Annotated in this window: 42 protein-coding genes; 20 read left to right on the top strand and 22 right to left on the bottom strand. The window is 63.8% G+C overall.

The window, feature by feature from the left end:
• Positions 1 to 159: 159 nt before the first annotated feature.
• The 8 genes from G365_RS0118005 (at position 160) to G365_RS0117970 (ending at position 8,067) form a co-directional block, all read left to right on the top strand.
• Positions 160 to 522, top strand: a complete 363-nt coding sequence (locus G365_RS0118005; protein WP_019646936.1) for a YigZ family protein — start codon at positions 160 to 162, stop codon at positions 520 to 522.
• Between the two features lie 205 nt (positions 523 to 727).
• A complete protein-coding gene (locus tag G365_RS0118000) occupies positions 728 to 1,069 on the top strand; it encodes a hypothetical protein (protein WP_019646935.1) in 342 nt (113 codons plus the stop codon).
• A gap of 47 nt (positions 1,070 to 1,116) precedes the next feature.
• Positions 1,117 to 1,413: a hypothetical protein gene (locus tag G365_RS0117995; RefSeq protein ID WP_155976361.1), complete on the top strand. Its 297-nt coding sequence runs from the start codon at positions 1,117 to 1,119 to the stop codon at positions 1,411 to 1,413.
• Positions 1,414 to 1,495: 82 nt separating this feature from the next.
• A complete protein-coding gene (locus tag G365_RS22275; RefSeq protein WP_019646933.1) occupies positions 1,496 to 3,661 on the top strand; it encodes a peptidase domain-containing ABC transporter in 2,166 nt (721 codons plus the stop codon).
• Positions 3,658 to 5,478 carry an HlyD family type I secretion periplasmic adaptor subunit gene (locus tag G365_RS0117985; RefSeq protein ID WP_081628616.1) on the top strand — a complete coding sequence of 607 codons (1,821 nt, stop codon included), beginning with the start codon at positions 3,658 to 3,660 and terminating at the stop codon, positions 5,476 to 5,478. Before G365_RS22275 ends, G365_RS0117985 begins: the two co-directional genes overlap by 4 nt.
• A 23-nt stretch (positions 5,479 to 5,501) precedes the next feature.
• Positions 5,502 to 5,801 (top strand): antibiotic biosynthesis monooxygenase family protein, encoded by a 300-nt coding sequence (locus G365_RS0117980; protein WP_019646931.1) that lies wholly within the window; start codon positions 5,502 to 5,504, stop codon positions 5,799 to 5,801.
• Positions 5,798 to 7,330 carry a TolC family protein gene (locus G365_RS0117975; protein WP_019646930.1) on the top strand — a complete coding sequence of 511 codons (1,533 nt, stop codon included), beginning with the start codon at positions 5,798 to 5,800 and terminating at the stop codon, positions 7,328 to 7,330. Before G365_RS0117980 ends, G365_RS0117975 begins: the two co-directional genes overlap by 4 nt.
• Entirely contained in the window at positions 7,327 to 8,067 is a 741-nt protein-coding gene (locus G365_RS0117970) for a LuxR C-terminal-related transcriptional regulator (protein ID WP_019646929.1), read from the top strand. Before G365_RS0117975 ends, G365_RS0117970 begins: the two co-directional genes overlap by 4 nt.
• An 83-nt stretch (positions 8,068 to 8,150) precedes the next feature.
• Here the strand turns inward: G365_RS0117970 and G365_RS0117965 are convergent, their stop codons facing one another.
• The 13 genes from G365_RS0117965 to G365_RS0117905 form a co-directional block, all read right to left on the bottom strand.
• Positions 8,151 to 12,914, bottom strand: a complete 4,764-nt coding sequence (locus tag G365_RS0117965; RefSeq protein WP_019646928.1) for a calcium-binding protein — start codon at positions 12,912 to 12,914, stop codon at positions 8,151 to 8,153.
• A gap of 117 nt (positions 12,915 to 13,031) precedes the next feature.
• A complete protein-coding gene (locus G365_RS23250) occupies positions 13,032 to 13,670 on the bottom strand; it encodes a 4'-phosphopantetheinyl transferase family protein (RefSeq protein WP_019646927.1) in 639 nt (212 codons plus the stop codon).
• Positions 13,667 to 13,918 carry an acyl carrier protein gene (locus G365_RS0117955; RefSeq protein ID WP_019646926.1) on the bottom strand — a complete coding sequence of 84 codons (252 nt, stop codon included), beginning with the start codon at positions 13,916 to 13,918 and terminating at the stop codon, positions 13,667 to 13,669. Before G365_RS0117955 ends, G365_RS23250 begins: the two co-directional genes overlap by 4 nt.
• A 46-nt stretch (positions 13,919 to 13,964) precedes the next feature.
• Positions 13,965 to 14,747 carry an SDR family NAD(P)-dependent oxidoreductase gene (locus tag G365_RS0117950; RefSeq protein ID WP_081628618.1) on the bottom strand — a complete coding sequence of 261 codons (783 nt, stop codon included), beginning with the start codon at positions 14,745 to 14,747 and terminating at the stop codon, positions 13,965 to 13,967.
• Positions 14,713 to 16,005 (bottom strand): beta-ketoacyl-[acyl-carrier-protein] synthase family protein, encoded by a 1,293-nt coding sequence (locus G365_RS0117945; RefSeq protein WP_019646924.1) that lies wholly within the window; start codon positions 16,003 to 16,005, stop codon positions 14,713 to 14,715. The genes G365_RS0117950 and G365_RS0117945 overlap by 35 nt, the downstream gene beginning before the upstream one ends.
• Positions 15,998 to 16,489, bottom strand: coding sequence for a 3-hydroxyacyl-ACP dehydratase FabZ family protein (locus G365_RS0117940; protein ID WP_019646923.1), 492 nt, complete (start codon positions 16,487 to 16,489; stop codon positions 15,998 to 16,000). Before G365_RS0117940 ends, G365_RS0117945 begins: the two co-directional genes overlap by 8 nt.
• A 2-nt stretch (positions 16,490 to 16,491) precedes the next feature.
• On the bottom strand, positions 16,492 to 16,932 hold the full coding sequence (locus G365_RS0117935) for a toxin-activating lysine-acyltransferase (RefSeq protein ID WP_019646922.1): 441 nt from the start codon (positions 16,930 to 16,932) through the stop codon (positions 16,492 to 16,494).
• 41 nt (positions 16,933 to 16,973) lie between these two features.
• The gene (locus G365_RS0117930) at positions 16,974 to 18,773 is read right to left on the bottom strand and encodes an ABC transporter ATP-binding protein (protein ID WP_019646921.1); all 1,800 of its coding nucleotides are present in this window, start codon (positions 18,771 to 18,773) and stop codon (positions 16,974 to 16,976) included.
• Positions 18,774 to 18,847: 74 nt separating this feature from the next.
• A complete protein-coding gene (locus G365_RS0117925) occupies positions 18,848 to 20,425 on the bottom strand; it encodes an aldehyde dehydrogenase (NADP(+)) (protein ID WP_019646920.1) in 1,578 nt (525 codons plus the stop codon).
• Positions 20,426 to 20,439: 14 nt separating this feature from the next.
• A complete protein-coding gene (locus tag G365_RS0117920) occupies positions 20,440 to 21,240 on the bottom strand; it encodes an NAD-dependent epimerase/dehydratase family protein (RefSeq protein ID WP_019646919.1) in 801 nt (266 codons plus the stop codon).
• A 45-nt stretch (positions 21,241 to 21,285) separates the two neighbouring features.
• On the bottom strand, positions 21,286 to 22,569 hold the full coding sequence (locus G365_RS0117915) for a TRAP transporter large permease (protein WP_019646918.1): 1,284 nt from the start codon (positions 22,567 to 22,569) through the stop codon (positions 21,286 to 21,288).
• Positions 22,570 to 22,601: 32 nt separating this feature from the next.
• Entirely contained in the window at positions 22,602 to 23,216 is a 615-nt protein-coding gene (locus G365_RS23245; RefSeq protein ID WP_019646917.1) for a TRAP transporter small permease, read from the bottom strand.
• A gap of 73 nt (positions 23,217 to 23,289) precedes the next feature.
• The gene (locus G365_RS0117905; RefSeq protein ID WP_019646916.1) at positions 23,290 to 24,282 is read right to left on the bottom strand and encodes a TRAP transporter substrate-binding protein; all 993 of its coding nucleotides are present in this window, start codon (positions 24,280 to 24,282) and stop codon (positions 23,290 to 23,292) included.
• A gap of 350 nt (positions 24,283 to 24,632) precedes the next feature.
• On the opposite strand from G365_RS0117905, the gene G365_RS0117900 reads away from it, so the two are divergent.
• From G365_RS0117900 to G365_RS0117880, 5 genes are all read left to right on the top strand, one after another.
• Positions 24,633 to 25,403, top strand: a complete 771-nt coding sequence (locus G365_RS0117900; RefSeq protein ID WP_019646915.1) for a FadR/GntR family transcriptional regulator — start codon at positions 24,633 to 24,635, stop codon at positions 25,401 to 25,403.
• A 249-nt stretch (positions 25,404 to 25,652) separates the two neighbouring features.
• Entirely contained in the window at positions 25,653 to 26,573 is a 921-nt protein-coding gene (gene kdgD, locus G365_RS0117895) for a 5-dehydro-4-deoxyglucarate dehydratase (RefSeq protein WP_019646914.1), read from the top strand.
• 82 nt (positions 26,574 to 26,655) lie between these two features.
• A complete protein-coding gene (locus tag G365_RS0117890) occupies positions 26,656 to 27,786 on the top strand; it encodes a mandelate racemase/muconate lactonizing enzyme family protein (protein WP_026345482.1) in 1,131 nt (376 codons plus the stop codon).
• A 46-nt stretch (positions 27,787 to 27,832) separates the two neighbouring features.
• Positions 27,833 to 28,663 (top strand): amidohydrolase family protein, encoded by an 831-nt coding sequence (locus G365_RS0117885; protein ID WP_019646912.1) that lies wholly within the window; start codon positions 27,833 to 27,835, stop codon positions 28,661 to 28,663.
• 16 nt (positions 28,664 to 28,679) lie between these two features.
• Positions 28,680 to 29,015 carry an NIPSNAP family protein gene (locus G365_RS0117880; protein ID WP_019646911.1) on the top strand — a complete coding sequence of 112 codons (336 nt, stop codon included), beginning with the start codon at positions 28,680 to 28,682 and terminating at the stop codon, positions 29,013 to 29,015.
• On the opposite strand, the gene G365_RS0117875 is transcribed toward G365_RS0117880, so the two are convergent.
• The 5 genes from G365_RS0117875 to G365_RS0117855 form a co-directional block, all read right to left on the bottom strand.
• The gene (locus tag G365_RS0117875) at positions 29,012 to 29,821 is read right to left on the bottom strand and encodes an oxepin-CoA hydrolase, alternative type (RefSeq protein ID WP_019646910.1); all 810 of its coding nucleotides are present in this window, start codon (positions 29,819 to 29,821) and stop codon (positions 29,012 to 29,014) included. The two genes, G365_RS0117880 and G365_RS0117875, sit on opposite strands and share 4 nt — an antisense overlap.
• Positions 29,822 to 29,936: 115 nt before the next feature.
• Complete coding sequence (locus tag G365_RS23240) at positions 29,937 to 30,401, bottom strand: YbaY family lipoprotein (protein WP_019646909.1); 465 nt, start codon at positions 30,399 to 30,401, stop codon at positions 29,937 to 29,939.
• 145 nt (positions 30,402 to 30,546) lie between these two features.
• A complete protein-coding gene (locus G365_RS0117865) occupies positions 30,547 to 32,217 on the bottom strand; it encodes a thiamine pyrophosphate-binding protein (protein ID WP_019646908.1) in 1,671 nt (556 codons plus the stop codon).
• Between the two features lie 160 nt (positions 32,218 to 32,377).
• On the bottom strand, positions 32,378 to 33,880 hold the full coding sequence (amaB, locus tag G365_RS0117860; protein ID WP_019646907.1) for an L-piperidine-6-carboxylate dehydrogenase: 1,503 nt from the start codon (positions 33,878 to 33,880) through the stop codon (positions 32,378 to 32,380).
• Positions 33,881 to 33,930: 50 nt separating this feature from the next.
• Entirely contained in the window at positions 33,931 to 35,103 is a 1,173-nt protein-coding gene (locus G365_RS0117855; protein WP_019646906.1) for an NAD(P)/FAD-dependent oxidoreductase, read from the bottom strand.
• Between the two features lie 128 nt (positions 35,104 to 35,231).
• Here G365_RS0117855 and gcvA point away from each other — a divergent pair, with 128 nt between their 5' ends.
• Together gcvA and G365_RS0117845 are read left to right on the top strand one after the other, a co-directional pair.
• Positions 35,232 to 36,137 (top strand): transcriptional regulator GcvA, encoded by a 906-nt coding sequence (gene gcvA / locus G365_RS0117850; protein WP_019646905.1) that lies wholly within the window; start codon positions 35,232 to 35,234, stop codon positions 36,135 to 36,137.
• An 83-nt stretch (positions 36,138 to 36,220) separates the two neighbouring features.
• Entirely contained in the window at positions 36,221 to 36,997 is a 777-nt protein-coding gene (locus tag G365_RS0117845) for an SDR family NAD(P)-dependent oxidoreductase (protein WP_019646904.1), read from the top strand.
• Between the two features lie 15 nt (positions 36,998 to 37,012).
• Here G365_RS0117845 and G365_RS22255 read toward each other — a convergent pair whose 3' ends face one another.
• The 4 genes from G365_RS22255 to G365_RS0117825 all read right to left on the bottom strand — a co-directional run bounded on the left by G365_RS22255 (position 37,013) and on the right by G365_RS0117825 (position 41,001).
• Positions 37,013 to 38,050: a M48 family metallopeptidase gene (locus tag G365_RS22255; RefSeq protein WP_019646903.1), complete on the bottom strand. Its 1,038-nt coding sequence runs from the start codon at positions 38,048 to 38,050 to the stop codon at positions 37,013 to 37,015.
• Positions 38,040 to 39,128: a YjgN family protein gene (locus G365_RS22250; RefSeq protein ID WP_019646902.1), complete on the bottom strand. Its 1,089-nt coding sequence runs from the start codon at positions 39,126 to 39,128 to the stop codon at positions 38,040 to 38,042. Before G365_RS22250 ends, G365_RS22255 begins: the two co-directional genes overlap by 11 nt.
• An 81-nt stretch (positions 39,129 to 39,209) precedes the next feature.
• Positions 39,210 to 40,253: a D-cysteine desulfhydrase family protein gene (locus G365_RS0117830; RefSeq protein WP_019646901.1), complete on the bottom strand. Its 1,044-nt coding sequence runs from the start codon at positions 40,251 to 40,253 to the stop codon at positions 39,210 to 39,212.
• A gap of 25 nt (positions 40,254 to 40,278) precedes the next feature.
• The gene (locus G365_RS0117825; RefSeq protein ID WP_019646900.1) at positions 40,279 to 41,001 is read right to left on the bottom strand and encodes a TetR family transcriptional regulator C-terminal domain-containing protein; all 723 of its coding nucleotides are present in this window, start codon (positions 40,999 to 41,001) and stop codon (positions 40,279 to 40,281) included.
• Between the two features lie 542 nt (positions 41,002 to 41,543).
• Here G365_RS0117825 and G365_RS0117820 point away from each other — a divergent pair.
• The 5 genes from G365_RS0117820 to hydA all read left to right on the top strand — a co-directional run bounded on the left by G365_RS0117820 (position 41,544) and on the right by hydA (position 48,960).
• Entirely contained in the window at positions 41,544 to 42,905 is a 1,362-nt protein-coding gene (locus G365_RS0117820) for an NAD(P)-dependent oxidoreductase (protein ID WP_019646899.1), read from the top strand.
• Positions 42,906 to 42,917: 12 nt separating this feature from the next.
• Complete coding sequence (gene preA, locus G365_RS0117815; protein ID WP_019646898.1) at positions 42,918 to 44,198, top strand: NAD-dependent dihydropyrimidine dehydrogenase subunit PreA; 1,281 nt, start codon at positions 42,918 to 42,920, stop codon at positions 44,196 to 44,198.
• A gap of 15 nt (positions 44,199 to 44,213) precedes the next feature.
• On the top strand, positions 44,214 to 45,497 hold the full coding sequence (locus tag G365_RS0117810) for a Zn-dependent hydrolase (RefSeq protein WP_019646897.1): 1,284 nt from the start codon (positions 44,214 to 44,216) through the stop codon (positions 45,495 to 45,497).
• 340 nt (positions 45,498 to 45,837) lie between these two features.
• Positions 45,838 to 47,361 (top strand): NCS1 family nucleobase:cation symporter-1, encoded by a 1,524-nt coding sequence (locus tag G365_RS0117805; RefSeq protein ID WP_019646896.1) that lies wholly within the window; start codon positions 45,838 to 45,840, stop codon positions 47,359 to 47,361.
• A gap of 159 nt (positions 47,362 to 47,520) precedes the next feature.
• Entirely contained in the window at positions 47,521 to 48,960 is a 1,440-nt protein-coding gene (gene hydA / locus G365_RS0117800) for a dihydropyrimidinase (protein ID WP_019646895.1), read from the top strand.
• Positions 48,961 to 49,388: the final 428 nt, after the last annotated feature.

The raw sequence follows: 49,388 nt of genomic DNA, 5'->3' as shown, positions 1-49,388 counted from the left end.
ACGTTCCAGCAGGAACACAAAACCACCCAGACAAAAGCTGGGTGGTTTTTTCGTGCGTCCCGGAAAGAACGGGAAAGGTGGCCCGGCAGAAGAGGGGGAAATGCTCTGCTTCCCGGCCTCTCTCTTGATGCTCAACAATGAGACCGCTATTCTGTTGAAATGAACATCATCGATCATGTCCTGACTGACCGTGGCTCAAAGTATGCGGTCTCTGGCGGTCCTGCCACCACAGCAGAAGAAGCGCGCCTCTTCCTTAAAGAGTTGAAGAGAAAAAAGAAGTTTGCCAAAGCGACTCATAATTCATGGGCTCTGCTCTGTGAGGAGGGCTCCCTGAAGAATGATGACGGGGAAAGCGGTGCGGGGATGATCATCCTGCGTATGCTGGAAAGCGCTGAGATCAGAAATCACATCGTGGTTGTAACCCGCTGGTATGGCGGAACCCATCTTGGTGGTGATCGGTTTCGGCATGTCAAAGAATCAGCTCAGGCTTATATTACCGCTCTGACTGAAAATTCGCCCTGATATTGAGAGTGATACATTCGGGGTATCGTGTTTTTCCCCGATTGAGTGCTCCCTTTGTCCCTTAACTGAATGTGTCTGAAGTGTATCGGCTCTTCAGAACTGGTTTGCGATTCATTCTGATATGTATACAGTCTTTGCCACTGCTCTCTCGAGATTGCAGAAACGCATTGCTGATACGATCAGAAGATCGGAAGCGGGGGGTAATATGAGTGGACGTAAAATCTACGAAGTCGATGGCGACGGCATGAAAATTGAGCTCTGGGGTGCGCAGGAAGGCGACCCGGAGTTTTATGTCGACGGTATCCATGGGATTCAGCAGACCGAGATTGCCGTTAAGGTTAATTTCTACTCTCTGGCAATTGACAGCACAGACACCCTCCAGCGCCGGGAAACCGTGTGTCGGCTGGTGATGTCCAAGCCGCAGTTCCTGCAGATGTCGAAATTCCTGTACGAATACGGCGGAAAAATTGTGGCGGACCTGCAGCGTCAGGCGGCAGCCAGCCCGCTTCCACCCGCAGCGCCGGAGTCTGAAACCCCGGCGGGGTGATCAGGCTGATTCTGTCTCTCGTTTTTTGCATGCCCCAGGGGGAAACCATGGACCAGATTTTTGCTGACGGCACCACCGATATTTCCATCACCGGCGGCGTTGTCCGCATCGACTTTTTCCATTATGGCACCGGGCAGGGCCCGGATGGGAAGACCGAACGGGAATTCAGCCACCGCCTGTTGATGTCGGCTGAAGGTTTCCTGCAGATGTATACCGCGGCTGACGAAGTGATCCGCATTCTGCTGGAGCGCGGCCTGATCCAGCGTGCCCCGCGCGATGGGGCCACGGTGGTCAGCGCTCCGGCTGCGGCGGCTCCGGCCACCCCGGTTTCGCCCAACTTCTGATCTGGTAAAACACTTCGGCGGGGCAGGGGGGGATCCCCTGCTCCGCCTGTTGTGCTTTTGACCATCGGGGGAAGGGCTCCCTATGGATACTGCGCTCAAATGCCTGGTGCTGGCAGCGCGTCACCGACAGGTTCCACTGACTGTGGAAACCCTGAAGCGCCGCCATGCCATCACTGACGAAGAAGTGTCGGAAGAGCAGCTTGTCGAATTGGCCGGCCATGCCGAGCTGAACGCCAAGACTTTGTCTTTGAAAGCCAAGGGCATTAAAAATGCTCAGAAAAGCTTTCCCGCCATTGCCCGCCTGACCAACCAGCGCTCTGTTCTGGTCGTTAACATCCGTCGCAATAATGACGGTGGCGAGGATGTGATGATCCTCGATCCGATGGTGGAGCAAGCGATCCTGATTCCGGTACCGCTGGATCGTTTCAACGAGAAGTGGACCGGCGGTCTGGTGCTGGTGGACCGTAAGAAGGCCGCAGCGGAAGACGCGGAGTCCTTCGGCTTCTCGTGGTTTTTGCAGGAACTGGCATCGACGAAAGGCATTCTGGGCCAGATTGCGCTGATTGCGGTGATACTGCATGTGCTGAACTTTGTCGCACCCCTGTTTTCCATGGTGGTTCTCGACAAGGTGATCTCCAATGGCACGTTGGATACCTTGCATGTGCTGTTTGGCGGTGCGGTGCTGGCCGTCGTGATGCAGTCCATGATCGGCTACCTGCGGACCATGCTGTTGCTGCATGTCACCGGACGGGTCGATGTGAAGGCCGCAGAGCTGGCCTTTGACCGGATGATGGCCCTGCCACTGAGTTTCTTTCAGAGCACCTCGGCGGGGATTATCGCCAAAAACATGCAGCAGATCGCCACGATCCGCGAATTCCTGACCGGCCAGTTGATGCTGACCCTGCTGGAAGCGACGGCGCTGTTCGTGTTCCTGCCGATTTTGTGGTTCTACAATCACACCCTGACCCTGCTGGTTCTTGGCTGTACGGTGCTGATTGCGATCAATGTGGTCATCACCATTCCGTCTAACCGCCGTCGCCTGAGCGCGCTGTACCGCACGGCGGCGACCCGTGATTCCATGCTGATTGAAACCATTGCTGGCATTGAGACCATCAAGGGCATGGCGCTGGAGCCCACCCAGAAACGGGAATGGATGCGGCGGTCGGCTGAATCCGTGCGCAAGCAGTTCGAAGTCAGCCGGATGTCGGCCATGACGTCAGAAGTCAGCGGCTTTCTGCAACGCCTGATGACCATCGCCATTGTCTGGGTTGGTGTCCAGCAGGTGTTGGATGGGGTGATGAGCGCGGGGGCGATGATTGCCTTCAACATGCTGTCGGGCCGGGTGACCGGGCCGCTGGTTCAGCTGGTCGGATTGGTCAGTAAATACCAGCAGGCGGCTTTGTCGGTGAAGATGCTGGGCACAATCCTGAACCGTCCGCTGGAAAGCGCGCGCACCGGGGGCGTAACGCCCGAGATCAAAGGCGCGATTGCGTTTGAGTCGGTGGTGTTCCGCTATCCGCAGGCTGACCGCAATGTGCTGGAGCGTCTCAGCTTCAGCATTCAGCCGGGTGAGAAGATCGGGGTGGTCGGGCGCAGTGGCGCCGGGAAGAGCACACTGGCAAAGCTGGTGCAGGGGTTTTATCAGCCGGCGGAAGGGATCATCCGTGTTGACGGCTTTGACATCCGGGAATTTGATCTGACCCATCTGCGGACCAGTCTGGGGATTGTCCCGCAGCAAAGCTTCATCTTCCGGGGATCGGTGGCGGAGAATATCGCCCGCAGCCAGCCGGGGGCGTCACTGCAGGAGGTGATACAGGCAGCCCGTCTGGCCGGGGCTGATCTGTTTATTGAAGATCTGCCGCAGGGTTATGACACCATGCTGGAAGAGAATGCCTCCAACCTTTCCGGCGGTCAGAAGCAGCGGCTGGCGATTGCCCGGGCCCTGTTGCCGCGTCCGCGCATTCTGGTGATGGACGAAGCCACCAGCGCGCTGGATGCGGAAAGTGAAACCCTGATCATGGAACGCTTTCCGCAGATCGCTATGGGGCGGACGGTGATCAACATCTCCCACCGTCTTAATCTTCTGGTGTCGATGGACCGTATTCTGGTGCTGGATCAGGGGCAGGTGGTGGACTTTGCCCCGCACCGGGTGCTGGTGGAGCGGTGTGAGCTGTACCGGGGCCTGTGGTTCCGGCAGAACCCGCATCTGGCACCGCCGCAGGCGGCAGCCCGGCAGGGAGGGGCATGATGACTGACGGCACCGCCTCCGCACCGCCTCCGGCCTCTCCCCCGATTGGCCGTCTGTCGCGGATCACCGCCGGGACGGTGGTGTTCCGGGAAGGGGATATGGGCGAATGCGCCTATATCGTCCGTGATGGGGTGGTCGATATCCAGCGGGAGACCGCCAACGGCCCGCAGTATCTGGCCAGCATCAATCCGGGGGAGGTCTTCGGCGAAATTGCGCTGATGACCAACCAGCCACGTACCGCCACCGCACTGGCCCGCAGCGATGTGACGCTGGAAGTGGTGGACCGGGCGGCGATGGTCGGCCTGTTTGCCTCCAGCCCGGATCTGGCCTATCAGATTGTCGGGCGGCTGGCCGGGCTGGTGACTGCCCAGAAGGTGGAGCTGCTCTCCGCCGCCGCACCGAAGCCCGGAGAGAGAGACGACAGTGAGGAGGAGCCGCCACGGACTCTGCTCGACCGTCTGCGCCGTCTGATCGGCTGGGGGAAGGAGCAGGACGAGGACCCGGGCTTTGTGCCCGACCATCTGGCGATTCTGTCAGAACGGCCACCGCTGGCCATGCGGATGACCGGCTGGCTGGTGCTTGCCCTGTTGATCGGGGCGATCACCTGGGCGTCGTTCGCCCAGATTGATGTGGTGGTCAATGGCCGGGGCAAGCTGGTCAGCGTGGTGCCGCCGGTGACGATACAGCCGACCAGCACGGGCACCATCCGCCAGATGCTGGTGCGTAATGGGCAGGTGGTGCGGAAGGGAGATCCGGTGGTGGTGCTGGATGGCACGGCCTCGGAGGCTGATCTGCAGAGCATGCGGTCAGAACTGCGGGCCGTGGAGGCGACCACCCGCCGCCTGCAGGCAGAACTGTCAGGCACCCGGCCGCTGCGGTTTTCCGACAATGACGGTGAGGAAGAGGTACAGACCCGGCTGTTTGAAAGCCGCCGTCTGAAACTGGCGGCCGGTCTGGCCAGCCGGGATGCGGAAATCCAGAGCCTGACCACCCAGATCGCCCGCGAGCAGGAAGAGCAGGCGGTGATGGTCCGGCAGGCCCAGCAGCAGGAACAGGTCACGGCCATCCGGAAGACCTTCTATGACCGCGAAAAAGATCTGTTCCGCCGGGAAGGACCCAATCAGATTCAGTATCTGGAGGCAGAACAGCGCCGTCTGTCGATGCAGCATGATCTGGCTGCCGCCCGCAAGCGGACCGGCGCCCTGACCGGCCAGCTGGAAGGACGGAAGGCGGAGCGGGAAGCCTTCCTGAACGAAGCCCGGGCTGCCAGCAACGAAGCTTTGGCCAATGCCCTGCGGGAACAGTCCCGCCTGACCGAACAGCTGAAAAAGACCGAACTGGCCTTTGCACAGGTCCGCCTGACGGCCCCTTATGATGCGGTGGTCTTTGATGTGGCGGAAAAGACCGGCGGATCATTTGTGACGCCGGGGGAAGTGTTGGCGCGGCTGGTGGCGCTGGAGGCACCGCTGGAAGTGGCGGTGGATATCGACCCCAAGGATGTCGCCTTCGTGACGCCGGGCGATGCGGTGATGATCAAGTTTGATGCCCTGCCGTTTACCAAGCATGGCATGGCCCACGGAACCCTGCGGCTGGTCAGCGACGGTACCTTCCCTGAGCGTCTGAGCGGGGAAAAGATGCCGGTGTTCCGCGGGCAGGCGACGATGACGGATGTTAAGCTGACCGGGATTTCTCCCGATTTCCACCTGATTCCGGGGATGACGGCCGCGGCGGATATCCGTGTCGGGAAGCGCCGGATCATCACCTACTTCATTTATCCGATCATGCGATCACTGGAAACCAGCCTGCGGGAGCGTTGAGCCCGCGGGCAGAGGGGGAAGCGATGGAAATTATCGTGCAAGTGGCCGGAAAGGCGATGCCGGGCCGGATTGATGAGCTGAAGGCGACTTTCCGCCGGACCGACGGGCTGCTTAAAAAAGTGCCGGGGTTTGTAAAGGCCGAGGCCTTGGTCAACTACAACACCACACAGGTGCAGATTCTGTACCGGTTTGACGATGTCGAGCGGGCGCTGGCTTTTGTGAAAAACGGTGACATGCGGGATGCACTGGATCCGTTTCAGGGGTTGGTTGATCCCAACAGCACGATGGTCATTTCGTTGGTTGAGGATGTGATCGAGCGGTGAAGACGCTGAGGTGGACGACATATCCGCTGCTGCTTGGCGCACTGGTGCTGCTGGGGGCATGCGCGGTCACCCCTGACCCGCTGACCCGGGATGAAATCCGGGCCCGGGTGGAGGCTGACCGGGCAGCGCTGGCTGTATACCGTCAGCCGGTACAGGGGCCGATGACCCTGACCGATGCGATTGCGCGGGCTCTGGTTTCCAACCTTGATCTGCGGACCGATGACCTGACCCGGCTGATGGAGCAGGATTCGATGACATTGGCCCAGCTTGGGCTGCTGCCTGATATGTCCGGCACCATCAACTCCACACACCGCAACCGGGCCAGCGGCAGCCTTGGCGACGCGCCGGAAGATAAGCCCAACACCTCCCGCCGGGTGCGGGTGCTTCAGACCCAGTGGTCGGTGCTCAATTTCGGGATCGGGTATCTGTCAGCCCGGCAGGCAGCCAACGAAAGTCTGGCAGCGGAGGAGCGCCGCCGCCGCGCTGCCGCCGCGCTGATCAATGACGTCACCTATTACTTTTACCGCACCCTGTTCTCTGAACAGCGGATGGAGCGGCTGGATGTGCTCGACCAGCGGCTTGATGATCTGCTGGATCTGTCAGAGCGCCTGCGGGAGAGCCGTCTGGAAGATCCGCTGACCATCCTTAACATACAGGCGGGGCTGTATCAGCTCAAGCGGCGGATCAGCGGCCTGCGCCGCGATCTGGAAGTGTCGCAGGAAAAGCTGGCACGGTTGCTGAATCTGCCATCAGATCAGCCATTGCCGCTGATTGGCCTGCCGGATGACCGTATGGTGCGGCTGGCTCTGGGGATGGATCTTGACCGTGCGGTCGATGAGGCGCTGATGCGTCGCCCGGAACTGCGGGACTTTGATTATCAGATCCGCAATGCCCATCTTGATGTCTGGAAAACCTATCTGGGCCTGCTGCCGGATCTGTCGCTGACGTACGGCCTGAACACCGATACCAGCTCCACCGCCGCAGTGCGGACATGGACTGAAACCGGAGCCCGGGGGGTGATGCAGCTGCTTGGCCTGATCACCTTCCCGTGGAAGAACGAGCGGGCCGCCAATAACGAAGAGTTACTGAAGCTGCGCCGGGTGGCCTTGAGTCTGGCGGTGATGGAGCAGGTGCGGACATCGCGCACCATTCTGCAGCAGATCACCCGCGATGTCAGTCTGTCAGACCGCATTGTTGCCACCAATGACGGGATCGTCGATCTGTGGGATCTGCGGCTGCCGTTTAACGTCACCGATGAGCTGGTCCGGTTCCGGGCTGAGGTTGACGGTATTCTGACCCATATCGAGCGCGATGATCTGCTGGCTGAACAACAGCGCAGCCTGGGCGATATGCTGATGGCACTTGGCCTGCCGCTTGCGCCTGAGGTGCTGGATGTCACCGACCCGGCGGCGGTCCGGACGCAGGTGGAAGAGCATCTGCGCGGTCTGCCGCAGCGCCTTCAGGATCTGGCCAGACCGCAGGAACGGCAGGAAGAGGTTTCGGCCGTTCCTGCGGGGGCAACCCCATGACCGGGGAGGAGCCGAAGGCCCTTGCCGCCGTGCTGCTGACCCGTCTGGCGGATAACCATGCCGGGCAGGGCGATGCCGTGCAGTCATCGGGTCCGCTGGCCTTTCTGGCCGGGGATGACCGGGGCCGCCCGACGGTGGTGGTGGCTGATCATCACCGGCTGGTCCGGCAGGGCCTTGTTTCGGTTCTGGCCGGGCAGGGGGGGTGTGCCGTGGTGGCGGAGGCGGACGACTGGACCGCTCTGGCTGCGGCCCTGTCTGCCCGTCCGGCGGTGGTGATTGTGGCCTCCCGCCTGCCGGGGCTGGAGGGGGCGCCGGGGATTGCCCGGATCCGTGCCGCTAATCCGGACGGGCGCGTTCTCCTTCTCGGCAACGATCCTGCTCCGGCAGCCTTGATCCGGCAGGATGGCTGGGGGGCGGATGGGCAGGTGCTGGAAAATGAGGATGCGGCGGTTCTGATTGCGGCCCTCTATGCCGTTCTGGCGGGACAGCGCCATCAGTCGCCAGAGGTCCTGCGCCTGTGTGCCACAGAAGGGCTGCTGCCGGAGCAGACCCCGACCGCCCGCGAGCGGCAGGTGCTGGAGCTGATCGCCGCCGGTCTGTCCAACAAGGCGATTGCCCGGGAGATGGGGATCAGCGTTAAAACGGTTGAGAAGCACCGGGATTCGGTCATGCGGAAACTGAACGCCCACAACGCGGCCAGCCTGTTGCTGCGGGCGCGGGACAGCGGGCTGCTGTAGTCTTTTCTGCTCTCAGAAGACATAACAGAACCCCCCGCCGGAAAACCGGCGGGGGGTTTGGTTTAAAGCGAGGCTGATTGGTATCAGCTCGACTTCTGGTTTTCCACATTGGTCACCACGGTATCGGTCGACAGACTTTCCTGGCTGAAATTGGTGTAGGTGTTGACGAAGCTCATGTCGCTCTGCACCGATGCCCCGACTTCGTTCCCGACATCGTTGTTCAGGGCGGAGCTGAGCAGTTTGCTCATGGCATCCAGACTGGCCTCGCCATTGACCGGGCCGCTGTGGCCCCACGATCCGCCCGACTTCAGGCTGTCGTAGATGCTGCTCAGGTCGAAGCTGGTGCTCTTCCCGCCGTCGTTCAGGTTCAGGGTTTCGATCTTGTTGGCGCTGGTGCTGTAGTCGTCGATGGTGACGGAGCCATAGCTCTTATCCCCGACGATGAAGCTGAACTTGATATCCTTCCCGCCGTCGGTCAGTTCGGCGCGGATATTGGCGGCGCTGGCGGTGAAGCCGATGGCGCTGGTGGAGCGGATTTCAAGCGTATCAGACCCCGATCCGCTGTCGCGGATGATGTCGTTGCCTTCGCCACCATGGACGATATAGGTGTCGTTGCCCGATCCACCGACCATCACGTCGTTACGCAGACCGCCATAGAAGGTATCGTTGCCGTCACCGCCGGTCATGGTGGCACTGTCGTTGCTCCAGTGCAGCGAGAACGGCTTGGAAATCAGATCGCCTGCCGAGCCGAGCATGGAGCCGAACGCCCCGGCAACGCTGTCAATGGCCGCATCCACGCCCTGCAGCAGACTGGTGCCGGAGGCGGTGTTGAAGAAGTCAAACAGCCCCCAGCCCGCACCGATCAGGAAGTCGTTGCCCGATCCGCCGTCAATGCTGCCGGCGCTGGAGGTGTTGACGATGATGTCGTCTCCGGCCCCGCCCCAGACCTGCGAGGCCCCGGCGGCAGACAGCACAAAGTCGTTACCGTCCCCGGCGTAGATGGCGTTCCCGGCCCCGAGGGAGACAATGGTGTCATTCCCGCTGCCGGTATAGATCGCCGAAGCCCCGCCTGCGGTCAGCACAAAGTCATTGCCGCTGCCGCTGTCCACCACGTTGGCGGCCCCAAGCGAGACGATTTTGTCATTGCCATCCCCGCCCTGCAGGGTGTTGTAGGCCCCGGCCCCAAGGATGATGTCATCCCCGGCCCCACCTTCGACCACGTTTTTCAGGCCGCCGACAATCAGGGTGTCGTTGCCGTCGCCACCGGTGACGGAGTTTTCTTTGCCGAGGGCCATCACCCGGTCATCCCCGGCCCCGGCATCGACGATATTCTTGTGGCCGAAGGCAAAGATGCTGTCTTTACCATCCCCGCCGGACAGTTCGTTGCTGCGGCCCATGGCGACCATAATGTCATCGCCGGATCCGCCATCCATCTTGTTGGTGTTGCCAATCGCGACCAGCGTGTCGTTGCCGTCGCCGCCCTTGACCTCGTTGCTCTTGCCGACGGCAAAGGCGATGTCATTGCCCTTTCCGGCGTCGATCTTGTTTTCCTGACCGGCGGCCAGAATGATGTCATCCCCGCCGTAGGAGCTGATTTTGTTCAGCTTTCCGGCGGCAATGATCACATCGCCTTCCCCGGCGGAGGTATCGCCAAGGGCTTTGTCATCGCTGCCGGTCATCGTGTCGAGGATGCCTGCGGTGATGTTGGCCAGATCCATGGTGCGGATGGTGTTGCTTTCGCCCGCCGCGACCACGAACTTGCGCCCGTCGGTGCCCAGAATGTTGTTGTTCTTGCCAATCGCCGCGACGATATCGTCCCCGCCGCCGAGTAGGACCTTGTTGGCCTCGCCGATGGCGGCAACAATATCGCCCTCGTTTTTCATGAAGTTGAAGCTGGGGAACGACGGCATCTTCACCACCGCCGACAGGTCGATCCCGGGGAAGGACACATTCGGCAGGGTCAGGTTCGGCAGGCTGAACGACGGCATGATCAGTTGCGGGATCAGGCTGGCCAGACTGGGCAGCTGGAAACTGGGCAGGCTGAAGTTCAGGCTGGGCAGACCAAGGTTCAGGCTCGGCAGGCCGGGCAGGGAGATATCGTCGAACAGCTCGCCGAGGCTGAGGTTGGGCATTGAGAAGGTGGGCAGGTTGAGATTCAGGGATCCCAGCTTGTCCAGAATGTGTGACATGTCCGGCAGGTTGAGGTTCAGCGACGGCAGATTGAAATTCAGTGAGGGTATCGAGAAACTGGGCAGGCTGAAGCTTGGCACGCTGAAGCCGAACGACAGGCTGAGATCCGGGATGCTCGGCAGCGGCAGATCCGGCAGGTTATCCAGTGACGGCATGGAGAAGCTGGGCAGGCTGACGCTGGGCAGGCTGATGCTCGGCAGCCCGATGGTCGGCAGCGAGAAGCCCGGCAGGTCAACGCGCGGAATGGCAATATCGCCGATCTGCAGGCGGGGGATTGAGAAATCGGGGATCCGCACTGACGGCAGGCTGATCGACGGGATGTTCAGGCTGGGGATTGAAATATCCGGGGTCAGGTTGCCGACCGACAGATCCGGCAGAATGTCGAAGTCTGCCAGAATGGTGTTCGACTTCCCGGCGACCAGAATGATGTCCTGACCGCTGCCGCCCATGACGGTGTTCTTTTCTCCGGCAGCGACGATGATGTCGTTGCCGCTGCCGCCGCCGACAAGGTTCTGCTTGCCTGCGGCCAGCAGGATGTCGTTGCCGTCCCCGCCGGTGATGTAATTCTTCTGCCCGGCGGCGGCGATGATGTCATTACCGGCGCCGCCGAAGACCACGTTGGTTTTCCCGGCAGCGACCACGATGTCATTACCGTCTCCGGCCATCACCAGATTTTTGTTGCCGATGGCGGCGACAATGTCATTGCCGCTGCCGGAGGAGATGACGTTGGTGTCGCCGACGGCGGCCATGATGTCATCGCCGCGCCCGGCCAGCATGAAGTTCTTCTGGCCGATGGCGGCCATGATGTTGTTGCCGTCGCCGCCCGACATCAGGTTGCTGCGGCCGACCGCGATCATGATGTCGTTGCCGCTGCCTGCCAGCATGATGTTGGTGTTGCCTGCGGCCACCATGGTGTTGTTGCCGTCGCCGCCTGCCATGAAGTTGGTTGATCCGGCGGCGGCCATAATGTCGTTGCCGGACCCGGCCAGCAGAATGTTGGTGTTGCCGATGGCACCGATGATGTTGTTGCCATCCCCGGCGGCGACGATATTGGTGTTGCCCGCCGCGATCAGGGTGTCGTTGTCGCGGCCCCCGGCGATCAGGTTGGTGTTGCCGATGGCGACGGCGATATTTTTGCCGTCCCCGGCCATCAGGATGTTGTTCATCCCGGCGGCAACCATGATGTCATCGCCCCGTCCGGCCACCATCACGTTGGTATGCCCGGCTGCGGCCATGATGTTTCTGCCGTCCCCGGCCATCATCAGGTTGGCCCCGCCGACCCCGACCATGATGTCGTTGCCGGACCCGGCGATCATCGCGTTGCCTGCGGCCAGACCGCCGATGATGTTGTCACCGTCGCCTGCCAGCATGATGTTGCCGATCCCGGCGGCGATCAGGGTATCGTTCCCCCGTCCGGCGCTGATCAGGTTCAGCCCGCCCCCGGCGATGACCCGGTTGTTGCCGTCCCCGGCCAGAATGATGTTGGCGGCGCCGACGGCGTTGATGGTGTCATTGCCCCGCCCGGCCATCAGAATGTTGGTGCCGCCTGCGGCGTTGATGGTGTTATTGCCATCCCCGGCGTGGATCAGGTTGCCTGCGGCGAGGGCGTTGATGGTGTCATTGCTGTTGCCGTCCGCGGCCACCACGTTGCCGATCCCGCCGACGGTGATGGTATCAGTGCCGTCGCCACGGGTGGCGACAAAGTTAGCGCCGCCAACGGCGCTGATGGTGTCATTGCCGCCGTCATCCCGGATGAAGTTAGCGCCACCACCGGCCCTGATCAGGTCGTTGCCTTCGCCGGAGCGGATGACGTTGACCCCGCCGAGTGCGGTGATTTCATCATCCCCGGCCCCGGAGGAAATGACGTTTGCGGCCCCAAGAGCAACAATGGTGTCGTTGCCGCGGCCGGTGGTGACGTTGTTATAGCCGCCGCCGACCTCGACCCGGTTGTTGCCGTCCCCGGCATTGACCCGGTTGTAACCGCCAAGGGCGAGAATGGTGTCATTGCCGCTTCCGGCGGTGATGGTGTTGTACAGCCCGCCGATGGTGATGCGGTTGTTACCGTCCCCGGCATTGACGTTGTTATAACCGCCGCCGCCGCTGATGGTGTCATCCCCCCAGCCGGTCCGGATTTCATTGTGCAGACCGCCAACGGTGATGGTGTTACGGCCATTGCCTTCGGTGACAATGGTGTTGCTGCCCGCCATGGCGGTGATGCGGTTGTCACCCCAGCCGCCGTTGATGTAGTTGCGGGCTGCCAGCGCGACGATGGTGTCGCTGCCCCAGCCGCCATAGATGCTGTTGCTGACACCGGCGGCTTCGATGTAGTCGTCACCGTCGCCGCCATCGATATCGTTCGAAATGCCGTAGGCATAAATACGGTCGTTGCCTTCGTTGCCGTACAGATCGGCACCGCCGCTCCACGATTCGATGTAGTCGTTGCCCCAGCCGCCCTCAATGTAGTTATAGGCGCCGTAGCCGTAAATCGTATCGTTGCCGCCGTGCCCGTACAGCCAGTTGGCGGGCATAAAGCCCTTTATGGTGTTGTCGCTGTCGTTGCCGTGTTTGACAGGATTAAGGGCGTTGATCAGGTCTTCGGCAAATTTGACGACCGGATCAATGATATTGTCCTTCACCCATTCAACGACGGCACCCATGGGACTTCTCCACAATAACGGCGGTTTTCCATGCTCTCATTGATGCCTGAAGCCGCCGGGGGGCTCTATGGGGTTGATACCCCAAAAACGCCACCCGGATTGGCCCCACCGTATGAGTCAGGCCGCGTCGGTCAGGATGTGGTGCAGGGTGAACGGGACCGGGCAAAGGCAGGCCAGCCACAGGCCGGGCCGGGGGGACAGCAGGGCCGCCTGCCACCCGGTGGCGTCGCCATGACAGATAACGTGATCCCCCTCAAGGCGGAACTCCACGGATCGGGGATCACGGCGCAGCCCGTCGCCGGTGGCTTTCAGAAAGGCTTCCTTCAGGCACCACAGTGCGATGATCCGGGCTGGGTTTTCTGCGGCGGCGATCTGTTCCGCCGGGGTCAGGATCTCCGGGATCACGGCGGGGCGGACCGGGCGTTCGGTTTCGATGTCCACCCCGACCGGGGCATCCCGCCGGGCCGCCGCCGCCAGCCAGCCGCCACTGTGGGACAGGCTGACCTGTAAGGCTGCCGGGGCCTGCACCAGCGGGGCCCCTTGAGGAGTCCGCCCGACCGCCACCGCTGCCGGGGGGCATGAGAAGACCCGGGCGCACAGGTGCCCCAGCAGCAGGCTGGCGGCGCGGGACTGGTCCCGCCGGGCCGGGGCCATGCGGTGCAGCCGCTCTTCCTCTTCCGGCAGCAGGCGCGGCCCGGCGGGAAGGGGGGAGGTCTGCCGCCGTACGGCCAGCCACAGCGGCGGCGCAGGGGTCATTCTTTGGCGGCGCAGGCGCTGTGCAGCACATCCACCAGCTGCCCGAGAGAGTGGACGTCATACAGATCCTGCCGGGGGACCGAGACGTTCAGCCGCCGCATCACCCCGGAAACGATGGTGACGATGTCGATGCTGATCGCGCCGTAATCGGCGAAGGACTTGCCGTCTTCCATCACCGTATCGGCGGGCAGATCCAGAATATCGATGGTTTCCTGCCGCAGGATGTCCAGCACGTCATCACGGGTCATGGCCGTCTCTCTTGTCTGTCAGGGGAAGGGGGAAACAGGGTGGGCATCAGGGGGCCCAGTCGAGGCCCCCGGTCAGGCGGATCACCTGACCGTTCACAAAAGTGGCAGCCCCGGAGCAGAGAAACAGCACGGTTGAGGCGATATCATCCCCGTGACCGGTGCGCCGCTGCGGGCAATGGGTCAGCCAGAACTGTCGCAGGCTGTCGCTGGCCTGTTCGCTGCCCATCCCGCCGTCGAACAGCCCGAGGGAAACCACGTTGCTGGTGATGCCGCGCGGCCCGTATTCGCGGGCGAGGGAGGCCGACAGACCTTCCACACCGGCCTTGCTGGCGGCATAGGCGGCGTGTCCGGCCATTCCCCCGGCGGCAACGGAGCCGATGTGGATGAACTGCCCGCTGCGCCGCCCGAGGAAATGCCACAGAAACCGGCGGCAGACCCGGAAGGCCCCGGTCAGGTTGGTATCGACCACCTCCAGCCAGTCAGCGTCTTCCATCTGTGCCAGCAGGCCGGTTTTCGCGGCTCCGGCATTCAGGATCACCGCATCAATGTCCAGCTCGGTCAGGGCGGCGGAGATGGCCTGTTCCACGCTGTCGGTGTCGCGCTGATCCATCCGCAGCGGCAGGCAGCGCCCGGCACCGGGCACCGCCGCAAGGTCCGCCGCCAGCGCGTCCGCCGCGCTGGCACTGGTGCGGTAGGTGAAGGCGACATTATGCCCGGCCCGTGCCGCTGCCCGCACCAGTCCGGCCCCCAGTCCCCCGGCGCCGCCGGTGATGAACAGGCTGCGGCGGGGGCCGTCAGGCGTCAGGGTGGGCGAGGATACAGGCGGCATTGGTGCCTCCGAAGCCGAAGGAGTTTTTCAGCAGGGCCCGCACGGTCTGACGCTGCGGGGCCCCGGCGCACAGGTTCAGGCCAGCGAACTCGGGGTCAGGGTCCGTCAGGTTGAGGGTCGGGTGCAGCAGGCCGGTGCGCATCTGCTCGATGGCGACCACCAGTTCCACCAGCGGGGCGGCCCACAGGCAATGTCCCAGCATTGATTTGGCGGCATTGATCGGGATCCGGTCCAGCCGCGCCCCCAGCACCTGCCGCAGGGCGGTGATTTCTGCGGCGTCCCCGGCGGGGGTGGAGGTGGCATGGGCGCTGACCATGTCAATGTCGCCCGCCGTCAGGCCGGAGACGGACAGAGCCATCGCCATGGCCCGGGCCTCACCCCCGGCATTGGGCAGCGGCAGGTGGCAGCCGTCAGAGGTGGCCGCCACCGCCAGCACTCCGGCGTGGATGCGGGCGCCGCGGGCATGGGCATGGGCCGGGGATTCCAGCACCACCGTCGCGGTGCCGTGGGCCGGAACAAAGCCGTCACGCTGGCGGTCAAAGGGGCGGCTGGCCTGTTGCGGGCGACCATCACCCGACAGGCTGACCGTCTGCATCAGGGCCATGGAATGCAGCTCGACCGCGCTCAGTTCCGCCGCCGGGGCGTGGACCACCACCACGTCAGCCTGTCCCCCGGCGATTTCCATCAGTCCGGCCCGCAGGGCATGCAGGCCGCTGGCACAGGCACTGCCAAGGGAGTAGACCGCACCACGGGCGGCAATCAGCTCCCCTACGGCGGCGGCGTGGATGCAGTCCAGACTGTGCAGGGCATACAGGGCGTCGATCTGGCCGGGGGCAGTCTCGAACGTCAGGCCGGTCCGGTTGATGTACTGGCTGTTGATGGTGTGCCCGGCGGCGATCACCGCCACCCGGGCCGGGTCGGCGGGCGGGGCGCTGTCCAGCCCGGCATCCAGCCATGCGGTCAGGGCCGGAAGCAGGCCAAGACGCATCGACCACGGCAGGGTGTGCAGCATCCGCCGCAAGCTGCGTGCCGCCGGGGCTGACAGGCGGGGTTTCAGGGCTTCCAGCCGGGGCAGGGGATCATAGGCCCCGAGATCACCGCCAATCTTCAGGTCTGCGGCGGAGACATCAATGCTCCGCCACGGCCCTATGGCCGACAGCCCGGTGCACAGGGCGGCGTGAACGGTGGCCGGGCTGTCCCCTAGAGGGGTGACGATACCCATGCCGGTGATGACGGCGCGTGGCGTGATCTCAGTCATACAGGTGCGCCTCCAGAATGGCGGCGGCACAGATCCTGCCGTCAACGATGACCTGTGCCGCAAACACGGCCAGCAGGCTGTTGACCTCCAGCAGGCCGGCGGTCAGGGTCAGGGTTTCGCCGGGGGAGACGGTCCGCAGGAACTCTGCCCGGTGAAACCGCGTCAGCCTGACCTGACGGCACGGCCTGCCCTGATGCAGGGCCAGCAGGCAGGCCCCGGTCTGGGCCATGGCCTCGGTCTGAACCGTGGCAGGCAGAACGGGGGTCTCGGGAAAGTGTCCGGCAAAGGCCGGGTCAGCGGGGTCGCAGAACCACTCGGCGGTGACGGCGCGGGCTTCGGCATCAAAACCGGTGAGAGACCCAACGCGCAGGGCGGGGGGCCGGTGCGGGATCAGGGTTTCCACCGCAGGCAGCGGGACTGCCGGTGCAACGATCGGCTGGCGGCGCAGAATGCGGATCTGGGTGTCGGCGTCGGGAAGATGCATGGTCAGCGGAACTTCTGAACCCGGCGGAAACTGCCGTCAGGGTTGACGTAAACAGCCCGGGCCGTCGTGCCGTCAGGGAACTGGGTGCGCAGATCCAGCATGATATCGGTGCCATGGCCGAACGGGGCGATGATTTCAGGGAACCAAAGGTTTTTCCCCCCCTGCCACTCATGCGGCAGCAGGTCATAATCGCCCTGAGCAAAGCGGGCGGAGGCGATATCATCCAGCCAGGCCCAGTTGACGAAGCCGATCGGGCGGCCATTGAGGGTATAAGAACGGTATTGGTTCAGCTCCAGACTGGGCAGAACCCGGCGCAGCAGGCGGCCGGTGGGGTACCGCTGATGCAAGGGGGAATACTGGGCCAGCCACATCACCGCCCCCAGTCCCGGCAACAGCGGGGCCGGATCCGTGCCGGGATCCCGCAGGTACGAAAAGTTGAACACTGACGCCCCCCTGGTCTGTCCCGGTCCTTCCAGTATACGCACTATACATGCGGGGCAACCGGGGCGGCATGGGGAATATTCCTACCTGTTGCGGTGATCTGTCCCGCAGTGGGCTGCTCGGGGGCGTGGGTGCCCCGGTCGAGGTGAATCCGGGCGTCGGCCCAGTCGGGCGGCAGCGGGCGGTGGGAAATCAGCAGGACTGTCACCCGTCCCCGCAGCCCGCGCAGGGTTTCCAGCACATGGGCTTCTGATGCCGCATCCAGCGCGCTGGTCGGTTCGTCAAGCACCAGCATCGCCGGATGGCGCAGCAGGGCGCGGGCAATGGCCAGACGCTGCCGTTCTCCCCCGGACAGAGCGGCCCCCCGGTCCCCGACCGAGGTATCCAGCCCGGCGGGCAATGCACGGACAAAGCGGTCGGCCCCGGCCCCGGTCAGCGCCAGCCACAGATCCGCTTCCGATGCGGCAGGGGCCGCCAGCAGCAGGTTGGCCCGGATGGTGTCATGAAACAGCACCGGATCCTGCGGAACCATCGCCACCCGGTGCCGCCATGCCCGCCGCACCGGTCCCCGCAGGGCGGTGCCGCCGACCAGAACATCACCGTCCGCCGGTTCGGTCAGGCCCAGCAGCAGATCAGCCAGAGTGGATTTTCCGGCCCCGGACGGGCCGGTCAGCACCGTCAGGCCGCGATGGGGCAGGGTGAGGGTCAGGCTGTGCAGGACCGGCGGACGGTCGGGGGTATGACGGGCGCTGACATCCCGCAGGGTGATGGGGCCATCGGGGGCGGGGGTGCCGGGGTCTGCCGGGGGTTCGGCGGCCCGTGTGGCCTGCCGCAGCAGCCCCCGGACCCGGCCATGGGCGGGAAGGGCGTTGACCACATGCCGCCACCCCTGACCGGTCCGGCCTGCCAGCATCAGTACCCGGATCAGCGCCACCAGAATGGTCAGGGTCTCCGGCAGTCCCATCCCGACCCAGTGGACCAGCGCCAGCACAATTCCGGCGGCGGCGGCGGCCCCGGTGACCTGCCGGGCAAGATCGGCGATGGCCAGAACCTTTTGCAGGCTGTCTTCCCGCCGGTGCTGTGTGGTCATCTGGGTGTGCAGCTGCCCAACGCGGACATCGGCAAGGTCGAAGATCTTGATCAGGCGGAACGCCGACAGGTCTTCACTGATCGCGGTCTGGATGGTGCGGCGGCCCAGCCCGACCGCCTGCCCATACTGATAGATCATCCGGTTCAGGACCCAGCCACCGGGGATCATCACCGCTCCGGCGGCAAGCGCCAGCGTGGTGGCCAGCGGTGACAGGCTGACCGCCACCGTCAGTCCGATGATCAGGCGCACCGACAGGCTGGCCTGTGTCAGCAGGAAGTTGACGGCGACTTCACACTGCATCACGTCGTTGACCAGCGTATGGGTCACCGCGCCCGGGCGGTGGCGGGCAAAACGGGCGGCTTCCATATCAAGAACCGCCCGGTAGACCTGCTGCCGCAGATGGTGGATGAAGGTCATCCGCAGCCGTGATGACAGCACCTGCCGCAGCCCCAGCAGACCGGAAGACAGGCAGACCAGCCCCACATAGATCAGCAGCAGGGGCAGCAGCCCGAGCAGAGCCGGGGGCAGCAGCGGGGCAAACGCCGGGGGAAGCGCGGCCCCCCCGGCAGTCAGCAGGCCCAGAAGCGGCACCAGCAGCAGGATGCCGACCCCTTCCACCGTTCCGGCAATGGCCGCCAGCAGCAGAATCAGGCCCAGCCGCCGCCCGGAAGAGGCCCGGAGATCGGCGATCAGGCGGCAGAAGCGCCGCAGCAGCAGGGGGGCCACGCGTTTGCGGGGTAACAGGGCAGGCATCACCAGTCATCCGGGGCGGAGGGGGAGGGCTGCCCTGTTATGCCCGAGCTGCTGCCGGGACGGAAGCCCCGCCCTCAGATCTGTCCGGGTGGGGTCAGAAACGCCGGACAGTCCTGATAGCTGACGGGCCGGAGGAACCTGCGGATCGCCAGCCCGCCGACAGAGGTGGATGCGGCGGCGGTGCTGGCGGGGTAAGGGCCCCCGTGGACCATGGCGGGGCTGACCTCGACCCCGGTTGGCATGCCATTGAACAGCACCCGTCCGGCTTTTTCAGAACACAGGGGCAGCAGGGCCGTGGCCGCCGCCCGGTCCTGCGCGGCGTCGGGGTCCAGTTGCAGGCTGACCGTCAGCTGCCCTTCCAGCCCGTCCATCACTGCGGTCAGGTCCGCCAGATCGGTGCAGGTGATGACGATGGCCGCCGGGCCGAAGGTTTCAGCATGCAGGCGGTGTGTCTGGCGCCAGACATCCGACGAGACCCGGAAAATGGCCGGGGTACCTTCTGCCGGGGCCATCCGGGCCGGAGGCAACACGGTGCTGACCCCCGGCAGGGCCCCCAGTTCTGTCACGGCATCCTGATAGGCACGGGCAATCCAGCCGGTCAGCATCGGGGCCGGGGGGACTGCCGACAGCGCGGTGCAGGCGTGCTGAAGAAACTGCTCAAGATCCGGCCCGGCCACGGCCAGCACGAGCCCCGGATTGGTGCAGAACTGTCCGACCCCCTGTGTCAGGGATGCCGCCCATTGCCGCGCCAGATCTTCTGTGCGGGCGGACAGGGCCCCGGGCAGCAGGATCACCGGATTACACGATCCGAGTTCGCCATAGAACGGAATCGGCTGCGGGCGCGACATGGCCAGATCAAACAGGGCCCGGCCGCCCCGCAGCGACCCGGTAAAGCCGACCGCCTGCACCGCCGGATGGGTGACCAGCGCCTGCCCGCCGGAGAAGCCCCGGCCCTGCAGCAGGGAGAAAACACCGGGCGGCAGGCCACAGGCCCGTACCGCCGCCATCACCGCGTCTGCGGTCAGGGCGGATGTTCCGGGGTGGGCCGGGTGGGCCTTGACGATCACCGGGCATCCGGCGGCAAGGGCCGAGGCGGTATCACCCCCGGCCACCGAGAAGGCCAGCGGAAAATTACTGGCCCCGAACACGGCCACCGGCCCCAGCGGGCGGTAAGCCACCCGCAGATCCGGGCGGGGCAGGGGGGCGCGGGCGGCGTCGCCGGGGACGTGGACGGGGGAAAAATCAAGGCCATCCCGCAGACGGGCGGCAAAAAAACGCAACTGTCCGGTGGTCCGGCCACGTTCCCCTTCCAGCCGGGCGACCGGCAGCGCGGTTTCTGCGTGGGCGCAGGCGGTCAGTCCCGGGCCGCGGGCCTCCAGCTCTTCGGCGATACGGTCCAGAAAAGCGGCGCGCTGGTCGCGGGTGGTTGCGGCAAAGGGGCGGGCGGCGTCTGCCGCGGTCCGTCCGGCCCGCTCCACATCCACGTCATTGGCTTCGGCGAAAACGGTTGGCAGCAGATGCTGCCGGGCCGGAGCCATGGCGCGGAATGTGGCCTCTCGGTCGGACACCGCTGTCCACTTGCCACCGATACTGTGTCCGCCTTCCAGTGCCAGGGTTTCGGGGTCGGGCAGGGCTGAGGTCTGTGCGGTCATGGCCGGGTCTCCGTTCAGCGCCGACGGTCCGGCATTCCCGCCGGAACGAACGCCCCGCCCTGATACCGGACCGCCGGATCATCGGGGTCAGGTTCAGGGGTGTTCAGATGGGGCAGATGCCGGAAACGGTCAGAACTGTCCTGCGGCACCCAGCCGACATAGCCGGTCTTACGGTTGTCCCACCAGCTTTCGCGGTTGGCGGAGGCCCCATAAATGATCGGGCAGCCGAGACGGTCAACGGTGAAGACCCGTTCCACCAGCGCGGCCATGTCCTCGACACTCAGCCAGGTGGCCAGCATGCGGCGGTTCCGTGGTTCGGGAAAGCAGGACCCGATGCGGATAATGGCGGTCTCGATCCCGAATTTGTCGTAATAGTACCGTGCCATCAGTTCTCCATAGCCCTTTGAGACGCCATACAGGCTGTCCGGGCGGGGGGGAGAGTCGGCATCCAGCAGCGTTTCCCGCTCGTGGAAGCCGATGACGTGGTTTGAACTGGCAAACAGCACCCGTTTCACCCCAAAGCGCAGGGCGGCATCATAGATGTGATAGGTGCCACGGATATTGGCATCCAGGATCACGTCGAAGGTGTTCTCCAGCGACATGCCACCAAGGTGGATGATGCCATCGCAGCCTTCCACCGCCCGGTCAACGGCGGCGGGGTCGGCGAGATCGGCGAGGATGATTTCCTCGCCGGGCTCAGCCGGGCCGGGGTCCTTCAGATCAGACAGGCGGATGATGGGGGCGAGGGAGCGCAGGTGCGGGCGCAGCATGGATCCGACGATCCCTCCGGCACCGGTCATCAGCAGGCGTTGCATCGGGAAACTCCAGCAAACGGACGGGAATGGACTGGCGGGGAAAGGTTAACCGCCGAGGAGATTGGGCAGGCCGAGGGACACCATCGGAACGTAGGTGATCAGGGCCAGAGTGACCAGAATGGCAGCGTAGAACGGCCAGATGGTCAGAACCGTGCGGTGGATCGGTACAGTGCCGATCGCGCAGCCGACGAACAGGCAGGCCCCGACAGGCGGGGTACACAGACCCAGACCCAGATTCAGCATCAGCATCACGCCGAACTGGATCGGATCCATGCCGACCGCCACCGCCACCGGCAGGAAGATCGGGGTGCAGATCAGGATCAGGGCGGCCATATCCATCACCATCCCCAGGGCCAGCAGGATCAGGTTGATCATCAGCAGAACGATGATCGGATTGGCGGAGATGGAATACACCAGCGAGGTCAGATGCTGCGGCACCTGATACAGCGCCAGCATGTACCCGAAGGCCGAGGCACAGGCGACGAGGATCATCACCATCGCTGTCACCCGCACCGATGCCTTAACGGCGGCGGTGAAGGCGTGCCAAGTCAGCTTGCGGTAGACCAGCAGAGTGACGATCAGGGCGTAAATCACCCCGAACGCCCCGGATTCGGTGACGGTAAACACCCCGGACAGGGTGCCGCCGACGATGATCACCGCAGTGAACAGGCCCGGCAGGGCGGCGAACAGACTGCCGATGATGACCGGCAGGCCCTCAAATTTTTCAGTTGGGTACTGCTTGCGCACCGCCACCCAGCGGGCGGCCACCGACAGGGCCAGACACATCAGAATGCCCGGCACCACACCGGCAAGGAACAGCTTGGAGACAGAGATGCCGCCCCCGGCTGCCACCACGTACAGCACCATGTTGTGGCTGGGCGGAATCATGATCCCGGCAATGGAGGACGTGATGGTGACGTTGACCGCATAGTCGTCGCCATAGCCTTTCTTCTTCATCATCGGGATCATCAGGGATCCGATGGCAGAGGTATCCGCCACGGCGGAGCCGGAAATACCGCCGAACAGCATGCTGGAGAATACCGTGACCTGCCCCAGCCCGCCCCGGATCCAGCCGACGGTGGAGGAGGCCAGCCGGATCAGGCGCACCGCGATGCCGCCATGCAGCATCAGTTCCCCGGCGAAGATGAAGAACGGGATCGCCAGCAGAGCGAAAATCGACGATCCGGCCATGATCCGCTGAAAGGCGACCAGCATCGGCAGGCCTTCATAGGCGAATGCTGCCACCGCTGCGATTCCGATGCCATAGGCGACCGGGACCCCGATCACCGTACACAGGGCAAACAGCCCCAGCAGAATTGTCAAACCCATGATGAGGTGTCCTTGAGTGGGCAGCGGGGCGGTTACGCCTGCGGCGACGGAAGCGGAGAGGCGGCGACGGCGTCGGGCAGGTCGTCCTCTGTTTCGGCAGCGGCGGAGCGCGGCAGGCTGACGGCGTCGCTGTCGTGCCCGGCGCTGGCGCTGATGGTGGCCTCGGCCACCCAGTCATCAACAATGTTCCCGGCAGCGAAGGCCGCAGTCAGGAGGCCACCCAGCACCATCGGCAGGACCCGCAGACCTTCGGAAACCCCCAGCAGCGGGATTTCGGTATCCCAGGAGAAGGCCATCAGAGTCGAGGAGTGGGTCGTCATCAGCAGGCCAAAGCCCACCAGCAGCAGGTGGACCACGGTCAGAATGATCCGGCGGGTGAAAGGGGACACATATTCAAACAGGAGATCGACGGCGAGGTGGGTGCGGTCGCGGACCCCGACGGCAGAGGCCATGAAGGTGATGAAAACGATCAGCAGCAGGGCCAGCTGTTCAACCCACGTCGGGGTTTGATTAAGGGCGTAGCGGCCAAACACCAGCCAGCCGAAGGTGGCGATCAGCACCACAAGGGCGACGCCTGACAGCACCATGACCAGTGTCGCCAGCAGCGACAGAATGGCATGGAGGGTTTTCTGAAACCGAGTAAGCACCGGGGAATCCTCCCGAAAAGGACCAGAATAAGCCGGGGCGGCGCAGGGCCGCCCCGGCCATGGCAAGGCGGCCTTATTGAACTGCCTTGATCTCGGCGATCAGGTCCTTCAGGGCCGGTGTCTTTTTGATCGCGTCTTCATAGACGGCGACCATCTGGGTCTGGAACGGGACCTTATTGGTGATTTCGTTGATCTTGCCGCCTGCCTTTTCGATCAGTTCGCGGCTTTTGGCCTCACGGTCGGCCCACAGTTTACGTTGCAGCGTGGCGCTTTCACGGGCGGCCTCGCGGACGGCCTTCTGGTCTTCCGCCGACAGGCGCGACCAACTGGCTTTTGACACGCACAGGCATTCCGGCAAAATAAGGTGTTCTGTCAGGGAGTAGTATCCCGCCACTTCGTAGTGGTTGGAGCTTTCATAGGACGGCCAGTTGTTTTCCGCGCCGTCGATCACCCCGGTTTTCAGCGACTGATACACATCGCTGTAGGGCATCGGGGTGGCGTTCCCCCCCATCGATTCCACCATGCCGACGAACAGGGTGTTGTTCATCACCCGCATCTTCATGCCCTTCATGTCGTTGGGCGTGGTGATCGGCTTTTTGGTATTGTAGAAGGACCGGGCACCGGAGTCATACCAGGCGAGGGCCACCAGTCCCTTCTTTTCCAGCGCAGCGGCCAGCTTATCCCCGACCGGGCCATCCATCACCTTGTGCATGTGATCGACGCTGCGGAAGATGAAAGGCAGAGAGACCACATTGGCCTCCGGCACGGCAGTGCCCAGCGGCCCCATGTTGAATTCGCCGAAATCGATGGCACCGAGCTGAACCTGTGAGATGGCGTCTGACTGATCACCGAGGACAGCGCTGTGATAGACCTTGCCGGTCACGCGGCCACCGGTTTTTTCCTTGGCCAGTTCGGCAAACTTCTCCATGCCGACGGAGACCGGATATTCGGGGGGATGGATATTCCAGCCGCGCCATTCTGCCTGTGCGGCACCTGCCATCATAACAAGGGCGAGGGCGGTACCGGCGGCTGTGGTGGCGCAGCGGGCGATCATCGTTTTCATCATGGTTTTACCTCCCGTTTCCGGTGCGCGGATGCGGGCGGACGCCGGTAGGGGTCCGTCCGGCGGGGAGTGGCTCCCTCTTGCCTCCGGGCAGCGGTTTTCTGGTGTTGTGGCCCCGGCGGGTCTGGCCGGGTATCCGGGGCCGGACGTGGATCCGAATGGGTGGGGTAGGGGGAGTTGTCACCGGACAACAGAGCCGGTAGCATGTGACGGGAACGCTACATGTCATATGATGACTGGTCAATAGCTCTTTTGTAAAAGATATGACAACATGCGTGATGCCCGATGATGGGGTGGCCTGCCTTCCGCTCCGGGGCCGGGTCGATGGGATACGAGAGAAGAGGACTGACGCCATGGCTGTCGCCGCGCAGAAGCAACCCCGCCAGAATTTGACCCAGAAGGTCATTGAAACCCTGCGGGACCGCATTGTGTCCGGCCAGCTCAAGCCCGGCGACAAACTGCCGACCGAGCAGGAGCTGAACCGCGAACTGGGGGTCAGCCGCACGGTGATCCGTGAGGCGGTGGCCAGCCTGCGGGCTGACGGGCTGGTGCAGCCGAAGCAGGGGGTGGGGGTGTTTGTGATGGCCCCTCCGCCCCGCGACTCCGGGCGGGACGGGGGGCGGGACGGGGATGGATTTATCCAGATTTCTCCGCAGAAGATTTCTGACGTGATCGAGGCGCTGGAGCTGCGCACGGCGGTGGAAGTGGAGTCGGCAGCGCTGGCGGCGTCCCGGTGTTCCCCCGCGCAGGAGGCGGAAATCTGTAGCTGTTTTGATGCCCTGGAAGCCGCGCTGCAGCGGGGGGATCTGTCTGAGGCGGAGGATTTTGATTTTCATCTGTCGATTGCCCGGGCGACCAACAACCCCCGGTTCGTCGAGTTTCTGGGGTATCTCGGCAACCGCACGATTCCCCGGTCCCGATTGCGGGAAGAGGCTGGTCTGCCGCGGAATCAGGCCCTGGAAGAACAGTTGAATCAGGAGCACCGGGCCATTCTTGAGGCGATCCTGCGGCATGACCCGGATGCGGCGCGGGCGGCGATGCGCCAGCATCTGGCTGGGGGAACGGACCGCTATCGGTCGCTGGCGCGGGCGGCGCACCGCCGGACCAGTCTGGCCGGGGAGTAAGGCTGTTCAGCGCGGCAGTCAGGATGACATCTTCGCAAAGTCATCATATGACTGTTGACATGATGGGGGAATGTCATACTATTTCATCACGGTTGCCGGAGGGACTCCGGCGCCGGCCCCGGGGCACCATCTGTTGTCGTCTCTTGGCGCTGTTGTCGGCGCCGGTCTGACGGATGGGGTCCGGGGCCTCTCCCTTCCCCTTCGGCGCCCCGATGATGGCGGCCGCTCCCCCGTCAGGAAGATCCCGTGATGCATTATTCCGAGCTGAAAACCGTCCTGGGCTCCGGCCTGCTGTCATTCCCGGTCACTCATTTTGACGCAGCGACCCACGACTTTGACGCAGCCGCCTATCAGGAGCATGTGGCATGGCTGTCGCAGTATGACGCCGCCGCTTTGTTTGCAGCCGGGGGCACCGGTGAGCTGTTTTCGCTGACACCGGGCGAAATTCCGCAGGTTGTCGCGGCGGCTAAAGAGGCTGCCGGGGCCACGCCGATCATTGCGGGCTGTGGCTATGGCACCCGGCAGGCGGTGCAGGTGGCGCAGGCGGTGCAGGCTGCCGGTGCCGATGCGATTCTGCTGCTGCCGCATTATCTGATCGGGGCCCCGCAGGCGGGCCTGTATGCCCATATCAAGGCCGTCTGTGATGCGGTGGATATCGGTGTCATCATCTATAACCGCGCCAACAGCATCGCCAATGCCGAGACGGTGGCCCGGCTGGCCGATGCCTGCCCGAACCTGATCGGCTTCAAGGATGGTACCGGCAACATCCAGCAGGTGCGCGAAATTGTCGCCCGGCTGGGCGACCGGCTGACCTATATCGGTGGCATGCCGACCCACGAGCTGTTCGCCGAAGCCTATGATGCCATGGGGGTCACCACCTATTCCTCTGCCGTGTTCAACTTTGTGCCGGAACTGGCGCTGGAGTTTTATCGTGCGATGCGGGGGAAGGACCGGGCGACCATGACCCGGATTCTGACGGATTTCTTCTATCCGTTTGCGGCGCTGCGGGACCGTGCCCCCGGCTATGCTGTCTCGATCATCAAGGCTGGTCTGGCCGCTGTTGGCCGTGATCCGGGCCCGGTCCGGCCGCCGCTGACCGATCTGACCCCGACGGAGCTGGCCGAACTGACCCGCCTGATTGCGGCGCAGTCCGTCGCCAAGGCTGCCTGATCTTTATCTGTCCGGGGTGGGGCAGATCCTGCCCCGGACTGTACGTCCGTTCCGGTGTTTTACCCTGTCAGCCGAGGGCCCCATGCGGATCACCGCCGTTCATACTCACCTGCTGTATCATCGGCTGGATCAGCCGTTTCAGTCGTCTTTCTCGCAGTTTGATGCCCGTTTTCACTGTCTGGTCGAAATTGTCACTGACAGCGGCCTGACCGGGTGGGGGGAATGTCTGGGGCCGGCCACCGCCAACGCGGCGATGGTGCAGGCGATGACCCCCCTGCTGATCGGGGTATCCGCGCTGGAAATCGAGCGGCACTGGCTGACCCTCTATAATCAGTTCCGTGATCAGGGGCAGCGTGGGGTGACGATGACGGCCCTGTCCGGGATTGATATTGCCCTGTGGGATCTGGCGGGCAAACAGTTCAATGCCCCGGTCCATGTGCTGATGGGCGGTGCCCACCGGACCCGCATTCCGGTCTATGCCACCGGGGGGTTCCGTCCGGTCGGGCGCAGCCGTATTGATGCGACGGTGGCGGAAATGGTGGCGGCCGTCGCCGCCGGGTTCCGCGCCTGCAAAATCAAGATCGGCTTCGGGATTGCCGATGATCTGGCGACCATTGCCGCCGTGCGCGAGGCGATTGGCCCTGATGTGTCGCTGGCGATTGATGCAAACCATGGGTATGACGCCATCGATGCCATCACCATTGGCCGTCGCGCAGAGCGCTATGATCTGGCCTGGTTTGAGGAGCCGGTGGTCCCGGAAGCGCTGGAGGCCTACGCCCATATCCGCCGCAGTCAGCCGATTCCGGTGGCCGGGGGAGAGACCTGGCATAGCCGCTGGGGGTTTGCGCAGGCATTGCAGGCCGGGGCGGTTGATGTTCTGCAGCCTGACGTCTGCGGTCTGGGTGGGTTATCGGAATTTCGCCGCGTGCTGACGCTGGCGGATATCTATCCGGTGCGGGTGGTGCCCCATGTCTGGGGAACGGCGGTGGCCATTGCCGCTGCACTGCATGCCCATGCGATTCTGCCGCCGACCCCCCCGGCGCATGAGGCGCGGTCGCCGCATCTGGAATTTGACCGCACCCCCAATCCGTTCCGGCAGGCCATTGTCACCACACCGTTAGAGCCGGTGGATGGCATCCTGACAGTTCCCGGTGGCCCCGGTCTTGGCATTGAGATTAACCGTGAGGCACTGGCGGCTTACGCCCCGGCCTGAACGGTCCGTCCCAACTATCCCTGTTTTGTCCCGGAGAGGACCTCAGATGTCTGATTTTGTGCCACTGCCGCCAGAGGCGATTGACAGCCATATGCACCTGTACCCGGCGCACATTCCGTCACAGCCGGGCGGGCCGCCGTGTCCGGCGGATTTTCCCGATCTGACGGCGTACCGGCAGCAGGTGCAGGGCCAGCTTGGTTGCCGCCGGGTGGTGGTGGTGCAGGCCAATGCCCATCAGAAAGACAATACCCCGGTTCTGGAGGCTCTGGCCGATCTTGGGGACTCTGCCCGGGGGGTGATCGCCGCCGGGGCTGATCTGAGTGATGCTGAGATGGAACGCCTGACGGCGCTGGGCGTCCGGGGATGCCGGATTATGAATCTGGGGGGCGCTTACCGGATGCCGGCCCTGACGCCGGTTTCCGAGCGGATTGCCGCCTTCGGCTGGTCGTGCATCGTGCAGTTCGACGGGCGCGAGATTGAGGACTACGTTGCGGCACTGGAGAAAATCCCCGGTCCGTATGTTATCGACCATATCGGTAAATTTCTCGAGCCGGTGCCAGCCGGAGATGCCCGGGTGGACACCCTGCTGCGGCTGATCGACCGCGGCAACTGCTATGTCAAGATTGCCGGATGTTATGAGATTTCCCGTGCCGGGGCGCCGGACTATGAGGATGTCGGGGCGGTGGCCCGCCGGGTGATGGCCCACGCGCCGGACCGGATACTGTGGGGCAGCAACTGGCCCCATGTGATGTGCCCGCCAGACGGTCGGCCCGATGACCGCGCCCTGCTGGACGTGGTGCGGCACTGGCAGCCTGATGAAGCGGCGCAGCGCCTGATGTTTGTCGAGAACCCGGCCCGCCTTTATGGCTTTGCCTGACGCGGGGAGGGAACGGATGATTTATGACGTGCGGGAATATACCTGTCGCCCCAATACACTGAAGAAACAGCTTGCCCTGTATCAGCAGTATGGTTTTGCCGTGCAGTCCCGCCACCTTGGGCGCCCGCTGTGTTTTCTGGCCCCGGATGTGGGGCCGGTGAACACTTATCTGCATATCTGGGTTTATGCCGATGCCGCCGACCGGGACCGGAAACGGGCCGCATTGGCGGCGGATCCGGACTGGCATGCCTATCAGGCTGCCAGTGCCGCCGCCGACAATCTGGTCAGTCAGGAAAACCGCCTGATGACGGACGCACCGTTTATGGTGACCGATGTGGCGAAGGCCCCTTAACGGAACCGGGGGGGGCGTTTTTCCATAAAAGCCCGCATCCCTTCGCTGGACTCGTCATGCCGGATTGCATCGCCGAACAGGCGGGCTTCCAGATCCAGCTGCTGGGGCAGGGTGTTCTGGCGCGCCTGTTCGACCAGCGTCTTGCACCGGCTTAAGGCATGGCGCGGCCCCCGTGCCAGCGCCCCTGCCAGCCCGAGGGCGGTTGGCAGGGCTGCCCCGGCGGGCACCAGTCGGTTAACGACGCCCAGCTGATGCAGGCGGCTGGCGTTGATGGCATCCCCGGAGAACAGGATTTCCGCCACCAGCTGATGCGGCAGGCCACGGCTGAGGAAGGCCGAGGCCCCGCCATCCGGGTTCAGGCCGACCTTGATATAGGCCATCGAGAATTTGGCATCGTCTGCCGCGATCAGCAGGTCACAGGCAACCGCCATGGAAAACCCGGCACCGGCAGCGTTGCCTTCGACGGCGGCGATCACCGGCACCGGCACCGCCCGCAGGGCACGGATAAAGCCGTGGAAGCCATCAAAAGCGGCTTCCAGTGTGCTTTCCGGCTGGGTCTTCAGGGCCCCGAGCATCCGCAGGTCCCCGCCGGAGCAGAAGGTGCCGCCTGCCCCGGTCAGGATGACCGCGCCGATGCTGTCATCCGCCGCCACCGCTTCCAGCGCCGCTTTGCCCTGTGTGAACAGCCCGGCCCCCATCGCGTTGCGGGTGGCCGGGTCGTTGATGGTGATGACCAGCGTGCCATCCTGTTGGCGGATGTCCACCGGCTGGGTCAGGTCGGGGGCAACGGTCGGGGTCGTGGACATCAGAATCTCCCTGTCAGCCGGTCAGAGGACAAGGGTCCGGGCCGGGCGGTATTGTTGAGACCGCCCAGCATACCGGATTCTGATTTCCGTTAAAGGGAGAATGGTAACGTATACGTCAGTTTGACTTCGGCTTCGGCGGTGCCGGGCGCAGAATCAGATCGCCGACACTCAGTTCCGGCCCCGGTGTGGCCGAGACGGTCACCGGCAGTTCCGCCAGATAGAGAACCCGGCCGTTTTCGGCCATGGTGGCTTCCACCCGGTAGGTGTGGCCGGGGATCAGCGAATCCCGGCGGTAGGTCAGGCTGAAGGGGAAGGGCATCGGGCCCTGTCCTTCGATCAGGGTATTGCCGAGGATGCCGGGTGCCGGGTCAGCATTGCTGTCATCGAGGATTGCCACTTCGATCACCGCTTCTTCCGGCAGGGCCTGCCGGGTCAGCATCACCACCTGTCCGGTGACGGTGCCATACACATCCGCCGGACGGGCGGCGTAAGAGTCGCGCACCGGCGCGCAGCCCTGTACCAGTGCGGCCCCCAGCAGGGTGGCGGCCATCAGGGTTGCTTTGATCAGCGTGCGGGCCACAGGGGTTCTCCCAACATCTCGGTCGTCTTCTGCATCTATACTGGGGCGCTGAAGGGTTGCCAATCAACAAAAACAGGGGGCATCCTGGCAGGACGCCCCCTGTGATCTCAACCCGTTTGCGGTCAGGCTGCCCCTGACGGCAGGATTATGCCTTGCCCTTGGCTTTCAGCGCCGCGTCGCGGGTGCCGCTCAGGGTGGCGGCCGGGGTCAGCGCTTCCGGGTCAACCCGCACTTCAATCAGGGTCGGGCGGTCAGAGGCCAGCGCCCGGGCGAAGGCGGGACCGAAGTCCTCGGTGCGTTCCACCACTTCGCCGTTGCCGCCCATCGCCCGGCCCATGGCCGCGAAATCGGGGTTGGACAGGCGGGTGCCGGAGACGCGGCCCGGATAGGTGCGTTCCTGATGCATGCGGATGGTGCCGTACATGCCGTTGTTGACCACCACCTGAATGAAGCGGGTGCCATACTGCACGGCCACCGCAAATTCCTGCAGGGTCATCTGGAAGCAGCCGTCGCCGGAGAACGCCACCGCCACCCGGGACGGATCGGCGATAGAGGCCGCAACCGCCGCCGGAGTGCCGAAGCCCATCGAGCCACAGGTCGGGGCCAGCTGGCCGCCATAGGTGTGATAGCGGTGGAAACGGTGCAGCCAGATCGCATAGTTGCCCGCGCCGTTGCACAGGATCGAGTCCTTCGGCAGCAGGGAGTCCATGACCTTGATCGCTTCGCCCATGTTGACCGGGCCGGGCACCTGGGTCGGGGTGGTGAAGGCTTCAAAGTTGGCACGCAGGGCCTTGACCCGGCTGTCATCGCCGCCCCACACCCGGCCGAGATTGGCCAGCGCCCGGGTGGCGGAGCGCACGTCGGCGTTGATCGGCAGATCCGGCTGATAGACGCGGCCCAGTTCTTCCGCCGAGGCGTGAATGTGGATCAGGGTCTTATCCAGACGCGGCGGCACCAGCAGTTCATAGCTGCTGGTGGTCATTTCGCCGAGGCGGGCCCCCAGCACCAGCAGCAGGTCGGATTCGCGGATGGTCTTGGCGAGGTTGGGGTCGATACCGATCCCGACGTGGCCGACATAGTTGGGGTGATCGTTGTCGATCAGATCCTGACAGCGGAAGGACACGCCGACCGGCAGGTTGTTCTGGGTCGCGAACCCGGCGAGGATCTCACAGGTTTCCTGATCCCAGCCGCCGCCGCCGATCAGCAGGAACGGCTTTTCGGCCTTGGCGAGGCGCTCCGACAGCTCCAGCAGGGCCTGCGGGGTCGGGGCGGCTTCGGCACGGCGGTACGGGGTCAGGGCCGGCATCGGCGACGGCAGGTGCAGCATATCTTCCGGCAGGGCCAGAACCACCGGGCCGGGGCGGCCGGAGGTGGCGGTGTGGTAGGCGCGGGAGATGTATTCGGCCATGCGGCTGGCGTCGTCGATCTGGGCGACCCATTTGGCCATCTGACCGAACATGCGGCGATAGTCGATTTCCTGGAAGGCTTCGCGGTCGGCCTGATCGCGGGCCACCTGCCCGATGAACAGGATCATCGGGATAGAATCCTGGAACGCGACATGAACGCCGGCGCTGGCGTTGGTGGCGCCGGGGCCACGGGTGACCATGCAGATGCCCGGCTGGCCGGTCATGCGGCCGTGGGCGGCGGCCATCATGGCAGCCCCGCCTTCCTGACGGGCATTGATGAATTCGATATCGCTGTCCACGAGGGCGTCGAGGACGGCGAGATAGCTCTCGCCCGGTACGCCGAACGCCTTGGTGGCCCCGTTGAGGGCAAGGGTTTCAACCAGAACCTGCGCGGCAGTCTTGGGGATCACGGACCGGACTCCTGAAAGCTGGGGTCTGACGGCATGGGAAAGGGCAGGCCGGTCAAACGGCCCGGGCGTCAGCAACCGGAAAGGAAAAAAAGGGGGAGAGGGGGGAAGGGGACCGGGGCATGGCGGCAGGTGCCTGCCATGCCCCGGCGTGACCCGATCCTTACAGGTCGAACTTGATGCCCTGTGCCAGCGGCAGGGAGCGGCCATAGTTCACGGTGTTGGTCTGGCGGCGCATATAGCCCTTCCAGGAGTCGGAGCCGGACTCACGGCCACCGCCGGTTTCCTTCTCGCCCCCGAAGGCGCCACCGATTTCCGCACCCGACGGGCCGATGTTGACGTTGGCGATGCCGCAGTCAGAGCCCTGAGCCGACAGGAAGAATTCGCTTTCGCGGACGTCGGTGGTGAAGATGCAGGACGACAGGCCCTGCGGCACGTCGTTCTGCAGGTGAATCGCCTGATCGAAGTCGTCGTAGGTCAGGACATACAGGATCGGGGCGAAGGTTTCGTGCTTCACCACCGCCGACTGGCCGGGCATATCAACGATCGCCGGGGTGACGTAGTAGGCATCCGGGAATTCGGCGGTCAGGGTGCGTTCACCGCCGGTCAGCACGGTGCCGCCTTCGGCCTTGGCGTTGGCAATCGCGGCAGAGAAGCCGTCGAAGGAGGCCTTGTCGATCAGCGGGCCGACCAGCGTGCCGTCCAGCAGCGGGTTGCCGATGCGCACCGACTTATAGGCGGCGGTCAGGCGGGACAGCAGCTGGGCCTTCACCGAGCTGTGGACGATCAGGCGGCGCAGGGTGGTGCAGCGCTGACCGCAGGTGCCGACGGCGGAGAACACGATGGCGCGGACGGCCATTTCCAGATCGGCGGACGGGGTGACGATCATGGCGTTGTTGCCGCCAAGCTCGAGGATCGACCGGCCAAAGCGGGCGGCGACCTTCGGGGCGACTTCGCGGCCCATGCGGGTGGAGCCGGTGGCCGACACAATGGCGACATCCGGGCTGTCCACCAGCGCTTCACCGACGGCACGGCCACCGATGACGGTGTGGTGCAGACCGGCCGGGGCATCCCCGAAGCGGGCGAGGGCACGGTCAAGGATCTTCTGGCAGGCGATGGCGGTCAGCGGGGTCTTTTCCGACGGCTTCCAGATCACGCTGTCACCGCAGATCAGGGCCAGAGCGGTATTCCACGCCCACACGGCAACCGGGAAGTTGAAGGCGGAGATGACGGCGACCACACCGGCCGGGTGCCAGGTTTCCCGCATGGCGTGATCCGGGCGTTCCGAGGCAATGGTCAGGCCGTGCAGCTGACGGGACAGACCGACGGCGAAATCGCAGATGTCGATCATTTCCTGCACTTCGCCAAGACCTTCCTGATAGATCTTGCCGCATTCCAGAGTGACCAGACGGCCCAGGGTTTCCTTCTCGGCGCGCAGTTCTTCGCCAAGGATACGGACCAGTTCGCCACGCTTCGGGCCCGGCACCTTGCGCCATTCGTTGAAGGCAGCCTTGGCGGAGGCGATCACGCCCGGCATGGCCGCAGCGTCGATTTCCGTCACGTTGGCCAGATGGGCCCCGTCAACCGGAGAACGGACGGCCAGCGAGCCGCCGGTCAGGTCAGCGGCGGTCAGGCCGCTTTTGGCGAGGATGTCGGTGTGGGTCATGTCTCTGGAATCCCTGATATTATCGTTAGGTGGGAAAAACGGAAAACAGATCAGATCACGTTCAGTTCCCGCACCGCCCGTTTGCTGGCGATGCGGTCGTAGTTGAAGATCGACAGGTCGATACTTTTATAGGTGCCATGAACGATCAGCTCTGCCGTGGCGCGCCCGGCGGCGGCGGCCTGCTGCAGCCCGTGGCCGGAGAAGCCGTTGGCGAACAGGTAGTTCGGCACTTCCGGATGCGGACCAAGAATCGCGTTCTGGTCCAGCGTGTTATACTCGTAATGTCCGGCCCAGGCATTGGTCATGCGGATGGCCTCGAAGGCCGGGACCCGGGCAGCCAGCAGCGGCCAGATCACCTCATCAAACAGCGGGTAGTCCACCTCAAAATCCCAGCAGGCGGGATCGTGTTCCGGCGGAATGCCGGTGATGAACTGCCTGCCTTCACGCCGGAAATACAGCCCCGACGGATCGACCACCAGCGGGCAGTCGGTGATCGTGGTTTCCGTGGCGCAGGAAAAGACGAAGACGCAGCGTTTGCGCGGCTCAACCGGCAGGGTCAGGCCGGACAGGGCGGCAACCTTGCCCCCGGCAGCCCCGGCGGCATTCACCACCGTGCCGCAGGAGAGGGTGCCGCCGCCCAGCAGCGAAACGCTGCGGGCGATGCCGTTTTCAACGTTAACGCCGGTGACCTCGTCGGTGATGTAGTCCACCCCCTGACGGCGGGCGCAGCGGCGGAACCCCTGCAGCAGGGCGTAGGCATCAAACCAGCCTTCGCCGGTGACGCCATAACCGCCACAGTCAATGTCATCCAGCGCCAGCCACGGAAAGCGGCGGGCCAGTTCAGCCACGTTAAACAGTTCGATATTCGCGCCGTGACGGCGTTGCAGGGCAACGTTGCGGGCAAGGATATCCCGTCCGCCCGGTGTTGCCAGCATCAGATACCCGCCTTCATGCAGGCCGATCTCGGTCTCATCATCCAGAAGGGTCTTGACGTTGCGCAGAAAGTCGATGCCATAAGCGGACATCGCGATATTCTCCGGGGTGGAGAACTGCTGGCGGATCGAGGCGGCGGACAGGGTGGTGGAGGAAAACTGATAGGTCGGATCTTTCTCGATCACCACCACGCGGCCGGTGTAGCCCGGCTGCCGGGTCAGCCACCACGCAACGGCGCTGCCGATGATGCCGCCGCCGATGATCACCACATCCGCTTTGCTGGGGGTCATGACGAGGCTGCTCCGTTACCCTTGTCTCAGCTGCCGATTTAACCCGGCTTTGACCGGCGTGAATAACGATAATAAGCTAAGACTTCATTCCGCTTCGTCATGAAGTGACAGCCCGGACCCGACCCGCCATGCGCCGCATCCTGCCTTCCCTGACTGCCCTGCAATGCTTTGAGGCTGCTGCCCGTCACAGCAGTATTACCCGGGCGGCGGAGGAGCTGAATATGACGCAAAGCGCCGTCAGCCGCCAGATCCGGAATCTGGAGGACTTTTTGCAGCGCAACCTGTTCCGGCGGGTCAAGCAGCGGATTGTGCTGACCCCGGTAGGGGAACTGTATGCCGGAGAAATCCGTGCAGTTCTTGACCGGGCGGAAACAGCCACCGTGCAGGTGATGGCGTATCATAACCGTGGCGGTCTGCTGACCGTGGCCTGCCTGCCCACCTTCGGCTCCCGCTGGCTGGTGCCGCGTCTGTCACGGTTTACCGAGAAACACCCGGATATTCAGCTCAACCTGATCACCCAGATCCGCCCCTTTGATTTTACCGAGGAGAGTGCGGATATCGCCATCCACTTCGGTGCCGAAAGCTGGCCGGGGGCCCAGTCGCATCGCCTGATGGGGGAAGAGATTGCCCCGGTCTGTGCCCCGCGCCTGCTGGAAGGACGGGGGGCGCTGACCCCGGACCAGATCCGCGAATTTACCCTGTTGCAGCATTCCACCCGGCCCCGGGCGTGGCAGGAATGGTGCGCGGCGGAAGGAGTCGCCGGACTGGATGCCTTTGTCGGGCCCCGGTTTGAGCATTTTCATCTGGTGGCGCAGGCTGCGGTGGCCGGGCTGGGGATGGCCATCCTGCCGTTGTTTCTGATTCAGGATGAGCTGGCCAGCGGGGCGCTGGTGCGCCCGTTCGCGCAGGCGATCCGCAGCAGTCATTCCTATTACGTTGTCCACCCCGATCATAAGGCTGATCTGCCGGGGGTGCGGGCGTTCCGTGACTGGATTCTCTCGGAAGCGGCGGAAACGCTGGAACTTGTGCGGTAACACATATCGGTGATGGCCTTCCGGCCTGTGGGCGGGCAAGGTAAGGCCAGACGATCCGCTGGCCGTAATGGAGGCTCCCCCTGATGAGCAAGGTTGTTTTTATCACCGGCGCCACCGCCGGATTCGGGGCGGCCTGCGCCCGCCGTTTTGCCCGTGAAGGCTGGTCGCTGGTGCTGACCGGCCGCCGGGCCGACCGCCTTGAGGCCCTGAAGGCTGAACTGTCAGCGCTGGTGCCGGTGCATGTGGCGGTGATGGATGTGCGCGACGCCGCGCAGGTGCAGGCGGTGGCCGACAGCCTGCCGCCGGAATTTGCCGCCGTGCATACTCTGGTCAACAACGCCGGTCTGGCGCTGGGGCTGGACCCGGCGCAGTCGGCGTCCCTGACCGACTGGCAGACGATGATCGACACCAACATCACCGGAATGACCATCTGCACCCGCATTCTGCTGCCGCGCCTGATCGCAACCGCTGCGACGGCGGACGGGGCGGGGGCGACCGTTGTCAATCTGGGCTCAATCGCCGGAACCTATCCCTATCCCGGTGGCAATGTGTACGGGGCGACCAAGGCGTTCGTCCATCAGTTCAGCCTTAATCTGCGGACCGACCTGCATGGCACCGGGGTGCGTGTCACCTGTATTGAGCCCGGTCATTCGGAAAGCGAATTCTCGCTGGTGCGGTTCAAGGGCGATGCGGACCGGGCAAAGGCCCTGTATGCGGGGACGGATCCGCTGCGGCCGGACGATATCGCCGAGACGGTGTTCTGGGCGGTGTCCCTGCCGCCTCACGTCAACATCAACCGGCTGGAAGTGATGCCGGTGTGCCAGTCTTCCGGTCCGCTGCGGCTGCACCGGGCGGAATAAGGCGGGCCGATGTCTTTACCGGTCAGGGCGACGGATCCGGTCAATCCGTTCGCTCAGGCCGGGGTGGGAAGACAGCAGGGATCCACTGTCGCAGCCCGGTCCGCAATCTGCCTTCAGGGCTTCAAACGCCGTGGCAAGGCCATCCGGTCTGAACCCGGCGCGGGCGGTGAGGGTCAGGGCATAGGTATCGGCATCCCGTTCATCATTACGGGAATAGCCGCTGTCGATCAGGGCCATCGCGGACCCGCCGAGCAGGTCTGAGACGCCGGTATCATCCCCGATATACAGGGTGACGGTTGCCAGCCACAGCGTGGAGCGGATCATCTGCTGCAGGCTGTGGCGGGCCTGTAAGTGTCCCAGCTCATGGGCCAGAACCCCGGCCAGTGCATCATCCTGCGGGATCAGGGTGGCCAATTCGTCGGTCAGCACCACCGGCCCGCCGGGCAGGGCGACGGCGTTGGCCCCCAGCCGGTTGCCACGCCGGAATTCCAGAGAAACATCCGGCGGCAGGCCTGCGGTATCGCGCAGGTGACGGAACAGGGCGGTGATCCGCTGCCGGTCCGGCTCCGGCAGCTCTGACGGGCTGAACATCACTTCGTCAAGGGTGGTCAGGCTGCCGCTGCCGATCTGGCGCTCCAGTGCCGGGGGGACCTGACGGGCGACCCACTGGCTGAGGGCCGGGATCGCCAGCCGCAGGCTCAGCATCAGCAGAACGGTCACGGCGGTCAGCACCGCGAGGGTGGCCCAGCCGCGCCGTTCCAGCCATGTGATTCCGCTGCCGCGGTTGCGGTGCCCCACGGCGGCCAGCAGGGCGCTGAAGCCGGTGTCGTCGGCAGTGACAAAGCGCCCGCCATCGGCCAGCAGCAGGGCCCGGGCGACCCCGGCGATCCGCTCATTAACCCGGTACCCCGGCGGGACCGGCCGGGTTTCGTCCCCCACGGTCAGGATCAGGGTCTGACCGGCGACGGTGAGTTCGGCGGGGATGGTCCGGCTGGTTCCGGCAGCATGGAATGTGCCGCTGACCGGTGGCAGGGGGGCAGGGTCAGAGGGCAACGCTGATCCCTTCCAGATCCATGATTTCGGCGCTGATGACACCCCCGGCTTTATCCTGCGTATCAACAAAGCCATCCAGATCTTCTGCGGCATGGGCGGTGACCGCTTCCACCGTATAGCGGTGCAGGCGCACGGTGGCCCACGGCATCAGCAGGCCAAGGCTGACCACCACCGCCGCCACATTGCTAAGGCAGATCCACGCATAGCGCTGCGGGGACAGCGTGCAGGAAAAGCGGTGCTGCCGCCCGCTTGACGTTCCGCCCAGCCGGGTTCCCCCCAGCGTCAGCACCAGCAGCTGGGCCCGCAGATAGGGCACGGCCACTGCCGAGACGATGAAGATACCGGCATAGACGGCAACAATGGTGATGCCCGCCGCAGCATCGGAGGACAGGTCATCAAACAGGGCGCTGTCCTGCAGGGCGAAGGTCAGGCCGACACCGGCCGCCACAGCGGGGATCAGCATCAGCAGGGCCGCCAGCAGTGTTTTCAGATAGGCGGCATAAAATCCCCCGAGGTCGGCTTCCAGCCGGAACGGCGCGGTTCCGAAGCGGTAGGCATCGGTCAGGTACCGGCTGCGGGCCCGTTGCAGCCACGGCAGCCCCAGCAGTCCGGTCAGATAAACCGGGATCGTCAGCACAAAAAAGTACAGCAGGGTCCGGCCATAGCTGCCCTGAAAATCAAACCGCACGTTCCGCCACACCGTGATCCGGGCATTGAACCGCAGGCCACGGTTAATGATCCACGGCAACCCGAAAAACAGGGCAATCCCCATCGGGATCGCCGCCAGCGGCGCAAAGGTGGTCAGCACCGACCACAGGCCGATCACCACAACCGCAACGATCCGCCCTTTCAGGATCACCCAGCCGGTGGTGTCGTAATCAAACCCCGACCCGGCCAGCAGGGTGTGCCCGTAGAAGTATTTTTTGGTCCGTACTTTGGCCCACGCCGACCAGACCCCCAGCGTCACGATACTAAGCAGCAGGTTGACCAGCCACAGACGGAAGTACCCCTGTGTGCTGCCGGTAAAGCGCAGCGGATGCGCCAGCGGCTGCGCGGCTGCGGTGACGGTGTCGGTCATGGTCGGTGCCCCCGGTAAATATCCCTGCCGGTAGAGTAGCCTTTCCGGACCGGAGAGGGCAACCGCTGCCCCAGATCAGGATCAGGTTGTCAGAAAGGGCTGATAGGCGAACAGGCCGGGGAAGCCGCCGGTATGGAGGAACAGCACCCGGCTATTGGTGCGGATGGTGCCGTCATGCACGGCGGAAAACAGGGCCCCCATCGCCTTGCCGGTATAAACCGGATCAAGGAAGACCCCTTCCTGCCGGATCAGGCTGGAGATGGCGTCGTTCCCGGCAGGGCTGACGATGCCGTACCCGTCGCCTTTGCCCCGGTCATCAATCCATGGGGCCGGGGCGGGGGCCGGGCTGCCAAGCAGGGCAAGGGTACCGGCGGTATCGGTGGCGACAATCGGCGTTGCCTCGGCGACGGTATACCCGATACTCAGGCCGAGAACGCGCTGGGCGACTCCGGCGGCGGCGTAGCCCGCCAGCAGCCCGGCCTGTGTGCCGCCGCTGCCGAGGGTGGTGACCACCAGATCCCAGTGCTGACCGCTGTCGAGAATCTCGGCCACCGCCTGCACATAGCCAAGGCCCCCGGTAGGATTGGATCCCCCGGCAGGAATGAAATAGGGACGGTCAAGCGTCTGCATCAGGGTGGCAATTTCGGCCCGGGCTTCTTCCGCCGTATCCACGTAATGGATGACCGCTCCGGCCAGCATATCCAGCAGGACATTGCCGTTGTTCACATAATCCGGCGTGGTGTTGGGCACCATCCGCACCAGCACCAGATGGGGCTCCAGCCCGGCGCGGCGACAGGCGGCGGCTGTCAGGCGGCAGTGGTTAGACTGCACCGCCCCGACGGTGATCACCGTTCTGGCCCCCTGATCCAGCGCCGCCCCCAGCAGGTATTCCAGTTTGCGCAGCTTGTTGCCGCCGCCGCCATAGGCCCCGACGTCATCGCGCATCAGCGTCAGGGTGATGCCAAGGTCAGCAGACAGGCTGGGCAGGGACGTGTGGCTGCCCGTGCCCGGCGTGACCAGCGGAAAGCGGGGGAACCGCTGCAGGGCGTGGCGCAGATGCGCGGCAGCCGCCCGGTACCGGTCGTGATGGTGATCGTGATCGGGGGTGTGGTGGGCATCGGTCATCGTGGGCCTTCCGGCTGGCTGGGTGTCATGGCAGAAAAGCAGAGCTTGCCCCTGTGGTAGCATCAACCGAGTCCGGAACCGACAGCCCGACTCCGCGCAGCAATATTTCCGCCACATGACGTTTCTGCCGGGTGAAGGCGGCGTCGGTGTAGTCCGTGCCGTCGTTCAGCAGACGGATCTGGCTGGCGAAGTCAGCGAAATGCTGGGTGCTGGCCCAGATCATGAACATCAGGGTGCGGGGATCCACCGGGGCAATCTGGCCGCTGTCGATCCACTGGCGGATTGCCGCCTCACGGTCCCGCAGCCAGCGCCGTACGGTGTCGGAGATATAGTCCGACGTCACCCGGGCCCCGCGGATCATTTCATTGGCCCACACCCGTGATCCGTCCGGGCGGCTGCGGGACAGATCCATTTTGGCGTAAATGTAGCGGGTCAGGGCCACCGCCGGGTCATCGGTGGCGGAGAAGGCCCCGGTCCGGCTGAGCCAGGAGTCGCACACGTCTTCGATCACCCGTCGGTACAGGTCATCCTTGGTCGGGAAGTAGTAGTGCAGATTGGCCTTTGGGACCCCGGCGCGGGCGGCGATCACGGCGGTGGTCGCCCCTTTGAAGCCCTGTTCGGCAAACACCGACTCTGCGGCCTTCAGGATCTGCTGTTCGCTTTCCTCACGGATTGCGGCTTTGGCACGGCCACGCGGGGTGGCCCGCAGTGCGGGCGGGCGGGCAGGGAGCGCGGAGGAGGATGTCATGATGGTCACTCCTGTGGACAGCCGGGCCTGTCCCCTGACCTTGCCTGTCCCTGGCGGGGCCGTCAACAGCGGCTGTCCGCAGCATCCGGGCAGAAGGATGAAAAGACAGGATTTTTCCGGCCCGCAACTCGTCCTCAGGCATAGGGCCATGTCTTCGTTGTCTTATTATTGTGCATCTGCGATTACTTTCTGTGCAGGGACGGGAAGTCTCTGTTTTTAAACAGACTCTCTTATTATTACAGGAAAATTGAAGTCCCTTTATTTTGTATCTTGACCGTTTGGTCGAGATTGCCGCATGCTTCCACTCCATGAAGTACAGGAGGGCAAAAAACAGCCCCCTCGGGAGGCGCCCACACACAGTTGGGAGAACTTCATGATGAGAGAGACAGTAATCCGTATCCCCGATAAGGCGCTGATCAAACGCACAGTCTGAAAAACTGTGGAGGACAGCCTGTTTTTATTTCCGCACAGATCCCTTCTGATCGGTGCGCGGCCCTGAAGTGCTGCGCAGACACAGGGGTATGCGGCATCGGGAGAGACCCATGACCCATTCCGTACCGTTTCTGCCGGTGATTTCGGCAGACGGGCACCCGCTGACGGCTGCCCAGATTGAACAGAATTTCTCAGATCTTCATCCCTGTCTCACAGATCTTCAGGCAATGGCGGAAAGTAATCGCTGCCTGTATTGCTACGATGCGCCCTGCGTCACCGCCTGCCCGACCTCGATTGATATCCCGGGGTTCATCCGTCGCATCAGCACCGGCAACCCGGATGGTGCGGCCCGGACCATTCTGTCGTCCAACATTCTTGGTGGCACCTGCGCCCGGGTCTGTCCGACCGAGGTGCTGTGTCAGCAGGCCTGTGTCCGGAACCGGGCGGAAGATGCCCCGGTGGAAATCGGGCGGCTGCAACGCTATGCCGTTGATCACCTTCTCGACAATACGGCAGCGGCCTATCCCTTTGCCCGCGCCGCTGAAACCGGCCGCCGGGTGGCTGTGGTCGGGGCGGGTCCGGCAGGGTTGGCCTGTGCCCATGCGCTGGCCGTCAACGGGCACAGCGTCACCATTTTTGAGGCCCGGCCTAAGCCGGGGGGGCTGAATGAATACGGCCTTGCCGCCTATAAAATGACCGGCGATTTCGCCCGGCGGGAGGTTGACTTTGTGCTGGCGGTCGGCGGTATCCAGATTGAATACGGCAGGGCGCTGGGCACCGATCTGACACTGGACGTCCTGCGGCAGGACTATGACGCGGTGTTTCTCGGCATCGGTCTGGGGGATACCAACGCCCTCGGGCTGGTGGGGGAAGATAAGGCGGGAGTGGTCGATGCCATCGACTTTATCGCCGGTCTGCGCCAGAGCGAGGATCTGGCCGGATACTGTTCCGCCGCGTCGGTGGTGGTGATCGGTGGCGGCAATACGGCGATTGATGCCGCCGTACAGGCCAAGCGGCTGGGGGCGGAGGAGGTGACGCTGGTCTACCGCCGGGGCCCGCAGCAGATGGGGGCCACCGCCTATGAACAGGATCTGGCCGCCACCAACGGCGTGGTGGTCCGTCACTGGGCCAAGCCGGTTGAAATCAAGGGCAATGGCCATGTCGAAGGGCTGGTGTTCGAGCGGACCCGGCTTGACGGCGGCCGTCTGACCGAGACCGGACGGCGGTTTGAGATCTCCGCAGATCTGGTGCTGAAAGCGATCGGCCAGTCTCTGGCCCCGGCCGCGCTGTCCGGCCTGACCCTGAAGGGTGGCAAAATTGTCGTTGATGAGACCGGGCAGACCACCTTACCCGGCGTTTATGCCGGGGGGGACTGCATCGCCAGCGGTCAGGATCTGACCGTGCAGGCGGTTGAGGACGGCAAGCGTGCCGCCAAGGCCATTCATGCCGCCCTGTCGGCATCACAGCGTTAAGGAGGCGGGACCATGGCAGACCTGAGCTGTACGATTGCCGGAATTCCCTCGCTCAATCCGTTCTGGCTGGCCTCGGCGCCGCCGACGGATAAAAAAGTCAATGTCACCCGCGCCTTCCGGGCCGGATGGGGCGGGGTGGTCTGGAAGACGCTGGGCATTGACCCCCCGGTGGTCAATGTCTCCAGCCGCTACGGGGTACATCACGATACCAACCGGCAGGCGCTGGGCATCAACAACATCGAGCTGATTTCCGACCGGCCGCTGGCGGTTAACCTTCAGGAGATCCGTGAATGCCGCGCTGAGTTCCCCGATCATGTCATCATCGGGTCGATGATGGCACCGATTGAGGAACGGGCCTGGAAAGAGCTGGCGGTGCGCATTGCCGAGGCCGGCGTGCACGGGCTGGAACTGAACCTCGGCTGCCCGCATGGCATGTGTGAGCGCGGCATGGGGTCTGCCATCGGGCAGGTGCCGGAGATGGTGGAGCAGGTGACCCGCTGGGTAAAGCAGGCGGTGGGCATTCCGGTCTTTACCAAGCTGACCCCCAACATCACCAACATCCTGTGGTCGGCGGAAGCGGCGAAACGGGGCGGGGCTGATGCGGTATCGCTGATCAATACCGTTAATTCGATCGTCAGTGTCGATCTGGATGCGATGGCCCCGACCCCGGTGGTGGATGGCAAGGGGACGCACGGCGGCTATTGTGGGTCGGCGGTTAAGCCGATTGCCCTTAACATGGTGGCGGAAATCGCCCGCAATCCGTTTACGGCGGATCTTGAGATTTCCGGGATCGGCGGGATCACCACCTGGCGCGATGCCGCTGAATTCATCGCGCTGGGCGCCAATGGTGTGCAGGTCTGTACCGCTGCCATGCTGTATGGCTTCCGGGTGGTGGAGGATATGGCCGACGGCCTGTCGCAGTGGATGGATGAGAAGGGGCTGACCTCGCTCAGCCAGCTGCACCGCATGGCCGTGCCCAATGTGGTCAACTGGAATGATCTGAATATGGCCTATGACGTCAAGGCCCGAATCAACCCGGATCTGTGTATTGAATGTGGCCGCTGCTACATCGCCTGCGAGGATACCTCGCATCAGGCGATCACCATGACGGACCTTGGCAATGGCCGGAAACGGCTGGAGGTGATCGACGATGAATGCGTCGGCTGCAACCTCTGTTCCATCACCTGTCCGGTACCGGACTGCATTACCTTTGACCGGGTCGATGCGGGCACCGAGTCTGTGACATGGCCGGATCACCCTCTCAACCCGCAGCGGCTGGTTGCCGCTGAATAAGGAGGACGCAGACTGATGACGCGGACCATCCATAACCTGACCATCAATGGCGACCGTCTGTGGCAGAGCCTGATGGACATGGCGAAGATCGGGGCAACGGAAAAGGGCGGCGTCTGCCGCCTTGCCCTGACCGATGAGGATAAGGCCGGGCGCGACCTGTTCGTGCAGTGGTGCCGGGATGCCGGATGCAGCATCCGCATTGATGCCATGGGCAATATCTTCGCCCGGCGGGAGGGGCGCAATCCGGCCCTGCCGCCGGTGATGACCGGATCCCATCTCGACAGCCAGCCGACCGGCGGGCGGTTTGACGGGGTCTATGGGGTGCTGGCCGGGCTGGAGGTGATCCGCGCCCTCAACGATGCCGGATACGAGACAGAGGCCCCGGTGGAGGTGGCGGTGTGGACCAACGAGGAAGGGTCGCGCTTTGCCCCGGCGATGATTTCTTCCGGTGTGTTCGCCAAGGTGTTTGAGCCGGAGTACGGGCTGTCCCGCGCCACGCTGGACGGACAGACCATCGCGCAGGAGCTGAAGCGTATCGGATACGACGGCCCCGATCATCCGACGGTCGATGCCCATCCGGTCGGGGCCTATTTTGAGGCGCATATCGAACAGGGGCCGATTCTCGAGGCCGAAGGAAAGACTATCGGCGTGGTCACCGATGCGCAGGGGCAGCGCTGGTATGAAATCACCTTCACCGGGCAGGAAAGTCATGCCGGACCAACCCCGATGACCCGCCGCCGCGATGCTCTGGTCGGGGCGGCCCGCATTGTTGAGGCGGTCAACCGGATCGGTCATGCCCACCAGCCTTATGCCTGCGCCACCGTCGGGCTGATGCAGATTCACCCCAACAGCCGTAACGTTATTCCCGGTCAGGTATTCTTTACGGTGGATTTCCGGCATCCGGATGATGCGGTGCTGGCCCGGATGGACCATGACCTGCGGGCTGCCTGCGAGACTGTGGCGCAGGAGGTCGGGCTGGAGATGGATTTCCGGCAGATCTGGTATTACGCGCCGATCCGGTTTGAGGAGTCCTGTGTCGCGGCGGTGCGGGCGGCGGTGGAACGCAACGGGTATCCGGCACGGGATATGGTCTCCGGTGCCGGGCATGATGCCTGTTACCTGTCGAAAGTGGTGCCGACCGGCATGGTGTTTATCCCCTGCATTGATGGCATTTCTCATAATGAGGTGGAGGATGCCACCCCGGAATGGGTGGCTGCCGGCGGGCAGGTGCTGCTGGAGGCAATGCTGGCCAAGGCTGACGCTCTGGCACCGGCCCGGACGGAGGCGGTACCCGCCTGAGGCATCAATTCAGGGTTACTTTTTGTCGGTGGACGGACTGCCGTTTTCTGTTCATCGTTCTTTCCGATCTTTCCTGACCGGCAGGGCTGGCAGTGCCACCCCGCCGGGAAAGACGCCCGGTTCGTCAAGAAACCGGCGGGACACCAATACAGGCCCGGTGCGGGCGATCTGCATAAGCAAGCAGGTCAAGCGTAACGGACGAGGAAACGTGTGTCGGGTTTCATGATGCTGCGTTGGGTTTTCAGCCTCGGGAGGAGGCGGAACCAGTCGAAACAGGGAACCGGTTCCGAGGTGTGGCCGCAAAGAGCCCCCCGGACGCGTCACTTTGGGAGAACATCAGATGTCACAGGGACATGCGGCCGGTTCGGCCGTGGGCGGACAGACCGTGTCCGATGAGTTCGGGGTCGCGCACCTCGCCATCGCCAACGCCGATCCGGATTTGTGGAATGAAGACCTTGCCCCGGCATCCCCGGCGGCCCGGACGTGGGACTGGAAGGCCATTGCCGCCCTGTGGGTCGGCATGGTGGTCTGCGTGCCCACCTATATGCTGGCCGCGGGGCTGGTCAGCGAAGGGATGAACTGGTGGCAGGCGGTGCTGACCGTCCTGCTGGGGAATGCCATTGTGCTGCTGCCGATGATGCTGATCGGCCACGCCGGGGCCAAGCACGGGATTCCGTTTCCGGTGCTGCTGCGGTCCTCTTTCGGCACCTCGGGTGCAAAAATTCCTGCACTGGCGCGCGGGCTGGTCGCCTGCGGCTGGTTTGGCATCAACACCTGGGTCGGTGGCTCCGCCATTTACGTGATCCTCAATGCCCTGACCGGGGATGCGGTGAAGGGAACACCGCTGCCGGGGCTGGGGATTGATCTGGCCCAGACGGTCTGCTTCCTGCTGTTCTGGGCGCTGCATATCTGGTTCATCCGCCACGGCACGGAATCAATCCGCTGGCTGGAAACCCTGTCGGCGCCCTTCCTGATTTTCATGGGGCTGGCCCTGCTGGCATGGGCGTACATCAAGGCCGGTGGCTTTGGGGCGATGCTGTCCACTCCGTCGGCCTTTGGGCCCGGTGGTGCCAAGGAAGGGCAGTTCTGGGCCGTGTTCGTGCCGGGGCTGACGGCGATGGTCGGTTTCTGGGCCACCATGGCACTGAACATTCCTGATTTTACCCGTTTTGCCAAAAGCCAGCGCGATCAGATCATCGGGCAGGCGGTCGGGTTGCCGCTGCCGATGGCCCTGTTTGCATTTATCGGGGTGGCGGTGACCTCGGCGACCGTAACGATTTTCGGCGAGCCGATCTGGGATCCGGTGGCACTGGCGGGCCGGATGGGCGGTTTTGGGGTGGTGATTGCCCTGTTCGCCCTGCTGGTCGCAACCATCACCACCAATCTGGCCGCCAACGTGGTGGCCCCTGCCTATGGCTTCTCGAACCTGTCGCCGTCGAAGATTTCCTTCAAGATGGGCGGCTATATTACCGCCGGCATCGGTATTGCCATGTTCCCGTGGAAGCTGCTGGAAACCGCCGGGGCCTATCTGTTCACCTGGCTGATCGGATACTCGGCATTGCTGGGACCGATTGCGGGGATTCTGCTCGCCGACTACTTCCTGCTGCGGAAAACCAATCTGAACATCGGCGATCTGTTCCGCCATGATGGTGAATACGGCGGGGACAAGCGCTGGAACAAAGCCGGTCTGATTGCCTTTGTTGCCGGGGCGCTGCCCTGCCTGCCGGGTTTCCTGAATGCCGCCGGTCTGGTGTCCGGGGTGCCGGGGATCTTTGTGTCGATCTACGGCTATGCGTGGTTTGTCGGCCTTGGTGTTTCGGCGGTGGTCTATCTGCTGCTGGCGGGTGGTAAGGCCCGCGCCTGATCTGTCTCTGACGGTCCGGGCTCTGACGGTCCGGGTGGCTGCCACCTGTTGCGGCATCCCGGACCGTTTCTCTCAACACAGTCTGGTGTTTTGTCCTGACCGCATTGTTTTGTGCGGCCACAGGACCTGTGCATTCGCTTTACGGGGAAGGAAGATCCGATGTCGATCCTGATCAAGGGCGGTACCGTTGTGACGGCGGAAACGGAGTTCCGCGCTGACGTGCTGATTCAAAGCGGTCTGATCACCGCTGTCGGCACCGGGCTGGATGTGCCCGTCGGAACAGAGGTGGTGGACGCCGGGGGCTGCTATGTCATGCCCGGCGGCATTGACCCGCACACCCACATGCAGCTTCCTTTTATGGGGACGGTCGCCAGCGAGGACTTTTTCACCGGCACCGCTGCGGCGATGGCCGGGGGCACCACCACCATCATTGACTTTGTGATCCCCAGCCCGAAGCAAAGCCTGATGGAGGCCTATCAGACCTGGCGTGGCTGGGCGGAAAAGTCGGCCTCTGATTACTCCTTCCATGTGGCGGTGACATGGTGGGATCAGACTGTTCATGACGATATGGGCACGCTGGTGCGGGACTATGGTGTCAACAGCTTCAAGCATTTCATGGCGTATAAGAACGCCATCATGGCTGATGACGAGATCCTCTATAACTCCTTCAGCCGGGCACTGGAACTGGGGGCCATTCCCACCGTTCATGCCGAAAACGGTGAACTGGTGTTCCAGTTGCAGAAAAAACTGATCGCGGAAGGGATCACCGGGCCGGAAGGGCATCCGCTGTCCCGCCCCCCGGAAGCGGAAGGTGAAGCGGCCAACCGCGCCATCCGTCTGGCCGAAGTGATCGGGGTGCCGGTGTATCTGGTGCATGTCTCGGCGGAACAGGCGCTGCAGGAGATTATCCGCGCCCGCAGTGAAGGGCACCGGGTGTTTGGTGAAGTGCTGGCAGGGCACCTGCTGATTGATGACAGTGTCTACCGTCATCCTGACTGGGATTATGCGGCAGCCCATGTGATGAGCCCGCCGTTCCGGGCCCCGCATCATCAGACCGCATTATGGAAGGGGCTGCAGGCAGGCCACCTGCAAACCACCGCCACCGATCACTGCTGCTTCTGTACGGAGCAGAAGCGGATGGGGCTGGAAAGCTTTGCCAAGATCCCCAACGGGACCGGCGGAGTGGAAGACCGGATGACCGTGTTATGGACCCATGGGGTGCGCACCGGTCGGCTGACCCCGTCAGAATTTGTCGCCGTCACATCGGCCAACGCGGCCCGTATTTTCAACATCTATCCGCGCAAGGGTACGGTGCAGGTCGGTGCCGATGCTGATCTGGTGGTGTGGGATCCGGCAGCCAGCAAAACCATATCTGCCAAAACCCACCACCAGAAGGTCGATACCAATATCTTTGAAGGCATGACTGTTACCGGCCTGCCAACCGTCACCATCAGCCGTGGCGTGGTGACATGGCAGGATGGTGATCTGCGGGCCGTGGCCGGGGCGGGCCGTTATGTTGACCGCCCGGCCTTCGCCCCGATGTTCGGGGCTGTACAGAAGGCGGCGGATCTTCGCCGCCCGACGGCAGTCCCGCGTTAAGCGGAGTTTTCGGACTCCGCATCCATGCGTCTCCCAGACACGCATCAGCCTTACGGGGGTCCGGCGCCGGACCCCCGCCTTTCTCTGGGGGAGGGGGGCGTGAAACCGGCCTGAAACCGCAGGGCCCTGAAAAAGAGTCATTTTTCTGAAAAAAGTGTTTGACGGTTCTGCGTGAGGGGCCTATAAAGCGCCTCCCGACGACGCGGGCCGCAGCGAAAAGCGCTGACGGTGCGGAGTTGGAAGTCACCCCGGTGGCGCCGCTGTTAGACAAGTGAAGAGAGGGAAGGGATACGTGGGTATCTGGCCGGACGAATGGCTGGAACCTGAGTATCTTGTAAAGCAATGCTTTGTGAGAGTAATGGTTCAGGTCAACTTGAGAGTTTGATCCTGGCTCAGAACGAACGCTGGCGGCAGGCCTAACACATGCA

Source organism: Novispirillum itersonii subsp. itersonii ATCC 12639, from assembly GCF_000381985.1.
GTDB classification, from domain to species: domain Bacteria; phylum Pseudomonadota; class Alphaproteobacteria; order Rhodospirillales; family Rhodospirillaceae; genus Novispirillum; species Novispirillum itersonii.
This window is presented reverse-complemented; position numbering and strand designations above follow the sequence as displayed.

Excerpts from the sequence above, each read along its gene's own strand:
- G365_RS0118005 (WP_019646936.1), top strand. The coding sequence starts at position 160 with ATGAACATCATCGATCATGTCCTGACTGACCGTGGCTCAAAGTATGCG.
- G365_RS0118000 (WP_019646935.1), top strand. The coding sequence starts at position 728 with ATGAGTGGACGTAAAATCTACGAAGTCGATGGCGACGGCATGAAAATT.
- G365_RS0117995 (WP_155976361.1), top strand. The coding sequence starts at position 1,117 with ATGGACCAGATTTTTGCTGACGGCACCACCGATATTTCCATCACCGGC.
- G365_RS22275 (WP_019646933.1), top strand. The coding sequence starts at position 1,496 with ATGGATACTGCGCTCAAATGCCTGGTGCTGGCAGCGCGTCACCGACAG.
- G365_RS0117985 (WP_081628616.1), top strand. The coding sequence starts at position 3,658 with ATGATGACTGACGGCACCGCCTCCGCACCGCCTCCGGCCTCTCCCCCG.
- G365_RS0117980 (WP_019646931.1), top strand. The coding sequence starts at position 5,502 with ATGGAAATTATCGTGCAAGTGGCCGGAAAGGCGATGCCGGGCCGGATT.
- G365_RS0117970 (WP_019646929.1), top strand. The coding sequence starts at position 7,327 with ATGACCGGGGAGGAGCCGAAGGCCCTTGCCGCCGTGCTGCTGACCCGT.
- G365_RS0117965 (WP_019646928.1), bottom strand. The coding sequence starts at position 12,914 with ATGGGTGCCGTCGTTGAATGGGTGAAGGACAATATCATTGATCCGGTC.
- G365_RS23250 (WP_019646927.1), bottom strand. The coding sequence starts at position 13,670 with ATGACCCCTGCGCCGCCGCTGTGGCTGGCCGTACGGCGGCAGACCTCC.
- G365_RS0117955 (WP_019646926.1), bottom strand. The coding sequence starts at position 13,918 with ATGACCCGTGATGACGTGCTGGACATCCTGCGGCAGGAAACCATCGAT.
- G365_RS0117950 (WP_081628618.1), bottom strand. The coding sequence starts at position 14,747 with ATGCCGCCTGTATCCTCGCCCACCCTGACGCCTGACGGCCCCCGCCGC.
- G365_RS0117945 (WP_019646924.1), bottom strand. The coding sequence starts at position 16,005 with ATGACTGAGATCACGCCACGCGCCGTCATCACCGGCATGGGTATCGTC.
- G365_RS0117940 (WP_019646923.1), bottom strand. The coding sequence starts at position 16,489 with ATGCATCTTCCCGACGCCGACACCCAGATCCGCATTCTGCGCCGCCAG.
- G365_RS0117930 (WP_019646921.1), bottom strand. The coding sequence starts at position 18,773 with ATGCCTGCCCTGTTACCCCGCAAACGCGTGGCCCCCCTGCTGCTGCGG.
- G365_RS0117925 (WP_019646920.1), bottom strand. The coding sequence starts at position 20,425 with ATGACCGCACAGACCTCAGCCCTGCCCGACCCCGAAACCCTGGCACTG.
- G365_RS0117920 (WP_019646919.1), bottom strand. The coding sequence starts at position 21,240 with ATGCAACGCCTGCTGATGACCGGTGCCGGAGGGATCGTCGGATCCATG.
- G365_RS0117915 (WP_019646918.1), bottom strand. The coding sequence starts at position 22,569 with ATGGGTTTGACAATTCTGCTGGGGCTGTTTGCCCTGTGTACGGTGATC.
- G365_RS0117905 (WP_019646916.1), bottom strand. The coding sequence starts at position 24,282 with ATGATGAAAACGATGATCGCCCGCTGCGCCACCACAGCCGCCGGTACC.
- G365_RS0117900 (WP_019646915.1), top strand. The coding sequence starts at position 24,633 with ATGGCTGTCGCCGCGCAGAAGCAACCCCGCCAGAATTTGACCCAGAAG.
- kdgD (WP_019646914.1), top strand. The coding sequence starts at position 25,653 with ATGCATTATTCCGAGCTGAAAACCGTCCTGGGCTCCGGCCTGCTGTCA.
- G365_RS0117890 (WP_026345482.1), top strand. The coding sequence starts at position 26,656 with ATGCGGATCACCGCCGTTCATACTCACCTGCTGTATCATCGGCTGGAT.
- G365_RS0117885 (WP_019646912.1), top strand. The coding sequence starts at position 27,833 with ATGTCTGATTTTGTGCCACTGCCGCCAGAGGCGATTGACAGCCATATG.
- G365_RS0117880 (WP_019646911.1), top strand. The coding sequence starts at position 28,680 with ATGATTTATGACGTGCGGGAATATACCTGTCGCCCCAATACACTGAAG.
- G365_RS0117875 (WP_019646910.1), bottom strand. The coding sequence starts at position 29,821 with ATGTCCACGACCCCGACCGTTGCCCCCGACCTGACCCAGCCGGTGGAC.
- amaB (WP_019646907.1), bottom strand. The coding sequence starts at position 33,880 with ATGACCCACACCGACATCCTCGCCAAAAGCGGCCTGACCGCCGCTGAC.
- G365_RS0117855 (WP_019646906.1), bottom strand. The coding sequence starts at position 35,103 with ATGACCCCCAGCAAAGCGGATGTGGTGATCATCGGCGGCGGCATCATC.
- gcvA (WP_019646905.1), top strand. The coding sequence starts at position 35,232 with ATGCGCCGCATCCTGCCTTCCCTGACTGCCCTGCAATGCTTTGAGGCT.
- G365_RS0117845 (WP_019646904.1), top strand. The coding sequence starts at position 36,221 with ATGAGCAAGGTTGTTTTTATCACCGGCGCCACCGCCGGATTCGGGGCG.
- G365_RS22250 (WP_019646902.1), bottom strand. The coding sequence starts at position 39,128 with ATGACCGACACCGTCACCGCAGCCGCGCAGCCGCTGGCGCATCCGCTG.
- G365_RS0117830 (WP_019646901.1), bottom strand. The coding sequence starts at position 40,253 with ATGACCGATGCCCACCACACCCCCGATCACGATCACCATCACGACCGG.
- G365_RS0117825 (WP_019646900.1), bottom strand. The coding sequence starts at position 41,001 with ATGACATCCTCCTCCGCGCTCCCTGCCCGCCCGCCCGCACTGCGGGCC.
- G365_RS0117820 (WP_019646899.1), top strand. The coding sequence starts at position 41,544 with ATGACCCATTCCGTACCGTTTCTGCCGGTGATTTCGGCAGACGGGCAC.
- preA (WP_019646898.1), top strand. The coding sequence starts at position 42,918 with ATGGCAGACCTGAGCTGTACGATTGCCGGAATTCCCTCGCTCAATCCG.
- G365_RS0117810 (WP_019646897.1), top strand. The coding sequence starts at position 44,214 with ATGACGCGGACCATCCATAACCTGACCATCAATGGCGACCGTCTGTGG.
- G365_RS0117805 (WP_019646896.1), top strand. The coding sequence starts at position 45,838 with ATGTCACAGGGACATGCGGCCGGTTCGGCCGTGGGCGGACAGACCGTG.
- hydA (WP_019646895.1), top strand. The coding sequence starts at position 47,521 with ATGTCGATCCTGATCAAGGGCGGTACCGTTGTGACGGCGGAAACGGAG.